This is a genomic window from Winogradskyella sp. KYW1333 (genome assembly GCF_003335675.1).
Taxonomy (GTDB): Bacteria; Bacteroidota; Bacteroidia; order Flavobacteriales; family Flavobacteriaceae; genus Winogradskyella.
The window spans coordinates 403,701-461,371 of the sequence record NZ_QPHL01000016.1 but is presented as its reverse complement, the minus strand read 5'-3'; the positions used below and the strand labels follow the sequence as shown (position 1 = coordinate 461,371).

Annotated in this window: 57 protein-coding genes (2 of these 57 cut by a window edge); 32 read left to right on the top strand and 25 right to left on the bottom strand. The window is 32.5% G+C overall.

Translation table 11 applies throughout. The features are described from left to right. The 5 genes from dapF to DUZ96_RS09690 all read left to right on the top strand — a co-directional run. Positions 1-608, top strand: partial view of a diaminopimelate epimerase gene (gene dapF, locus DUZ96_RS09710; protein WP_114301735.1) — the 3' portion only. Its footprint begins 172 nt before the window's first position; only the last 608 of its 780 coding nucleotides appear in the window; its start codon lies off the left edge, out of view; the stop codon is at positions 606-608. Further along, entirely contained in the window at positions 602-1,129 is a 528-nt protein-coding gene (locus DUZ96_RS09705) for a GNAT family N-acetyltransferase (RefSeq protein WP_114301734.1), read from the top strand. Before dapF ends, DUZ96_RS09705 begins: the two co-directional genes overlap by 7 nt. Positions 1,130-1,132: 3 nt before the next feature. After that, entirely contained in the window at positions 1,133-2,179 is a 1,047-nt protein-coding gene (gene mltG / locus DUZ96_RS09700) for an endolytic transglycosylase MltG (protein ID WP_114301733.1), read from the top strand. A gap of 1 nt (position 2,180) precedes the next feature. Further along, positions 2,181-3,089 carry a DUF2279 domain-containing protein gene (locus tag DUZ96_RS09695; RefSeq protein WP_114301732.1) on the top strand — a complete coding sequence of 303 codons (909 nt, stop codon included), beginning with the start codon at positions 2,181-2,183 and terminating at the stop codon, positions 3,087-3,089. Between the two features lie 113 nt (positions 3,090-3,202). Continuing rightward, positions 3,203-3,865 carry a peptidoglycan-binding protein LysM gene (locus DUZ96_RS09690; protein WP_114301731.1) on the top strand — a complete coding sequence of 221 codons (663 nt, stop codon included), beginning with the start codon at positions 3,203-3,205 and terminating at the stop codon, positions 3,863-3,865. Between the two features lies 1 nt (position 3,866). On the opposite strand, the gene DUZ96_RS09685 is transcribed toward DUZ96_RS09690, so the two are convergent. From DUZ96_RS09685 to dnaA, 4 genes are all read right to left on the bottom strand, one after another. Beyond that, complete coding sequence (locus DUZ96_RS09685) at positions 3,867-4,580, bottom strand: SAM-dependent methyltransferase (RefSeq protein WP_114301730.1); 714 nt, start codon at positions 4,578-4,580, stop codon at positions 3,867-3,869. Next, a complete protein-coding gene (locus DUZ96_RS09680) occupies positions 4,581-5,978 on the bottom strand; it encodes a PQQ-dependent sugar dehydrogenase (protein WP_114301729.1) in 1,398 nt (465 codons plus the stop codon). 71 nt (positions 5,979-6,049) lie between these two features. Then, positions 6,050-6,499 carry a low molecular weight protein-tyrosine-phosphatase gene (locus DUZ96_RS09675; RefSeq protein WP_114301728.1) on the bottom strand — a complete coding sequence of 150 codons (450 nt, stop codon included), beginning with the start codon at positions 6,497-6,499 and terminating at the stop codon, positions 6,050-6,052. A gap of 12 nt (positions 6,500-6,511) precedes the next feature. Beyond that, on the bottom strand, positions 6,512-7,939 hold the full coding sequence (gene dnaA / locus DUZ96_RS09670) for a chromosomal replication initiator protein DnaA (protein ID WP_114301727.1): 1,428 nt from the start codon (positions 7,937-7,939) through the stop codon (positions 6,512-6,514). A gap of 200 nt (positions 7,940-8,139) precedes the next feature. Between dnaA and DUZ96_RS09665 the strand changes: the two genes are divergently transcribed. Next, entirely contained in the window at positions 8,140-8,547 is a 408-nt protein-coding gene (locus DUZ96_RS09665) for a thioesterase family protein (RefSeq protein WP_114301726.1), read from the top strand. Here the strand turns inward: DUZ96_RS09665 and DUZ96_RS09660 are convergent. The 5 genes from DUZ96_RS09660 to DUZ96_RS09640 are packed head-to-tail and all read right to left on the bottom strand — an operon-like array spanning position 8,542 to position 12,065. Then, positions 8,542-9,150, bottom strand: coding sequence for a YigZ family protein (locus DUZ96_RS09660; RefSeq protein WP_114301725.1), 609 nt, complete (start codon positions 9,148-9,150; stop codon positions 8,542-8,544). The genes DUZ96_RS09665 and DUZ96_RS09660 overlap by 6 nt on opposite strands. Then, the gene (locus DUZ96_RS09655) at positions 9,150-10,001 is read right to left on the bottom strand and encodes an EamA family transporter (RefSeq protein ID WP_114301724.1); all 852 of its coding nucleotides are present in this window, start codon (positions 9,999-10,001) and stop codon (positions 9,150-9,152) included. The genes DUZ96_RS09660 and DUZ96_RS09655 overlap by 1 nt, the downstream gene beginning before the upstream one ends. Then, the gene (locus DUZ96_RS09650) at positions 9,998-10,609 is read right to left on the bottom strand and encodes an HAD-IA family hydrolase (protein ID WP_114301723.1); all 612 of its coding nucleotides are present in this window, start codon (positions 10,607-10,609) and stop codon (positions 9,998-10,000) included. The genes DUZ96_RS09655 and DUZ96_RS09650 overlap by 4 nt, the downstream gene beginning before the upstream one ends. Continuing rightward, positions 10,602-11,606, bottom strand: coding sequence for a bifunctional diaminohydroxyphosphoribosylaminopyrimidine deaminase/5-amino-6-(5-phosphoribosylamino)uracil reductase RibD (gene ribD / locus DUZ96_RS09645; protein WP_114301722.1), 1,005 nt, complete (start codon positions 11,604-11,606; stop codon positions 10,602-10,604). Before ribD ends, DUZ96_RS09650 begins: the two co-directional genes overlap by 8 nt. Beyond that, complete coding sequence (locus DUZ96_RS09640) at positions 11,607-12,065, bottom strand: LEA type 2 family protein (RefSeq protein WP_114301721.1); 459 nt, start codon at positions 12,063-12,065, stop codon at positions 11,607-11,609. It abuts the gene before it with no gap. A gap of 62 nt (positions 12,066-12,127) precedes the next feature. Here DUZ96_RS09640 and DUZ96_RS09635 point away from each other — a divergent pair, with 62 nt between their 5' ends. The 6 genes from DUZ96_RS09635 (at position 12,128) to DUZ96_RS12940 (ending at position 17,211) form a co-directional block, all read left to right on the top strand. After that, complete coding sequence (locus DUZ96_RS09635; protein WP_114301720.1) at positions 12,128-12,619, top strand: GNAT family N-acetyltransferase; 492 nt, start codon at positions 12,128-12,130, stop codon at positions 12,617-12,619. Between the two features lie 2 nt (positions 12,620-12,621). Next, positions 12,622-13,491 carry a peptide chain release factor N(5)-glutamine methyltransferase gene (gene prmC, locus DUZ96_RS13130; protein WP_258774362.1) on the top strand — a complete coding sequence of 290 codons (870 nt, stop codon included), beginning with the start codon at positions 12,622-12,624 and terminating at the stop codon, positions 13,489-13,491. Between the two features lies 1 nt (position 13,492). Further along, the gene (locus DUZ96_RS13125) at positions 13,493-14,074 is read left to right on the top strand and encodes a TIGR00730 family Rossman fold protein (protein WP_258774361.1); all 582 of its coding nucleotides are present in this window, start codon (positions 13,493-13,495) and stop codon (positions 14,072-14,074) included. Positions 14,075-14,076: 2 nt separating this feature from the next. Then, a complete protein-coding gene (ligA, locus tag DUZ96_RS09625) occupies positions 14,077-16,071 on the top strand; it encodes an NAD-dependent DNA ligase LigA (protein WP_114301719.1) in 1,995 nt (664 codons plus the stop codon). 102 nt (positions 16,072-16,173) lie between these two features. Next, a complete protein-coding gene (locus DUZ96_RS09620) occupies positions 16,174-16,908 on the top strand; it encodes a hypothetical protein (RefSeq protein ID WP_114301718.1) in 735 nt (244 codons plus the stop codon). A 132-nt stretch (positions 16,909-17,040) separates the two neighbouring features. Continuing rightward, positions 17,041-17,211 (top strand): hypothetical protein, encoded by a 171-nt coding sequence (locus DUZ96_RS12940; RefSeq protein ID WP_181855263.1) that lies wholly within the window; start codon positions 17,041-17,043, stop codon positions 17,209-17,211. 135 nt (positions 17,212-17,346) lie between these two features. Here DUZ96_RS12940 and DUZ96_RS09610 read toward each other — a convergent pair whose 3' ends face one another. Both DUZ96_RS09610 and DUZ96_RS09605 read right to left on the bottom strand, forming a co-directional pair. After that, complete coding sequence (locus DUZ96_RS09610) at positions 17,347-18,261, bottom strand: bifunctional UDP-sugar hydrolase/5'-nucleotidase (RefSeq protein WP_114301769.1); 915 nt, start codon at positions 18,259-18,261, stop codon at positions 17,347-17,349. Between the two features lie 3 nt (positions 18,262-18,264). Then, positions 18,265-19,026 carry a 5'-nucleotidase C-terminal domain-containing protein gene (locus DUZ96_RS09605; protein ID WP_114301717.1) on the bottom strand — a complete coding sequence of 254 codons (762 nt, stop codon included), beginning with the start codon at positions 19,024-19,026 and terminating at the stop codon, positions 18,265-18,267. A 70-nt stretch (positions 19,027-19,096) separates the two neighbouring features. Between DUZ96_RS09605 and DUZ96_RS09600 the strand changes: the two genes are divergently transcribed. The 8 genes from DUZ96_RS09600 (at position 19,097) to DUZ96_RS09565 (ending at position 26,482) form a co-directional block, all read left to right on the top strand. Beyond that, positions 19,097-19,615, top strand: coding sequence for a DUF6913 domain-containing protein (locus DUZ96_RS09600; protein ID WP_114301716.1), 519 nt, complete (start codon positions 19,097-19,099; stop codon positions 19,613-19,615). Further along, complete coding sequence (gene dapA, locus DUZ96_RS09595) at positions 19,615-20,499, top strand: 4-hydroxy-tetrahydrodipicolinate synthase (RefSeq protein ID WP_114301715.1); 885 nt, start codon at positions 19,615-19,617, stop codon at positions 20,497-20,499. The genes DUZ96_RS09600 and dapA overlap by 1 nt, the downstream gene beginning before the upstream one ends. Positions 20,500-20,607: 108 nt before the next feature. Further along, positions 20,608-21,408 (top strand): outer membrane protein assembly factor BamD, encoded by an 801-nt coding sequence (locus DUZ96_RS09590; protein WP_114301714.1) that lies wholly within the window; start codon positions 20,608-20,610, stop codon positions 21,406-21,408. A gap of 12 nt (positions 21,409-21,420) precedes the next feature. Then, positions 21,421-21,747, top strand: coding sequence for a DNA-directed RNA polymerase subunit omega (locus tag DUZ96_RS09585; protein ID WP_114301713.1), 327 nt, complete (start codon positions 21,421-21,423; stop codon positions 21,745-21,747). Positions 21,748-21,753: 6 nt separating this feature from the next. Next, entirely contained in the window at positions 21,754-22,965 is a 1,212-nt protein-coding gene (coaBC, locus tag DUZ96_RS09580) for a bifunctional phosphopantothenoylcysteine decarboxylase/phosphopantothenate--cysteine ligase CoaBC (protein WP_114301712.1), read from the top strand. Continuing rightward, entirely contained in the window at positions 22,958-23,845 is an 888-nt protein-coding gene (locus DUZ96_RS09575) for a DUF4835 family protein (RefSeq protein WP_114301711.1), read from the top strand. The genes coaBC and DUZ96_RS09575 overlap by 8 nt, the downstream gene beginning before the upstream one ends. A gap of 112 nt (positions 23,846-23,957) precedes the next feature. Next, positions 23,958-25,610: a DNA repair protein RecN gene (recN, locus tag DUZ96_RS09570; protein WP_114301710.1), complete on the top strand. Its 1,653-nt coding sequence runs from the start codon at positions 23,958-23,960 to the stop codon at positions 25,608-25,610. A 53-nt stretch (positions 25,611-25,663) separates the two neighbouring features. After that, the gene (locus DUZ96_RS09565) at positions 25,664-26,482 is read left to right on the top strand and encodes an enoyl-ACP reductase (RefSeq protein WP_114301709.1); all 819 of its coding nucleotides are present in this window, start codon (positions 25,664-25,666) and stop codon (positions 26,480-26,482) included. Positions 26,483-26,494: 12 nt separating this feature from the next. On the opposite strand, the gene DUZ96_RS09560 is transcribed toward DUZ96_RS09565, so the two are convergent. Beyond that, entirely contained in the window at positions 26,495-28,147 is a 1,653-nt protein-coding gene (locus DUZ96_RS09560; RefSeq protein ID WP_114301708.1) for an aryl-sulfate sulfotransferase, read from the bottom strand. 189 nt (positions 28,148-28,336) lie between these two features. Between DUZ96_RS09560 and DUZ96_RS09555 the strand changes: the two genes are divergently transcribed. The 10 genes from DUZ96_RS09555 (at position 28,337) to DUZ96_RS09510 (ending at position 42,066) form a co-directional block, all read left to right on the top strand. Beyond that, entirely contained in the window at positions 28,337-30,100 is a 1,764-nt protein-coding gene (locus DUZ96_RS09555; RefSeq protein WP_114301707.1) for a T9SS type A sorting domain-containing protein, read from the top strand. 90 nt (positions 30,101-30,190) lie between these two features. Next, the gene (locus DUZ96_RS09550; RefSeq protein WP_114301706.1) at positions 30,191-31,894 is read left to right on the top strand and encodes an FG-GAP-like repeat-containing protein; all 1,704 of its coding nucleotides are present in this window, start codon (positions 30,191-30,193) and stop codon (positions 31,892-31,894) included. Between the two features lie 96 nt (positions 31,895-31,990). After that, complete coding sequence (locus tag DUZ96_RS09545; RefSeq protein ID WP_181855262.1) at positions 31,991-33,691, top strand: FG-GAP-like repeat-containing protein; 1,701 nt, start codon at positions 31,991-31,993, stop codon at positions 33,689-33,691. Continuing rightward, positions 33,688-35,388, top strand: coding sequence for an FG-GAP-like repeat-containing protein (locus DUZ96_RS09540; RefSeq protein ID WP_114301704.1), 1,701 nt, complete (start codon positions 33,688-33,690; stop codon positions 35,386-35,388). The genes DUZ96_RS09545 and DUZ96_RS09540 overlap by 4 nt, the downstream gene beginning before the upstream one ends. 44 nt (positions 35,389-35,432) lie before the next feature. Next, complete coding sequence (locus tag DUZ96_RS09535) at positions 35,433-37,118, top strand: FG-GAP-like repeat-containing protein (RefSeq protein ID WP_147267074.1); 1,686 nt, start codon at positions 35,433-35,435, stop codon at positions 37,116-37,118. A 29-nt stretch (positions 37,119-37,147) separates the two neighbouring features. Then, on the top strand, positions 37,148-38,158 hold the full coding sequence (locus DUZ96_RS09530; RefSeq protein ID WP_114301702.1) for a glycosyltransferase family 2 protein: 1,011 nt from the start codon (positions 37,148-37,150) through the stop codon (positions 38,156-38,158). Positions 38,159-38,167: 9 nt separating this feature from the next. Then, positions 38,168-39,118 carry a CdaR family protein gene (locus DUZ96_RS09525; RefSeq protein ID WP_114301701.1) on the top strand — a complete coding sequence of 317 codons (951 nt, stop codon included), beginning with the start codon at positions 38,168-38,170 and terminating at the stop codon, positions 39,116-39,118. A 1-nt stretch (position 39,119) separates the two neighbouring features. After that, complete coding sequence (gene coaE, locus DUZ96_RS09520) at positions 39,120-39,710, top strand: dephospho-CoA kinase (protein ID WP_114301700.1); 591 nt, start codon at positions 39,120-39,122, stop codon at positions 39,708-39,710. A 70-nt stretch (positions 39,711-39,780) separates the two neighbouring features. Further along, positions 39,781-41,346, top strand: coding sequence for a sensor histidine kinase KdpD (locus DUZ96_RS09515; protein ID WP_181855261.1), 1,566 nt, complete (start codon positions 39,781-39,783; stop codon positions 41,344-41,346). 9 nt (positions 41,347-41,355) lie between these two features. Continuing rightward, positions 41,356-42,066 (top strand): response regulator transcription factor, encoded by a 711-nt coding sequence (locus DUZ96_RS09510; RefSeq protein WP_114301699.1) that lies wholly within the window; start codon positions 41,356-41,358, stop codon positions 42,064-42,066. A gap of 18 nt (positions 42,067-42,084) precedes the next feature. Here DUZ96_RS09510 and miaA read toward each other — a convergent pair whose 3' ends face one another. The 7 genes from miaA to DUZ96_RS09475 are packed head-to-tail and all read right to left on the bottom strand — an operon-like array spanning position 42,085 to position 49,025. Further along, complete coding sequence (miaA, locus tag DUZ96_RS09505; RefSeq protein WP_114301698.1) at positions 42,085-42,999, bottom strand: tRNA (adenosine(37)-N6)-dimethylallyltransferase MiaA; 915 nt, start codon at positions 42,997-42,999, stop codon at positions 42,085-42,087. After that, on the bottom strand, positions 42,992-43,822 hold the full coding sequence (locus tag DUZ96_RS09500) for an ion transporter (RefSeq protein WP_114301697.1): 831 nt from the start codon (positions 43,820-43,822) through the stop codon (positions 42,992-42,994). The genes miaA and DUZ96_RS09500 overlap by 8 nt, the downstream gene beginning before the upstream one ends. A 23-nt stretch (positions 43,823-43,845) precedes the next feature. Further along, on the bottom strand, positions 43,846-45,213 hold the full coding sequence (locus tag DUZ96_RS09495) for a 3'-5' exonuclease family protein (protein ID WP_114301696.1): 1,368 nt from the start codon (positions 45,211-45,213) through the stop codon (positions 43,846-43,848). A gap of 29 nt (positions 45,214-45,242) precedes the next feature. Next, positions 45,243-45,902 (bottom strand): YggS family pyridoxal phosphate-dependent enzyme, encoded by a 660-nt coding sequence (locus DUZ96_RS09490; RefSeq protein ID WP_114301695.1) that lies wholly within the window; start codon positions 45,900-45,902, stop codon positions 45,243-45,245. Next, positions 45,892-47,130, bottom strand: coding sequence for a DUF1015 domain-containing protein (locus DUZ96_RS09485; protein WP_114301694.1), 1,239 nt, complete (start codon positions 47,128-47,130; stop codon positions 45,892-45,894). Before DUZ96_RS09485 ends, DUZ96_RS09490 begins: the two co-directional genes overlap by 11 nt. A gap of 21 nt (positions 47,131-47,151) precedes the next feature. After that, positions 47,152-48,039, bottom strand: coding sequence for a 3-hydroxybutyryl-CoA dehydrogenase (locus tag DUZ96_RS09480; RefSeq protein ID WP_114301693.1), 888 nt, complete (start codon positions 48,037-48,039; stop codon positions 47,152-47,154). 26 nt (positions 48,040-48,065) lie between these two features. Further along, positions 48,066-49,025, bottom strand: coding sequence for a Gfo/Idh/MocA family protein (locus tag DUZ96_RS09475; protein ID WP_114301692.1), 960 nt, complete (start codon positions 49,023-49,025; stop codon positions 48,066-48,068). Between the two features lie 151 nt (positions 49,026-49,176). Here DUZ96_RS09475 and DUZ96_RS09470 point away from each other — a divergent pair, with 151 nt between their 5' ends. Beyond that, on the top strand, positions 49,177-49,818 hold the full coding sequence (locus tag DUZ96_RS09470; RefSeq protein ID WP_114301691.1) for a protein-L-isoaspartate(D-aspartate) O-methyltransferase: 642 nt from the start codon (positions 49,177-49,179) through the stop codon (positions 49,816-49,818). Here the strand turns inward: DUZ96_RS09470 and DUZ96_RS09465 are convergent. The 4 genes from DUZ96_RS09465 to smpB all read right to left on the bottom strand — a co-directional run bounded on the left by DUZ96_RS09465 (position 49,815) and on the right by smpB (position 55,314). Beyond that, positions 49,815-51,656 carry a Xaa-Pro dipeptidyl-peptidase gene (locus DUZ96_RS09465; protein WP_114301690.1) on the bottom strand — a complete coding sequence of 614 codons (1,842 nt, stop codon included), beginning with the start codon at positions 51,654-51,656 and terminating at the stop codon, positions 49,815-49,817. The genes DUZ96_RS09470 and DUZ96_RS09465 overlap by 4 nt on opposite strands. An 88-nt stretch (positions 51,657-51,744) precedes the next feature. Next, the gene (locus tag DUZ96_RS09460; RefSeq protein WP_114301689.1) at positions 51,745-52,269 is read right to left on the bottom strand and encodes a hypothetical protein; all 525 of its coding nucleotides are present in this window, start codon (positions 52,267-52,269) and stop codon (positions 51,745-51,747) included. A 9-nt stretch (positions 52,270-52,278) separates the two neighbouring features. Then, the gene (locus DUZ96_RS09455; RefSeq protein ID WP_114301688.1) at positions 52,279-54,741 is read right to left on the bottom strand and encodes a DUF5686 and carboxypeptidase regulatory-like domain-containing protein; all 2,463 of its coding nucleotides are present in this window, start codon (positions 54,739-54,741) and stop codon (positions 52,279-52,281) included. Between the two features lie 114 nt (positions 54,742-54,855). Next, entirely contained in the window at positions 54,856-55,314 is a 459-nt protein-coding gene (gene smpB / locus DUZ96_RS09450) for an SsrA-binding protein SmpB (protein WP_114301687.1), read from the bottom strand. Positions 55,315-55,419: 105 nt separating this feature from the next. Between smpB and DUZ96_RS09445 the strand changes: the two genes are divergently transcribed. Next, positions 55,420-56,169, top strand: a complete 750-nt coding sequence (locus DUZ96_RS09445; RefSeq protein WP_114301686.1) for a DUF6503 family protein — start codon at positions 55,420-55,422, stop codon at positions 56,167-56,169. 7 nt (positions 56,170-56,176) lie between these two features. Here the strand turns inward: DUZ96_RS09445 and DUZ96_RS09440 are convergent, their stop codons facing one another. Further along, the gene (locus DUZ96_RS09440; protein WP_114301685.1) at positions 56,177-56,950 is read right to left on the bottom strand and encodes an SDR family oxidoreductase; all 774 of its coding nucleotides are present in this window, start codon (positions 56,948-56,950) and stop codon (positions 56,177-56,179) included. Between the two features lie 96 nt (positions 56,951-57,046). Continuing rightward, a protein-coding gene (locus tag DUZ96_RS09435; protein WP_114301684.1) for an acetyl-CoA carboxylase biotin carboxylase subunit family protein crosses the window boundary here: on the bottom strand, positions 57,047-57,671 show its 3' end. It continues 662 nt past the right edge of the window; 625 of the gene's 1,287 nt are visible here — the last part of the coding sequence; the start codon falls outside the window, past its right edge — the gene reads right to left on this strand; the stop codon is at positions 57,047-57,049.

The following is a 57,671-nucleotide window of genomic DNA, read 5'->3' as shown; positions in this document are numbered from 1 at the left end:
ATTTTAAGATGGTATATTTCAATGCAGATGGCAATGAAAGTAGTATGTGTGGAAATGGAGGGAGATGTATAATCGCATTTGCTAAGTTTTTAGGCATTATTGATAATGAGACTACATTTAATGCAATTGATGGGATTCATCATGCCAAAATAAAAGATGATATTGTTCATCTTCAAATGAGCAAAGTTAAAGATATTGAACTTTATCCAAATCATGTGTTTTTAAATACAGGTTCTCCGCATCATGTTGAAGTCGTTAGTAATTTAAAGGACTATGACGTAAAACATAATGGTGCAAAAATTAGATATGGTGAACCCTACAATACACCTGGTAGCAATATTAATTTTGTAGAGCAAATTACAGATAATACGTTCTCTGTTAGAACTTATGAGAGAGGTGTTGAAGATGAAACTTTATCGTGTGGTACTGGTGTAACTGCAGTCGCCTTGGCTATGCATTCAAAAAAGCTAACTAATGAAAATCAGCTTACTTTAAAAACACTAGGCGGTGATCTTAAAGTTAGTTTTCAATCAAATGAAAACGGTTATGATGATATTTGGCTTATAGGTCCTGCTAAGCAAGTTTTTAAAGGAGAGTTTGTATGGTAAGTCTCAAAGGAAGTAATATTTATTTAAGAGCTTTAGAACCAGAAGATTTGGAATTTGTTTATAGTATAGAAAACAATACAAGTTTCTGGGAATTAAGTGATACTAAGCAACCATATTCCCGTTACATTATAAAAGAATATCTCCAAAATGCTAAACAAGATATTTTTGAAGCAAAACAACTTCGGTTGGTTATTTGTGAAAATTCAACTAATGAACTTCTAGGTTTAATTGATTTGTATGATTTTAATCCAATTCATAATAGGGTAGGTTTGGGAATATTAATTAAGGACGAGTCTAATAGAGGCAAAGGTGTTGGTAAAGAGTCATTAAATTTGCTTACGAATTATTGTTTTAAAGTGTTGCATTTAAAGCAGGTTTATGCAAATATTTCAGAGAATAATTTGGCTAGTTTAAAATTATTTGAAACTAATGGTTTTGAAATTATTGGATTGAAGAAAGATTGGCGGTTTGATGGAGAAATATACACGAACGAATACATTTTACAAAGAATAAATAATTAATTCATGTACATAAAGAAAATTCTTTGGGCAATTGCTTTAATAGGACTTTTTATATTCGGCATTATAGCGTATTATGTTTACGGAGCCATGTTTGAGCCAAATACAGCATTTAATAATGATGTGGCCTATATATATATACCAACAGATGCTAATTATAATGACGTAAGATTACAGCTCGATCCTATTCTTAAGGATATAAATAGTTTTGATGCCCTTGCAAAACAAAAAAAATATACTTCAAATATTAAGTCTGGTAAATTTGCTATTAAAAATGGAATGAATAATAATGACATAATCAATTCCATTCGTATTGGTAAGGGTTTAGAAGTTATCGCCTCATTTAATAATCAAAATAGCCTAGAGGCTTTAGCTGGAAGAATAAGTACTCAAATTGAAGCTGATAGTGCTTCATTACTTATGTCCATGAAAGATGAAATGTTTTTAGAGGTAAATGGATTCACTTTAGAAAATGTATTAGCAATGTATATACCCAATAGTTATAAATTTTATTGGAATACTTCTGCTGATCAGTTTAGGGATAAAATGCTTTCTGAGTATAAGCGTTTTTGGAATGACTCTAAAATAGCAAAAGCAAAGGCTTTAAATTTATCACCTAATGATGTAATTACCCTTGCATCTATTGTGCATGAAGAATCTAAGAAAAAAGATGAACAGCCAAGAGTTGCAGGAGTTTACTTAAATAGATTAAGAATAGGGATGCCCTTGCAAGCTGACCCTACACTAAAATTTGCGGCTTACAAACTGCCTAAATATAAGAATACAGTTATTAGAAGGGTATTAAATGTGCATAAGGAAATAGATTCACCATATAATACTTATAAGAATCGCGGTTTACCTCCTGGATTAATTGCAATGCCAGATTTATCTGCTGTTAATGCTGTGCTTAATGCTGAAAAGCATAGCTATCTTTATTTTGCTGCTGATACGAAAAATCTAGGTTATCATAAGTTTGCCAAGACGCTTGCGCAACATAATAACAATGCTAGAGAATATCAAAGATACTTGTCATCTCAAGGTATTAACAAGTAATATGTTTAAACTCAATGTAATTCTAGTTTATCTTTTAACCTGTTTTACGTTTTGTGGCTATTCTCAATCAGATAAAGTTAATTTCTTAAAGCCTAGCGATTCACTTAATAGTTCTAGAAGAAATTCAGTGATAATAGCAGAAGCATCATTGGCGTCAATATCATTGACAGGTCTTAACGAATTGTGGTATGCTGATTACCCAAGATCTAATTTCAAAACAGTTAATGATAGTGAAGATTGGTTGCAGATGGATAAACTTGGCCATTTTTATTCTTCATATCAATTGGGTAGGTTGGGTGCAAATACCTTGAATTGGGCAGGAGTTAGTGATAAAGATCAGTTAATTTATGGATCAACTCTTGGATTGGGTTTTTTAACTGCTGTTGAAATAATGGACGGCTTTTCTGATGAATGGGGATTTTCATGGTCTGATATGGTCGCAAATGTTGCAGGAACAGGGCTTTATGTAGGTCAGGAATTATTATGGAAGGATCAAAGAATTGTATTGAAATATTCATTCCATACTACCAATTATGCTAATCAAAGACCTGATGTTTTGGGCGATGGTATTTTTGAGGAAGTATTAAAAGATTATAATGGACAGACCTATTGGTTAAGTGCAAATATCAATTCATTTTTAAAGACTGAAAAAATCCCAAATTGGCTCAATTTAGCATTTGGTTATGGTGCCGATGGTATGCTAACTGGAGATCCAATGGATCCATTATTTTCAAATCAAACCAGAGTCAGGCAGTATTACCTCAGTTTAGATATTGATTTAACAAGAATTAAAACAAATTCTCACCTCCTAAATACCATATTTGACGTTTTAAACATAATTAAGATACCTTTTCCAACAATAGAGCTTAATAGTGAAGGTGGTTTAAAGTTCCATTATATCTACTTTTAATGAACGTTAACAAACCTTAACACGTTGATTTTCAGAAAATAAAAAAAAGTCGTAAATTTGCCATCGATTTGGTAAAAAGAATTAGGGATGACATTTTACTAATATTTGCTTATATGTTTAAGAATAAAATTAAAAGTATTGTTTTACCATTTTCAATCTGTCTTGTAATAGCATTAGCTTTATACCCAGATTCTAAATTAAATCCTGATAAGTACTCTACTGAGGGATTAGAACTAGACTATAATATTAAAGAAGATATAGCTATTAATTCTCATTTTAATGATATTGAGAATGAGCAAACTATCTTTACACCATTTCTAGGAAAATCATTTGAAGGATTTAAAGAAGCCATAGCATTTAAAGAATCTAGGGGAGATTACTTCACAGTAAACACACTTGGATACTTAGGTAAATATCAGTTTGGCTATGAAACTCTTAAAACCATTGGTATATACAAGCCAAATAGCTTTTTGCACAACCCAGAGCTTCAAGAAAAGGCTTTTGTTGCAAATGCAGAACGTAACAAGTGGATTCTAAGAAACGACATTAAACGTTTTGAGGGTAAACAAATTGCTGGAGTTGAAATCACGGAATCTGGTATTTTGGCTGCAGCTCATTTAGCGGGTCCAGGAAGTGTTAAAAAGTTTTTAAGAAGCTATGGTGGACATAATTTTTCTGATGCATATGGTTCTACCGTTAAGCATTATATGAAAAAGTTTTCAGGTTACGATACTTCAATATTGAAACCAAATAAAACGGCAAAGGCAAAAATTTAATTTAATCCTTTTTAAGTATAAAAATAGCAGGCCTTTTATGAAGGTCTTCTTTTTTGTTTTTCCATTCCTTAGCAGACATTGTTCTAATGTATTCAGTCGGTAGTGTGATATCACAAGCAACACAGATCTTGGTATTTGGTTGCAAAATGGCAATCATATCATCTAACAATTTATTGTTGCGGTAAGGTGTTTCAATGAAAATCTGAGTTTGGTTCTGTTCTGAAGAAATACGCTCAAGAGATTTTAGTTTTGACTTACGTTCTGTTTTATCTATTGGTAGGTATCCATTAAAAGCAAAATTTTGACCATTCATTCCAGAAGCCATTAATGCTAAAGTTATGGAAGATGGTCCCACCAAAGGTACAACCCTAATATTCATCTCATGAGCGAGTCTAACAATATCCGCTCCTGGGTCAGCAATTGCAGGACATCCTGCTTCAGAGAGAAGGCCTACCGATACCCCTACAAGACAGGGGTTTAAAAATGTGTTTCTTTCTTCAATGTTTGTGTATTTATTCAACACTTTTATTTTAAGAGAAGGTTGCGATTTACTTGGTGTTATACGTTTTATGAATCTACGAGCTGTTTTTTCATTCTCTACTATGTAATTGTCAATATATTCAATTGTTTTTTTAATAGAAATAGGTAATACCTCCAATGGAGGATTATCTCCTAATCGAGTAGGTATAAGATATAATTTACCGTAAGTGTCCATTTATTCGAGTATAAGTTTTTGAACAAATTCATTTCCTGTTTCTGTACTACACTTTATTAAATAAAGTCCTGTATTTAAAGTTGAAACGTTAAGATCAAACACGGTTTCAAAGGTGCGTAATTCATTTAATATTTTCTTACCCTGCACATCGAAAATTTCAATGCTAATGTTTTGATTACTCTTTATTCTTGAAAAATCTATTCGGATCAGGTTGGTTGCTGGGTTTGGATAAATAGTTATTTCTGAAAAACTAGACTCTGCAACACTTAAGGAGGTATCGATAAGTTTATAAATATTGCCAGAAGAAATATCAGAGATGTAAAGTTCACCATTTATATCCTCGCCAAAAGCTACCCAATTTCCAGGAAAATCAACAAGTGTCATATCCCAGTTCGCTCCATTTTCAATTAGGTAACCAATTTCGCCACTACAATAATCTGCAAAAAAGTAAAGTCCATTGAAATTTGCATACATATTTCCTCGATATCTATAACCTCCGGTTATAGAGCATTTAAATTGTCCGTTGTTGTGGTTATAATCTGCAACTGGAAAGGTAAGGGTAGAATAAGAAGGGCATCCGTTAGTGTTGTATGTTGCGTTAGCTTCGTAACAACGCCAACCATAATTTAGACCAGCCTCAGTTGAGGTCGCTCTATTAATCTCTTCATATGTATTTTGACCCACATCTGCAATCCAGATATCACCATTTAATTGATCAAACGAAAACTTCCAAGGATTCCTTAAGCCATAAGCCCAAATTTCTTCGCTATTAGTAGTGCTTTCATAAAAAGGATTGTCAATAGGAATTGCATAATTATTTCCGTTGTCAGTATTGTCTATATCAATTCTGAGAATTTTCCCTAATAAGTTAGTTAGATTTTGAGAGTTGTTTTGTGGGTCACCACCGGAACCGCCATCTCCAGATGAAATATATAAATATCCATCTTGTCCAAATGCCATGTCACCACCATTATGGTTAGAAAAAGGTTGAGAATAAGTTAGAATAATTAACTCGGAAGAAGCATCTGCAACTAAAGGATTTGGGCCACTTCTGTTATATCTAGAGATTACTGTATTTCCTGAGTTATTAATGTAATTAAGGTAAAAATAGCCATTACTTGCATAACTAGGGTGAAAAGCTAAACCCAAAAGACCTCTTTCATTCCCGGAGTTTATGACTTTAGAGTCAATATTTAAAAAGGGGGTTACTTCGATAGAACCGTCGGCATTAACAACTTTAATATAACCATCTTGTTCAACAACATATAATTTGTCATCGCCTGCGTGTTTAATATTTACAGGTCTATCAAAGTTTTGAGCAAAAAGTTGTATATCTAATTCTTGAGCTGTCAGTGAGAAGCTAAAAAGTAGGCAAATTGTAGTGGCTAAAATTTTCATACTAACTAATTAGTGGATTAATTCTAAATTACAAAAAAGTAAATTATTTAAATAAAGGGTTAAAATAGCGATTATATCCCTTCTACTATTAAGTCTGCTGTCTCATTGATTAAATTAAAAACACACTCAAAATCACTCATATCTCCGTAATAAGGGTCTGGTACATTTTTATCAAATCTAGATTTATTGGCTACGAGAAATAATTTTACTTTTTTTGAATCGTTTTCATTACGAGATAGCCTTAAAATATCAGCGTAGTTAGATTCATCCATTGCATAGATGTAATCAAATTCATCAAAATCTTTAACTGTAAATGCCCTAGCGCGTTGAGCACTAATGTCAATTCCAGCATTTAATGCCACTTTTATAGATCTTCTATCTGGCTGACTACCTATATGATATGAGGCAGTACCAGCAGAATCCACATAATATTCTTGGCTGTTTAACTTAGATTCTAGTAGGCCATGAGCTAATGGTGATCGACAGATATTGCCTAAGCACACCATTAAAATCCTTGTCATTTTATTATGAAATTAAAGTGATAATTTTTTAGCAAGATCCTCAACATATTTTCTAAATTGCTTATCTGTTGAAGATAAATTATCTACTGTTTTACATGCATGCAATACAGTGGCATGATCTCTTTGACCAATCTGAGAACCTATACTTGCCAATGATGCCTTAGTATATTTCTTAGCGAAGAACATAGCAAGTTGACGTGCTTGTACAATATGACGCTTACGAGTTTTTGATTGTAAAGTGTTTACGTCCATCTGGAAATAATCTGAAACAACTTTTTGTATATAATCTATTGAAACCTCACGTTTTGTATTCTTAACAAATTTCTCAACTATATCTTTTGCAAGATTAATTGTGATTTCTTTTTTATTGAATGAAGACTGTGCAATTAAAGAGATGATTGCACCTTCTAATTCTCTTACATTAGACTTAATATGCTTTGCCACATATTCTACAATTTCATCTGGCATCTCCACACCGTCTCTGTACAACTTATTTTTCAATATTGAAACTCTGGTTTCGAAATCTGGAGATTGCAATTCAGCGGAAAGTCCCCATTTAAAGCGAGATAGCAGTCTTTGTTCAATATCCTGCATATCAACAGGCGCCTTGTCACTAGTTAAGACTACTTGCTTTCCATTTTGATGTAAATGGTTGAATATATGGAAGAAAACATCTTGTGTACCTGTCTTACCAGATAAAAACTGTACATCGTCAATTATTAAAACATCGATAATTTGATAAAAATGAATAAAATCATTTCTGTTGTTCTTTTTAACGGAATCAATATACTGTTGGGTAAATTTTTCAGCAGAAATGTATAGAACTGTTTTCTCTGGGTATTTATCTTTAATGTCAACGCCTATAGCATGTGCAAGATGGGTCTTTCCTAATCCAACACCGCCAAAAATCAATAATGGATTAAATGACGTACCACCAGGTTTATTAGCTACAGCAATACCGGCATTTCTGGCTAACCGATTAGAATCACCTTCTAAAAAATTCTCAAAATTATAACTAGGATTAAGTTGAGACTCAATCTTTACATTTCTAATCCCAGGAATAATAAATGGGTTTTTTAACTCAGGACTTTTATTATCAAAAGGAACATCTACATCTTGAGACTTAACTGCAGTTCTGTTCGAACTTGGAATTTTTTCCGTAAAAGGTTGCTTGTTACCATAGGTGTTTTCCATTTTGATAACATATACAAGTTTTGCATCTTCACCCAATTCTTTAGTGAGTGCTACTTTTAATATTTTAACGTAATGCTCTTCTAGCCACTCGTAGAAAAATTTACTTGGTACTTGAATGCTTAATGCATTTCCAGATAGTTTAACCGCTTTAATGGGCTCAAACCAAGTTTTGTAAGCTTGAGGTTGAATGTTATCTTTAATAAAGTCAAGACAGTTATCCCATACAGACTGAGCGGTTATCTCCATGCTTTGAGTTAAATTAGATTGTTGTTAGTTAGATTAGCAAAAAAAAAGAGAATCAGGTTTCTCTCGTTAATTATATATCGACAAATATGTGAACAAAATTCTTAAAAAAAAAATGAAATTTAATTGAATTTTAAGATTTTTTTTCTCATGTTTAAATTCTGCTTGAAAGTACAAATTTTTTATCAAAACAACGCACTAATGTGATTTTTAATAAAACTGAAATAAGAGTGCGATATGGTGAGACAGACCAGATGGGTGTTGTGTATCATGCAAATTATGCTGTATATTTTGAGGTAGGCAGAACTGAATGGCTTAGGCAGTTTGGCCTTAGCTACAGTAGGATGGAGGCTGAAGGCATTATGCTACCTGTAATTTCATTAAATATAAACTACAAAAATTCAGCACGTTATGACGATGTGCTTAAAGTAAAAACTACACTAAAAAAGATGCCAACAGCATCTATAGAATTCGAATACGAATTAGTGAATCAGAAGGGTGATTTACTGGCTACAGGACAGACAACTTTAGCTTTTATTAACTTGGAACGAAACCGGCCAACGCGTTGCCCAAAATATCTTTTAGATAAACTGCAAAAAAAATCGTTATAATTCACGGATTTCTACACCATAAAAATTTTGAAAAAGCTCAAATATTTTCAAACTGTTACTTTTTCTGACAGATATTTCCAACAAACAATTATTTTCTAAAATTTGATTTGAAATTTCAACTTGATTTTCTTTTAGTATTCGCAATACTTTACTCAGGTTTTTATATTCAAATTTTAGACTAAAATGGTGGTTAATTGTTTTTTCTATAATAATTGCTTTCTTTAATGCTAATTGAGCGCTAGTTCTGTATGCATTAATCAATCCGCTAACACCTAGTTTCACACCGCCATAATATCTAACAACAATCACCAATATATTTGTGACTTCAAAGGATTGTATTTGACCATATATAGGCATTCCGGCCGAATTGTTTGGTTCACCATCATCATTGGCTCTATAAATAACTTTGTCCGTACCTAATTGATAGGCATAGCACCAATGCCTGGCTGAATGATGTTCTTTCTTTGTACTTTCAAGACATTTCTTAATATCAGACTCACTGTTTACTGGATAAGCATAACCGTAAAACTTACTGTTTTTGTCTTTAAATAATTCACCGATGGATTTAATTGATATAGTTTTATAAGTGTCTTTTGTCTCCATTATTTCAATGTTACAATTATTATAGAAACTATTGCTATTATTATCCCTATCCAGTTTTTAAGAGATATCTTTTCTTTAAATAAGATTAGGCCAATTAAGGTTGAAAATGCAACTATGGTAACATTGTTAATAGTAAAAACTGTTGAGGTTTCGTAACCATCTACGCGTAATGCTTTTAAAAGATAATATATTGATGCATAATTTATTGTACCTAAAGCTACTCCAAAAGGTATACTTTTAATCTCAAAGCGACTAGTCTTACGTGCTGATTTGTATATGAGAACAAATAGACCAACGCAAAAGGCAATACCAAAAATAGTAGCAGAAAATAAAGGGATTTTATCGTCTGGAGCAAAATAGTTAACTAAGGTGTCAATAGTGCCCGAGCCAATAAAGAGTAAAATTGGCAGGTATATTGATTGCGTCAACACTATATTGTCCCTTTCCTTAATTGAGGTTAGATATACTGCAATTAATGCCAGAATAATTCCGAAAATCTTTATAAACCTTACGCTTTCATTAAATACGATTATGCCAAATATTATTGGGATTATTACGCTCATTTTACCAGCTACAGAAGCTACTGACAATCCGTTTTTCTGAACGGTTAAAGCCATAACATTAAAAATGGCTATAAATAAAAAACCCAGAAAGATTGCCCTGTAAAACCAAGTTGAATTGGCTATTGTTATTGGGTCAATTTCTGTTTCATACAAATATGACCCAAAAATGCAAGCCGTAAAGTAATTTACCACTATAGCTTGTAGTGTATTTACGTTATATTTCTTAAATGACTTAAATAGAATGAAGATTCCAGTTGAGGATAATATGCTAAGGAATAAATAGATCAAAAGAGCTCTTTTTTAACTTCAAATAGATTTACGATATCTTCTGTGTTTTCATCAATATTCCAAATATGAAATCCCATAGATTCGGCAGTATCAGTATTTTCTTTAGTATCATCAATAAACAAGCACTCATTTGGTTTTAAATAGTTCTTTTTCAAAACATACTCAAAAATTTCTCTATCTGGTTTTCTTATTTCAATTTCATGTGAAAGGTAAAACTCATTGAAACAGTCTTTGAAATCATAAAAAAAACCTAAATGTTGTTCAATGTGATTAATATGTAATTCATTGGTGTTACTTAACAATATTAGGTTGTAATTACTATCAGATGATAGTTTATTTACAAAGTCAAATCTGTGTTTTGGAAAATCTGTTAAAATATAATTCCAGGCATCTATAATATCCTCTTTATTTAAAAACGGAAACTTTGAAAGATAGAAATTGATGAACTGAGGAGTGCTAATTTTACCAGTTTCATAATTAATATTGGTTTGGAGCATATCGTTTTCAAATGATTCAACTTTAAATAAATTCAGTGCATTTTTCATTGCACCTTCTTTATCTAAATTGATAAATACATCACCAAAATCAAATATTAAAGTGTTAATCATTAATGATAATTTTTAAGGTGTCATCTAATATTTTTGATTCTGAAATTTGCTTTCCCTTAATATTTGGAGCATTTATACCGTTACCAAAATTCTTATTACCTATAAACACCCTTGCTTCGTCCCATAAATTTTCATTTATAAAAGCTTGTATGGTTTTTGTGCCACCTTCAATAATGACTGAGTTAATCTGTTGTTTATAAAGATTATCACATATTTGATAGGCAATTGGTTCTCCAAAATTTATTTCTAAACCAGTTAGATTGATAGTTTTAGCTTCATAATTGAAAATTGAATAATTATCGCCTAGGCTTTTACTTTTGTCAGTAACTATTCTAATAGGATTATGACCTGTCCAATCCCTTACTGTTAAGCTTGGATTATCTTCTATTACTGTATTAGTTCCCACCAAAATAGCCTGTTCTTCAGCGCGCCATTTATGAACTAGTTGTCTTGAGTATTTGTTAGTAATCCAAATAGGTTTTTTTTCATCCTTTTTTAAAGGAGCAACAAATTCATCGGTTGTTTGTGCCCATTTTAAAATAATGTATGGGCGTTTTTTATTGTGAAAAGTAAAAAACCTTTTATGATGATTATTACATTCCTTTTCAAGTATGCCTACTATTACATTACATCCAGTAGCTTTTAATTTTGATATTCCTCTTCCTGCTACTTCAGGATTATCATCAACACAACCAATTACAACATTTGGTATTTTATGCCTTATTATCAAATCACTACAAGGAGGAGTTTTGCCATAATGACTACATGGTTCTAAAGTCACATATATAGTGCTTTGGGACAGTTTGCTTTTATCATCAACTGAGTTAATAGCGTTTACCTCTGCATGTGAATCACCAAAAGGGCTTGTATATCCTTCACCTATGATAATATTGTCATGGACAATCACTGCTCCAACCATAGGATTTGGTCTAGCTGTCCCTAAAGCATTCTTGGCAATTTGTAAACACCGTTTTATATAATGTTCGTGGTTGTTCAACTACAATTTAACTTTAATGGTTTGCACATCATCAATTTCATAAGAAGATAAATAACCAAACACTTTATAATTTATTTCACCTTTGTATCTAACCTTTAACTGCTGAGAAATTAAACTACTTATTAAACCGCCTAAACTATTTTTGTCAAGTAGGCTATCAGTTGCAACTGAAACAACAAGAGGTATTGTAAAATCATTTTTTGATGGCACATTAAATTCATCTGAAACTATGGTAGCCACTTCTCTTTCGTTTATATATACTTTTAAGCCATCGGTTTTTAACTTACCACCAACATCATTTGGATTTTTAAACATCGCATCGGCACTTAATGTAATTGCTTTTCCCTTTGCATCAATAATCTTAATTTTATTAAGTCCGATGAATTGTGGCTTTTCAGAGACCTTACAGTTGAAAAGTAGTGTAAAAAATAATAGAATCAGTATACTTCTTTTTGTCATAAAATGAGAATTATGGCTATATTCATACCGAAACAATTTTCAGTATTAAAATTTAAAATTAAGTGCATAAAGATACTATTGTTATTCGAGAAATAGAACCAGATGATGATCCAAAAATAGCACAGGCAATTAGATCGGTTTTAATAGAAATGGGAGTTCCAAAAGTTGGTACAGCTTATGAAGATAAGGCGTTGGATTGCATGACAGAAACATACAATCAGCCAAGAAAAAAATATTTTGTGGTAGTCAAAAGGGGAAAAATTATTGGAGGTGCGGGAATCTCTCCTTTGGATAACTATGTAGGTAACGTATGCGAATTACAGAAAATGTATTTTATGCCAGAGGCGAGAGGTATAGGATTGGGAAGTAAAATGATGGAAAAATGTCTAAATTTCGCAAAACAAGCCGGATTTGATCAATGTTATTTAGAAACTATGCCCTATATGGATGATGCACGTAAATTATATAGGAAAGTTGGATTCCAAAGTATTGATAAACCTATGGGAGATACTGGTCATTATTCCTGTTCTGTTTGGATGCTTAAAGATTTGTAATATTGAAAGCATTAGACCTTAAAGATATTTTCCATCAAAAACTGGATGCTATTTATGGAAAGAATGAAGTTGAAAGTATCTTCTTTTTAAGTTTGAAGCATTACCTCAACATTCCTAGGTTCCAATTAGCTCTAGACCCTAAATTTACATTAACTCAAGACGAAACAAACCTCTTTTTTAAAATTTTAGAAGCTTTAAAGCAACAGAAACCAATTCAATATATATTAGGTGAAACAGAGTTTTTTGGATTGAAATTTTTAGTAAATGAACATGTATTGATACCAAGACAAGAAACCGAGGAGTTGGTCGATTGGATCATTAGGGATAATTCAAAAAATAATGAGATTGCATTAAATATTTTAGATATGGGTACAGGTAGTGGTTGTATTGCAATTACTTTGGCCAAGAATCTTTCAAATTCTAATGTGTATGCTTTAGATATTAGTAATGAAGCGTTAAAGGTGGCAAGAGATAATGCCAAAATTAATGAGGTTGAAATTCAATTTATCCAGACCGATGTATTAAGCAATTCTAATGATAATCATAAATTGGAAAATTCGATATTTGATATTATTGTTTCAAATCCGCCTTATGTTAGAATTTCAGAAAAGGGTGAAATGAAACCAAATGTACTAGATAACGAACCACATTTAGCATTATTTGTAGATGATGATGATCCATTAAAATTTTACAAAGCAATAATGAAATTCGCGAATCAAAAATTAAAAAATGGAGGTCAGTTGTATTTTGAAATTAACCAGTATCTTGGTGAAGAAACTAAGCAACTTTTAATTGATGCGAATTATGATAAAATTGAGTTGTTAGAAGATTTAAGTTCAAACTTAAGAATGTTAAAAGGAATTAAAAAATAATATGATAAGTATATCCGTTTTTTGTGGTAGCAGTGAAGGAAATGATAAAGGAATTATTGATACAGCATATAATTTAGGTGCAACCTTGGCGATAAATAATATTACTTTAGTTTATGGTGCATCAAGAATAGGGATAATGGGTAAGGTAGCACAAGGAGCGATTGATAAAAAGGGAAAGACCATAGGCGTTATTCCTAATTTTCTAAGAACCAAGGAGATTGTAAATAATGAGTTAACGGAACTTATTGTAACACAGAATATGCACGATAGAAAAGTTGTTATGTATGAAAAAAGTGATGGTTTTATGATAATTCCTGGTGGTTTTGGTACGATGGATGAGTTTTTTGAAATTACAACATGGGGACAATTGGGATTGCATACTAAGCCAATAGGTATTCTTAATATAAATGGATACTATGATTCTTTAATTACACAATGTAAAATGATGGTTGAAAGGGGATTTTTGAAACAGGCGAATTTGGAGGCTGTTGTAATTGACCATTCTATTGAAGGGTTATTAGATAAAATGAATAATTATGTACCACTACCAGCACCAAAATGGTTAAATAAAGAAGGATTATAGAAATGAGCATAGAATCTACAATTAATCAATTAAGAGAGGAGCTTCGTCAGCATAATTATAATTATTATATCCTTGATAATCCCACGATAAGTGATTATGAGTTTGATATGAAGTTAAAGGAGCTTCAAGATCTCGAAGAAAAGCACCCAGAATTTTTCGATGCCAATTCACCTACCCAACGAGTGGGTGGTACAATAACTAAAAACTTTAATACAGTTGTTCATGATTTTAGAATGTACTCTTTGGACAACTCCTATTCAAAAGAGGATTTACTAGACTGGGAGACACGTATAAAAAAGCTGGTAGATGGCGATGTACAATATACCTGTGAGTTGAAGTATGATGGTGCTTCAATGAATTTAACATACCAAAACGGTAAATTGCTACGAGCAGTTACAAGAGGTGATGGTGTTCAGGGAGATGAGGTAACGGCCAATGTAAAAACAATTAATACCGTTCCATTGCAATTAAAGGGTAATTTTCCAGATAGATTTGATATTAGAGGAGAAATTGTATTGCCAATTGCTGGGTTTATAAAAATGAATGAAGAACGCATTGCAACTGATGAAGAACCATATAGAAACCCTAGAAATACTGCGTCGGGAAGTTTAAAATTACAAGATAGCGCTGAGGTTGCAAAACGACCATTGGAATGTCTATTATATAGTATAAAAGGAAACAGCCTAAATATAACTACACAATTTGAAGGATTAGAAAAAGCCCGAGAATGGGGATTTAAAGTGCCTAATGAGGCAAAATTGGTAAATTCAATAGACGAAGTTTTTGAATATGTGGCTTATTGGGATGAACACAGACATAATTTACCTTATGAAATAGATGGTGTAGTTGTAAAAGTAAATAGTTTATACCAACAAGATGAACTAGGATTTACAGCTAAAGCACCAAGATGGGCAATGGCATACAAGTTTAAGGCAGAACAAGTTTCTACCACATTAAATGAAATAACCTATCAAGTAGGTAGAACTGGAGCTATCACACCTGTTGCTAATTTGAAACCAGTTCAATTGGCAGGTACCATTGTAAAACGCGCTTCTTTGCATAACGCTGACCAGATTGAAAAATTAAACATTAGAGAAGGAGATGAAGTTTATGTAGAAAAAGGAGGTGAAATTATTCCCAAAATAATCGCGGTAGATTTTACAAAACGACCGTCTGACTCCGAACCAACAAAATATATAACTAATTGTCCTGAGTGCAAAACAGAACTGGTTAGGATAGAGGGTGAGGCCAAACACTATTGCCCAAATTACAATCGTTGCCCTCCTCAGGTTATTGGCCGTATACAGCATTTTATCTCAAGAAAAGCAATGGATATTGAAGGGTTAGGCGGTGAGACAGTAGCACTATTGGTTAATGAAGGATTAATTAAAAACTATTCTGACTTGTATGATTTAACAATCGAACAAGTAATACCATTAGAACGAATGGCTGAAAAAAGTGCTGAAAACCTAATTAATGGTATAGAGGCTTCAAAGCAAATACCTTTTGAACGGGTTTTATTTGCGTTGGGTATTAGATATGTCGGTGAAACTGTAGCTAAGAAATTAGCAAAACATTATAAGTCTATCGATGCTCTAATGTTTGCATCATCATTAGATTTGATTACTGTTGACGAAATAGGTGAGAGGATTGCGGAAAGTGTAGTAGAGTTTTTCAACTCAGAAGATAATAGAGAAATTATTAATAGACTACAAAGTTTTGGAGTTCAATTAGAAATATCTGCAGAAAAATTAGCAAACCAAACGAATAAGCTAAATGGACAATCTTTTGTTGTCTCTGGTGTTTTTGAAACTGTATCGAGGAATGAACTTAAAAAACTTATAGAAGATAATGGAGGCAAGGTGTCTTCTTCTATATCATCTAAAACAAGTTTTGTGGTCGCAGGAGATAAAATGGGTCCGAGTAAACGAACTAAAGCAGAAAATTTAAATATTCCTATCCTTACCGAACAAGCATTTTTAAGGCTTTTGAAATAAATTCTTACAAAAAAATACACATTTTATCGATAAAAAGCATTTTTTTATCGTTTAATTGTAAATAAATTTTATATTTGTTTCGAACCCTATGATCGACAAATAATGTTTTCTAAAATTTTAAAAGTAAAATTACTTATACTCGGTGGTATTTTCATCGTATTACAAGGAATGACCTTTCAGATAGAAGGGGCTGCTGTTAGCGCTATAATACTAATACTTTTAACAGTACTTTATTGTGGTTGGACAGCAAATAAAAGTAGACTTTTTTGCTGGTTTTTAGGTTTATATACTTTAGGCCATATTCTTAGTTATTCTGCTTGGTATGGACCAGATTTGCACAAAGGTGATATAGATTATTTTTATTATATAGCTAACATACTTTTTATATTGGCATATATTTTCTTGATTCTTAAAATATTAATAAAATTAGATTACAGAGCTGTATTTTCTAAGTTGTCAATACCATTATTCATACTAATTGTATTAGATGTTTTTTGTGTTTCTATTGTGACTGAAACTGCACAAGGAGTGCTAGAGTTTTACGAGTACATATTGGAATATATTTATAATACAATTATTATGGTGTTGTTGTCTTTAGCTTTAATAAATTATATGTATAGAAATGACATTAAATCTATGATGTTCTTAATGGGATCTATCTGTATTGCTTTTTCAGAAATAATTCAATTGGCATATTTCTATGTTATGGAAGATAAAATTTTAGGATTTATCTACTCCTTCTTTTTAGTTGTGGCATTTATATTTTTCTATAGACAATCCCAACTTGAATATACTGGCCCGGAAATGGATTACTCGGATAATCATTTGGAAGCCTAATTATTATTTATTAAGGAGATATTCCTTTTTTCAGAAAATGATATTACTGTACTTAAAATAAAGGTTACTAGAGCAGTGTAGAATAAAATTCCACCGTCACCTTTCACATCGATCCCTAATTGTGTTAAATGCATGATTATTGCTCCCGCCATAATATCTATGGCTAATGAAGCACCAAGCCATATTGTTTTTGGGATAAGTAACAAAATACCGGCTATTAACTCTGCAATACCAATACCAATTCTTCCAAAAGGTTTAAGCCTACAGTTTCAAAAATATAAACACTATCAGGATGTACTGTAAACTTAAATCGTAGGGATTGAATTAAAATAATTGCGACTGCAATACGTAAAACCAAAAATATTTTGCTTCACTTCATAATGAATAATGAATGGAATGAAGGTTTAGACGAATAAGCAAATATACCTCACATTAGAACTAGACAATTATTGTAGTTCCTTCTGCCTTTATGTTTTTGCCCTCTTCAAAAAAGAAATCTACCTGCCCTAAATAAAGGCCATATGCACCAACTTGATTAACCAGGACATTTTTACCGGCACTATTTTTTTCAATTGTTGGTTTTGGTAGGAAAGTATGAGTGTGGCCACCAATTATTAAGTCTATATCTTTTGTTGCCTTTGCTAAGTTTAGATCTGATACTTTTTCCGGAAACTTTTTATAGTAATAACCGATGTGGGATAAACAGATTACCAAGTCACAATTCTGTTCCGTTTTAAGGATTCTTGACATGTCTTGGGCAATCCCTACAGGATCATTATATGCTGTTTCCTTGTACATTCTTTTTTCAACTAATCCATCAAGTTTGATTCCCAGTCCAAAAACTCCAATTTTAATTCCATCCCTTATAAATGTTTTGTAAGGCTTCACATGAGTATCCATTATTGTATTTGAAAAATCATAGTTAGCAGATACAAATTCAAAATCGGCATGAGGTAATTGTGCATAAAGCCCATCAATTCCATTATCAAAGTCATGATTTCCAATGGTCGCCAAATCATATTTAAGCATACTCATTAGCTTAAATTCGAGCTCACCTCCATAATAATTGAAATAAGGGGTGCCTTGAAAGATATCACCAGCATCAAACAAAAGTGTGTTTGGGTTTTCTTGCCTAATTGATTCCACTAGAGTAGCACGCCTTGCAACACCACCTTTATTTGCATTTCTGCCATCATTAGGCCCAAAAGGATCTATATGACTATGGACATCGTTTGTGTGCAGAATTGTAATTTTCTTTTGTTTTTTATTATCGAAAGATGACAGACCTAGTCCTCCAAGCCCAAATAATGTAGTTGCTGCAGATGAGTTTTGTATGAATTTCCTTCTATTCATCATTTAATTATTAAGTTGTATAAAACGATTGTCAATTTTAGGGCTTATTGTATCTCTTTTCTTAAAGTAATCTATCAATACATTCCTTATTTTATAGTCAAGTACATATAAGCTATCGTTAGGGTGAAAAAAGGACATTCTATCACCACCATTATATAGATAATCGTTTGTTGCTACGTAATAGGTTCTATCTGCATCAATTGGTTGATTATTTATACTTGCAGAAGTAACCTGAAAATCTTTATCTAATGTAATGTGTACTTGTTTGGACAATGGATGTGCACGTTTAGCCATAGATAAATACTTTAGCATCTCATTAATTTGGGTACCCTTTAGTGAAACTACAACTGTTGAGTTTTCAAAAGGCATTACTTTATAGGCGGTACGTGTTGTAATATTTCCTTTTGGTATAATGGATCTTATGCCGCCATGATTTAAAATCACAAAATCTATATTCTGTCCAGTTTGTTTATTAAATAGAGGATTTGCCTCTTCAAATACTGCATCAGCCATTAAATTACCGATTGCGGTATTGTATTCACCATCTGATTTAGAATAGGTTTGTAGAGCAAAAGAAATCACACTATCTAAATTTTTATTTACATTTTCCCTAAAAGGTTTAACGAATTCTTCAATGGATTTATCCCCATTAATTTCGTTGTTGATTTCGATTCTCTTACCTTTAATTTTAGTCAAATGATAATCTTCAACACACGAAAGGAAGGCTACAGTGAAAAATAAAAGAATTACATGTTTTATAGACATTTAATTTCTTGTAAAGAGTTTATGAAAATATGTGCATGCTTTTGCTAAATTTGCACAAAGCCAAAAATAAATGATTTTAAAGGCATTTAAGACAAAATCAAATCAAAAATATGTTAATTCACTGTTGCAGGCGCATAAGGCAGGGGTAAATAGCAAAAAGATTAAGACGATTGCTGTTTTATTTAATGTAGATGAATTTAGTGATTTTGAATCGTTTAGGGCCTATTTTAAAGAACTCAATCTTACATCGCCAAAACATAAAATTGTAGCATTTACAGATGATGATAAGTTTGAAGTTAGTCAGTGGGAATCTTATTTCAGTCCGAAAGATTTTGGATGGAAAGGAAAAATAAACAATGTTGATTTACAATCTTTTATTGATGAAGATTACGATGTTCTTATTAGTTATTATAAATCGGATAATGTATTGCTTAATCTTATTACCGCCGCTTCAAAAGCAAATTTAAAGGTTGGATTGGCTCGTACAGATGAGCGTCTGTATGATTTAATAATTGATGTTAACCCAAAAAATTTTGAAATATTCGCAATAGAATTTAGAAAATATTTAAACATTTTAAAAAAAATATAATGACCCAATTTATTGGTACAGGTGTTGCACTTATTACACCTTTTAAAGAAGATTTAAGCATTGATTTTGATGCTTTAGAACGCTTAGTTGAGTACAATATTAAAAATGGTGTGGAATATTTAGTGATAAGCGGAACCACAGGAGAAAGTGTTACCATTACTACTGATGAAAAGAAAAATTTAATTGAATTTATTGCAAGCGTCAATAAAGGTCGCTTACCTCTTGTATTAGGAATAGGAGGTAACAATACTTCTTCAATTATTAGTGAGATACAAGGAACAGACTTATCCAGTATAGATGCAATTTTATCTGTCTCACCATATTATAGTAAGCCTACTCAAGAAGGTATATATCAACACTTCAAGGCAATCTCTCAAGTATCTCCTTTGCCTATAATTTTGTATAATGTTCCAGGAAGAACATCAAAGAATATTGAGCCAGAGACAACTATTAGGCTTGCAAATGATTTTGAGAATATTATAGGTGTAAAAGAGGCGGGCAATAATGTTCACCAGTATTTGGAATTGCTAAGAACAAAGCCTGATGATTTTCTAGTAATATCTGGTGATGATGATTTAGCTCTAGGTGTGGCCTTGGCTGGCGGATCTGGTGTGATTTCAGTTATAGGGCAAGGTTTACCTAATGAGTTTTCGGATATGATTCGATTAGGGATTGCTGGCAAAGCAAAACAGGCCTATGATATTCACTTTAAGCTTATGCCAATAACCTCAATGATTTTTGCCGAAAACAATCCTGCAGGTATAAAGGCAGTATTAAATGGCCTCGGAATTTCCAAAATGCACGTACGTTTACCACTTGTTGAGGCTACATTATCGTTACAAAAACTCATTAATGGCGAGTTAAAGAAATTAGGTAAAAGTTAAACTTAATTTAAAATAAATTGAGCGCTCTCTGCATGCGCTATTTTAGCATATAATTTTTGTTTTCAAAATCCGTTATTTATGTGTACTTTTGCGACCTGTTTAAAATTTATGAAAAGAGCAATCTACATACTATTAATAGCTACTTTATTCACCTCTTGCAGTGATTTTCAGAAGATGCTAAAGTCTGAAAGTACTTCCGAAAAATTTAAGTTCGCAACTGATCTATACGAAGAAGGTAAATATGCAAAGGCTTTTAGATTGTTTGAACAAATACTTCCGGCATATAGAGGAAAGCCACAAGCAGAGAAACTTACCTTTATGCATGCTAACTGCTCTTATCAGCTGAAGGATTATTACATCTCAAGTTATCACTTTGATAAATTTGTGGATATCTACCCTAGTAGTGAGAAAGCAGAAGAAGCAGCTTTTTTGGCAGCCAAGGGATATTATCATAACTCTCCCGTTTATACTAAGGAACAAAAAGAAACCGTAGAAGCTATAGAGAAGCTTCAATTGTTTATTAATCTATATCCTAAATCTAGTTATGTAGCTGATGCTAATAAGTTAATTAATGAACTAGATTTTAAATTAGAAAAAAAGGCATACGAAATTGCCAAGCAATATAATCTCATTTCGGATTATAAAGCTTCTATCAAGTCATTTAATAATTTTTTACTTGAGTTTCCAGGAACATCATTAAGAGAAAAAGCAATGTTCTATAGATTTGACTCAGCATACAAATTAGCCTCATTGAGTATTAATAGATTAAAGGATACTAGAACAAAAGACGCAATAGGATATTTTAATTCTCTTAACAAAGCGTTTCCAGGATCAAAATTTTTGGATGAAGCGTCTCGAATGAAAGAAGAATTATTAAACGGAAATATTACAGAAATCACGAAAAGTTAATCATTTATAAAGATGGATTTAAAAAAGACAGATGCACCAGTAACCACAGTTACTTACAATAGAAATGTAGTAGATGCTCCAACAAACAATATCTACGAAGCTATATCGGTAATTGCAAAACGTGCAGAACAAATTAACACAGACATTAGACGTGAGTTAATTGATAAGTTGGAGGAGTTTGCAACTTATAATGATAGTCTAGAGGAAATTTTTGAGAACAAAGAGCAAATAGAAGTTTCTAAGTTTTACGAAAAGTTACCAAAGCCACATGCGTTAGCAGTAAAGGAGTGGTTAGATGATAAAATATATCACAGAAATACTGAGGATTCTCAGCAATAATCTTCAATGTCTATTTTAAAGGACAAAAACATTTTATTAGGTATTACCGCTGGTATTGCCGCATATAAATCGGCTAGTTTAGTCCGATTATTTATAAAAGCAGGTGCTAACATCAAAGTTGTTATGACACCTGCTTCTAAGGATTTTATCACACCTCTCACACTTTCTACTTTATCGAAAAACCCTGTGTATTCTTCATTTGTAGATGAAGAAGATGATAATCAGGTATGGAATAACCATGTTGATTTAGGCCTCTGGGCAGATCTATTTGTAATTGCTCCTGCAACAGCAAATACACTGGCAAAAATGGCAAATGGTGTTTGTGATAATATTCTATTAGCTACTTATCTTTCTGCAAAATGCCCAGTTTATTTTGCACCAGCAATGGATTTAGATATGTATAAGCACCAGTCCACTAAAAACTCTTTTGAAAAGCTTTCGTCATTTGGTAACAAAATGATTCCAGCAGGAACAGGAGAGCTTGCAAGTGGTTTGGTAGGTGAAGGTAGAATGGCTGAGCCAAAAGATATAGTTGATTTTATTACTAATGATATATTGGATCAACTACCTTTAAATGGCAAGAGTGTTCTCATTACGGCCGGACCAACTTATGAGGCTTTAGATCCGGTTAGATTTATTGGAAATCACTCTAGCGGTAAAATGGGATTTGAAATAGCAAAGTCTGCAGCTAATCTAGGCGCCAAAGTTACTTTAGTTTCAGGTCCAACGCATCAGAATATTGACCATAACCATGTAATACTTAAACCAGTGGTGAGTGCACAAGAAATGTATAATGAAGTCCATAAACATTTTAAGGATTCTGATATTGCGATACTATCCGCTGCTGTTGCCGATTATAGACCAAAAAAAGTTGCTGACAAAAAAATAAAAAAGAAGGATTCTACGTTTACCATAGAGTTGGAAAAAACCAAGGATATTTTAAGATCTCTAGGTGAAGCTAAATCTAATCAGTTTTTAGTTGGCTTCGCACTCGAAACTAATGATGAATTAGCAAACGCAAAGGGAAAATTAAGGTCTAAAAATCTTGATTTAATAGTTTTAAATTCATTAAAAGATGAAGGTGCAGGTTTTGGGGTATCCACAAATAAAGTTACATTTATAACGTCATCTGATGAGGTTATTGAACACGAGCTTAAATCTAAGGCTGAGGTAGCTCAAGATTTAATTCAACAAATACTGAAACAACTACATGCGTAAACTTGCAATTTTATTTACTCTATTATATTCTTTAGGTGTTTTGGCACAAGAACTAAATTGTACCGTTACCGTTATTGCCCAACAAACTGGTAATGATAATAATGTGGTGTTTCGAAATCTTGAAAAGCAACTAAACGAATTTATTAGTAATACACAATGGACTGATAAGAATTATAGTCAGCAAGAACGTATAGATTGCAATATGGTCATCAATGTACAGGAATACAATAACGATCTTTTTGCAGCTACGTTACAGGTATCTTCATCAAGACCAGTTTATAATTCAACTTATAACACGCCAGTATATAATTATAACGACAAGAGTTTCAATTTCCGGTATTTAGAATTTCAAAATTTGGTTTACAATCCAATACAATTTGAATCTAATTTAATATCCGTATTGGCTTTTCACGTGCATATGATATTGGGTATGGACGCTGATACATTTGAGTTAAATGGCGGTAGTGAATACTTTAAACAGGCTCAAATAATTGCTAACTATTCTCAACAACTGAATGGTCAAGGCTGGAAATTAGAAGACGGTTTGCAATCAAGATTTGCATTGATTGATAACCTAATGTCACCAACATTTAAGGAGTTTAGGACAACCATGTATGAGTATCATATCAATGGGTTGGACTTAATGCATGAGGATACTAAAAAAGGGAAAACTAAGCTTACTTCGGTTTTAGAAGAATTACAGAAAATTCATAGAAGACGTCCTAATTCATTCTTAATGCGTGTATTCTTTGATGCTAAGTCAGACGAAATAATGGATATTTTATCTGGTGGACCTAGCGTAAACATTACCGACAGTATGGATATCTTAAATAGAATAGCACCTACATATTCTCAAAAATGGCGTAATATAAAATTCTAAAGGCTATTGGCGATCAGAATAATTTGCCCCTATAAATACTGCATAAATTTTTTAGCAATCGCCTTAATATAAAAATCGAAACTATTAATTTTGTTATTATAAATAGTAGATTTTGTTATCATCATTACATATCCGAAATTTTGCGCTCATTGATGAGCTTAATGTCAACTTTAATAATGGCTTTACCATTATTACTGGTGAAACAGGAGCAGGTAAGTCTATATTGTTAGGTGGTTTAAGCCTAGTGCTTGGCAAACGTGCAGATTTAAGCCAGATAAAAAACAAGGATGAAAAGTGTGTAATTGAGGCAATTTTTGATATTGCAAAGTACAATCTGAAAGGTCTTTTTAACACCTTAGATTTAGACTTTGATGTCCAAACAATTATTAGGAGAGAGATTTTGCCTTCAGGTAAATCTAGGGCTTTTATAAATGACACGCCAGTAACATTAGATAGTTTAGTTGCACTTAGTGAGCATCTTATTGATATTCACTCGCAACATCAAACGCAGCAGTTAACGGAAGACGCCTATCAATTTCAGGTAATTGATGCTTTGGCAGGAAATAAAAATGTATTGACTGAATATTCTTCAGAATTAAGGACGTATAAATCACTAAATAAGGAATTAGAAGATTTAAGATTGTCAAAATCAGAATTTATTAAAGAGTACGATTATAATTTATTCTTGTTGAAGGAGCTATCTGAGATAGATCTTGATAATTTAGATCTTGAAGATTTAGAATCTCAATTTGAAGCATTAAATAATGTTGAAGACATAAGTGAGAGATTAGGAAATGCACGTTCAATAATCAGTGCTGAAAATTTAGGGCTGACAGACCAATTAAATAATGTAAAACAAGAGCTTTCAAGAATTTCTGGTTTTGGGAAAAATTATAGTGAACTTTTTGATAGAGTGACGAGCTTGGGTATAGAATTAGAAGATATACTGTCTGAATTAGAAAATCTCCATGAAAATCTATCTACAGATCCTCAAGAATTAGAGCAAATCAATTCAAAGCTTCAAATTGTTAATACTCTTTTTCATAAGCATTCGGTCTCCGAAATATCAGAATTAATTGAAATTAAAGATCAATTGCAATTAAAAGTTGATAATACCGAAAACTTAGATGACGCAATTTCAGAAAAAGAAGAAGAAATTTCAAGATTAAAATCTAAGTTAGATGACCTTGCTTTAAAAATTAATAAAGAACGAAATATTGCAATACCAGTTTTAGTATCGAAATTGGAAAAAATATTGATGGATTTAGGAATGCCAAATGCAAAATTCAAAGTAGAGGTTTCAACAACGGACAATTACTATGTTAACGGTAAAGATGACTTGCGATTTCTTTTTATGGCAAATAAAGGCTCAAATTTTAATACTCTAAAAAAATCTGCTTCGGGAGGAGAGATGTCTCGAATAATGTTGGCGATTAAATCAATTCTTACCGAATATATACAATTGCCATCTATTATGTTCGATGAAATTGACACAGGAGTATCTGGTGAAATTTCAAACAAAATGGGTAGTATTATGAAGCAAATGAGCAAAACTATGCAGGTTTTTGCTATAACTCATCTACCGCAAATCGCAGCCAAAGGCAATACACACTTCAAGGTATACAAGCAGGATAAGGAAAATATAACTCGTACCAATTTAAAACGATTAAATGAAGAGGATAGAGTTGTTGAAATTGCGCAAATGTTGGGAGGATTAACTATTTCTGAGTCAGCCATTTTACACGCCAAACAATTATTGAATTAATACTATATTTACAGCTTAATTTAAAGATAACTAACTAATTAAAATATTACCATATGTATAACTTACTAAAGGGAAAAAAAGGAATCATTTTTGGGGCATTAGATGAAAACTCAATAGCATGGAAAACGGCAGAGCGTGTTCATGAAGAAGGTGGTGAATTTGTATTGACAAACGCGCCAGTTGCTATGCGAATGGGCCAGATAAATGCACTTGCTGAAAAAACAGGTTCTCAAGTAATACCTGCTGATGCTACCTCAGAAGAAGATTTACAAAATTTGGTTGATAAATCAATGGAAATCTTAGGAGGAAAACTAGATTTTGTGCTACACTCCATAGGGATGTCTATTAACGTAAGAAAGGGTAGGGCTTATACAGACCAAAAATATGATTGGACACAAAAAGGAACCGATGTATCAGCAATGTCTTTTCATAAAACTATGCAAACCTTATATAAAGCTGATGCTATGAATGAATGGGGAAGTATCGTGGCATTAACTTATATGGCAGCACAACGTGTTTTCCCAGATTATAATGATATGGCAGATAATAAGGCCTATTTAGAAAGTATAGCACGTAGTTTTGGATACTTCTTTGGTAGAGATAAAAATGTACGAGTAAATACTATTTCACAATCACCTACACCAACAACAGCTGGTAGCGGTGTAAAAGGGTTTGATGGGTTTTTGGCTTATGCAGATAAGATGTCACCATTGGGTAATGCCACAGCTATGGATTGTGCTAATTACACAATTACTTTATTCAGTGATTTAACAAGACGAGTAACTCTACAAAACCTATATAATGATGGAGGTTTTAGTAATATGGGTGTAAGTGATGCGGTTATGGATGTGTTTATTGAGAATAAAGACTAGTCAAAACTTTGTTTATTTCTTTAATATTTTTGCAAATTGAATTTTATTATTTGATTTGACTTGTATTATATACATTCCAGTTGGTAAAGAAGAAATACTAAATTCTTTACTGCTTAGATTTCCCATCACCAACTGACCAGAAATATTAAATAGGTTTATTTCATTAATCTCTTCACCTGTATTTTGAATAATTTTAATTATGTCAGATGCAGGATTAGGGTAAATGGTAAAACTACGGTCCTCAAAACTTGTAGTACCCAAAAGTTGATTGCAAGGAGTAAGGTCAGGATTTAGTTCGATAGGATCTAATGGTGTCAAATTCCTGTTGGTAAAAGCCTCGTAGTCAAGACTATACTTTATAGCACGAAATGTTAAATTTTGGGTAGGATTATTACCTTGTGCACTGATAGAACCGTCATTTGAATTAACAGGTATTATATAATCCCAGACAACATCATTTAAAGAGTTCAGTTCAAAAAAATGTCCTTCACGTCCCTCGCAAACCAATATATTTCCATTAGGTAATTGTTGTGCATTACTCACGATTGCTGAGAAAAACTCAGAATCTTCCAAAGGTGCACTATCTGGATACGAAAAATAGCTGGTTACAGGACCGAATGAGGAACCTGAGTTGTAGATATAATTACCTGGGCTTGTAATAGGTGGGTCAATCATTAAAATATTAGAATAAACAGGAGTTCTACCTATTCCGTTATTAAATATCATAATTTTACCTTCATTAGGTAATCCCTCTGGAATAATATAAGGCATGTGCTGTCCAAATAGTTGTCTATTAGCTTGGGTACCTTGTCTGTATGCTAATGGATTTCCCCAACGATATAAAAAATCTCCTCCAAATCCATACAAACCGCCAGAATCGCCCGTTGCTTCAATTGTAGTAGTAGAATGATCTATAATCCAAATTTCACTTAATCGCCTAGAACTAATAACAATTTGGTCCCTTGTTTCATCGTACTGAATTGAGTTTATGTGCAACCAATTATTGCCATCATCCCAATCATTTAAAAAGTTAACATCTAATTTCCTGGGATTTTCAGCTATTATGCCATAATTATCTTTTGTTTCATCAATATCTTGAATTAAATGGTCTTTAACATTCCATTCCCAAACAACATTCCCTTGATTAGTGCCAATAGGCTCTAGTTCAATAATTTGTTCGTTATATAACTCGTTTTCAGTCAATTTATTAGGGTCTCGACCTGCGTCAATGGCCTCTTGATAAGTCATTATTGTAGCAGCTAGTATGAGCATATTTCCATTGGGTAATGGATGTACATCATGATGTTGTCTGTAATTGGAGTCGCTGTAATCAAAACTCCAAATAATATCACCTTCCCAATTGAATAATTCAATGATACCACCATGACCACCAATTAATATTTCATTTTCTCCATCATCTAAATAACCTGCCCTTAATAAATTTCCGTTAGGTAATAAATAAACTGAACTACCTGGAAGATAATTGCTGGTCCACTCATTTATTACTTGACCACAATTATTTATAAGATATACTTTTTTATGTATTGTAAACAAGGTATAACCATGAGCGACATCATTTGAAATTTCAATTGTACCAACTGTATTTTGACCAAATATGTAATAGATGGAAAATAATAGTGCTAAAATCGTAGTCCATTTTCTCATTTAAATGCTAATGGTTTTATTAATTTATTCTGAACTATGAAAATAATTAATTTATTTTAAATACCCACTACTTTAAAATTGTGCACTTTATCGGTAATTAATCCGTTTTATCGATTTGCTAAATTTTAACTTAAAAACTCTTCAAGAATAATATATTTTTAACATTAATACTAACTTAAATACATAACTATGCAAAAAATTACTTTATTATTTATCTGTGTCCTGTTAACTACCTTTACGGTTAACGCACAGTTTGTTTTTCCACCGGTAGCCGGTCCAGTGATTGTTTCTGATGGAACACCTGTTATTGTAAGCATTAATGACCTAGCAAATGGAGAATCGGTGCCTGCTGGTACTTACGATCGAATTTCTATAACAGCAGATTGGGATAGTGTGGGCTTTTCATGGTCTTCAGAAGCCAGATTATCCGTGGTTACTTCGGCTGGTGCAACGACCCCTGTAGCTTCTGAGAATGGTACGAGTAGTGGCGACGCGTTGAGTATTGAATTCGGTGTTGGCACACCGATTTTGTTGGCAGGTCCATATGATCCCTCTGTAGACGGATCTTTAGATTTATCCTTAACAAGAACATATGCAGCAGACGCTCAGTGGGAAAATATTGTGGTAACTCTTTTTCTCGCGCCAGAATGTACAGCTCCTGTAGCAACAACTTCAGTTGTAGATGATTGTCCAAATAATCAATTTTCAATAGAGGTAGATATAACAGATTTAGGAGATGCTAGTTCTTTGACGATTTCAAATGATGCTGGCGTTGATGCAACTACAGGAATAAACGCTATTGGTATAGTAACAGTAGGTCCATTTAGTTCAGATAGTATTGTAACATTAACACTAGAACATGAGCAAGATTCTGTTTGTAACGTTGATTTAGGATCATCAGCTTCAGCGTGTCCTCCATCCAATGATACTTGTGGAGGAGCTATTGATGTAGCCTGTGACCAAACAGTTACTGGTGATACATCTAACCCATTAGCAACTGATACTGTTGGTAACCCTGCAGCAGATTTATGGTATTCTTATTCAGGACCGGCTGGAGACATTACGGCGAGTCTTTGCGAGTCTAGCTATGATACCAACGTGAGAGTTTATGATTCTTGTGGAGGTACACAGATAGCAGGTAATGACGACTCATGTGGCACAAGGTCTGAGGTTACATTTACGGCAGACGGCAGTTCTACATATTACATAGCTGTAGAAGGATGGAACTCATCGGAAGGGATATTTGAAATGACTGTAACTTGTTTAGAGACAGTACCACCGCCTGCAAATGACGCATTTGCTGATGCTGAGGCTTTGGCTACCGGAGTGGCTACCTCAGGTACTACTGCTGGCGCTACAGAAAACTTAGCAGATGAGAAACCATCTTGTGATCCGTTTGGAAATATTGCTGATGTTTGGTACACCTACACGCAGCCTGCAAATACTGATACAATGATTATTACTACCTCTATTTCTGGTACGTCATCAGAGGCTAATTGTGCAGTATATTCTGTAGGAGAACCGATTCTTGAGGCTAACCAAGTTGCTTGTGGTGACGATGGTCAAGCGTCTGGTGAAATGTTAGAGTTTTCAGCTACACCAGGTACAACCTATTATATTAGAGTTTGGAGTGATGGTGCGTTGCCACCAGTATCGGGTAGAGTAGAAGGAACATTTAATGTAACTGCAGATGCTGCATTATCAACTGATGAATTTGACAATCCAGCTGTATTTACCTACTACCCAAATCCAGTAAAAAATACATTAACATTAAATGCTCAAAATAATATTGAGGATGTAAGAATGTATAATATGCTTGGTCAAGAAGTAATGAATGCGCAGCCACAAGCTGTAGATAGTGATTTAGATTTGTCTAGTTTAGAAACGGGCACATATTTCGTTCAAGTTACAATCGCTAATATTACGAAAACTGTAAGAGTAATTAAGCAATAAAACTTTATATAATTACTGAAAAAGCCGTTTGTAAAAACGGCTTTTTTCATTTTAAATTTCTTTTCCTACATTGATAAAAATTGAATTTTAATGATGAAGTATGTAATCATAATAATCTTGTCTTTAAACTTATTAAAAGCACAAGTAATTTTTGAGGAAAGTGCCAATCAGTTAGGTGTTTTTATTAATTGTGAGTATACTTATCTAGGCAACGGCATTACTTTTTTTGATTATGATAATGATGGATGGGATGATATAACAGTCGCTTCTGCTGAAGGAGAACCAATTTATTTTTTAAAAAACATTAACGGCAATTTTGTTTCTCAAACACTAAATATTTCTGATAATAACGCAAGAAACAAACAAGTTAATTGGGTAGATATTGATAATGACGGGGATAATGACCTTTTTATCACTAGTGATAATTCTGGTATCAGATTGTTTGAAAATCTGGGTAATATGGTAATGTCAGAGATTACATCTACTTCAGGTATGCTTTCTGATAATTTCCCTTACTACGGAGCGTCTTGGGGAGATTATAATAATGATGGTTTTTTAGATATTTTTTTAAGTATCAGAGATGTGGATATACCAAGTATATTGTATAAAAATAATGGTGATAATACATTTACCTTGGCTAATATTGAGGCAGGATTATTAACGGAGGGATTTATGTCATTTTGTTCAGTTTTTATAGATTACGATAATGATGGAGATCAAGATATTTATGTTTCTAATGATAAAATTTATAATCCTAATTTGTTATATAGAAATAATGGAGATGGCACCTTTACAGAAGTAGGGCAAGAATCTAATACTGATTTATATATAGACGCAATGACCACCACTGTTGGTGATATAAATAATGATGGATGGTTCGATATTTATGTTACTAATGATAATGATGATAGTGTTTTACTGTTAAATAATGCAGATGGCACATTTTCTGATACAACTAGTTTATATGGGGTATCTTTTAATAGTATAGGCTGGGGGGCTTTATTTTTAGATGCTGATAATGATACTGATATAGATTTATATGTTAGTGGAGAAACGGACGGTTCTTATCCCCAGTATTTGTCGTCAGCCTTTTATGAGAATCAAAATGGAAATTCCTTTCAGTTAAATAATAGTGCTATACCAAATGACTTTGCAGAGAGTTATTCTAATGCTACTGGCGACATCAACAATGATGGTTTTCCTGATATTATTGTTAATAATATAAATCACGAGAATATATTTGTATGGTATAATAAATCTAATAACGGTAAGAATTGGTTAAAAGTAAAGTTAGAAGGAACTACTAGTAATAGAAACGGCATTGGTTCATTTATTGAAATTTCTGTTGATGGTAATAAACAATATCGGTATACCTGTTTAGGTGAAGGTTACTTATCTCAAAATTCTGCAACACAACACTTTGGTCTAGGTAACCAAACCATGATCGATTATATTAAAGTTAAATGGTTAAGTGGCACAGAAGATATATTATATAATGTTACTGTAAACCAAACATTAAATATTTTGGAGGGTTCATCATTATCTGTTAACCAATTTGACAATTCATCAGCATTCACATACTATCCAAACCCAGTAAATAATACATTAACATTAAATGCTCAAAATAACATTAAGAATGTGAGAATGTATAATATGCTTGGTCAAGAAGTAATGAATGCGCAACCACAAGCTGTAGATAGCGATATTGATATGTCGAGTTTAGAAACGGGTACATATTTCGTTCAAGTTACAATTGCTAGTATCACAAAAACGGTAAGAGTAGTTAAGCAGTAACTGAAATAACTATAATTTTGAAAAAGCCGTTTGAAAAAATGGCTTTTTTCTTTTTATAAATTATTCTCTTATCTTAGTAAAAATTGCGTTATGACGATGCGGTATGTAATTTTAGTACTCTTTTCAATTAATCTATTATCTGCCCAAGTAGCATTTGAGGAAAGTGCGCAACAATTGGGTATATCAATTAACTGTGAGTACACCTTTCTAGGCAATGGTATTACTTTTTTCGATTACGATAATGATGGCTTAGATGATATAACGGTTGCTACGGCCTTAGGTGACCCTATTTACTTTTACAAAAATATTAATGGCAATTTCGTATCTCAAACTCTTAATATTTCTAATAATAATGCGAGGAATAAACAGATTAATTGGGTAGATATTGATAATGACGGAGATAATGATCTTTTTATAACAAGCGATGAATCAGGTAATCGTTTGTTTGAAAACTTGGGTAATATGATTATGTCAGAGATCACATCTACCTCTGGTATGCTAACTGATAACTTTCCGTATTATGGAGCTTCATGGGGCGACTATAATAATGATGGTTTTCTTGATGTTTTTATTAGCATTCGAGATCCATTTATTCCGAATATTTTATATAGAAATAATGGAGATAAAACTTTTACATTGGCTAATGTTGAAGCTGGGTTGTTAACGGATGGGTATATGTCCTTTTGCTCGGCTTTCATAGATTATGATAATGATGGAGACCAAGACATTTATGTAGCTAATGATAAATATGCCAATCCTAATTTAATGTATAGAAATAATGGAGATGGAACATTTACAGAAGTTGGCAATATTACTGGTACAGATGTTAGTATCGACGCAATGAGTGTTACCGTAGAAGACTTTAATTACGATGGCTGGTTAGATATATACATAACAAACGACCCGTCCAATAACATTCTTTTTGTAAATAATGGAGATGGTACATTTACTGATATGGCACAATCCTATCAAGTAACTTTTAATAGTTCTAGTTGGGGTGCAGTATTTTTAGATGCGGATAATGATAAGGACTTAGATCTATATGTAAGTGGAGAGGGTAATGGAACAGTGTCTCCATTTTTATCATCTGCATTTTATGAGAATATAAACTCTTCCCTTTTTCAGTTAAATAATAACGCAGTACCTGGTGATTTTGCATACAACTATGGCAATGCAACAGGTGATGTAGATAATGATGGTTATCCTGAAATAGTGGTTAACAATATAGATCACGAAAATATTTTTCTTTGGAAAAATACAACCAATACAAGTAATAATTGGCTAAAAGTAAAACTTGAAGGAACAACGAGTAACCGAAATGGTATAGGTTCATTTATCGAGATTTCCATTAATGCAAACAAACAATATCGCTATACATGTTTGGGGGAAGGCTACCTGTCTCAAAATTCAGCAACAGAACAATTTGGTTTAGGTACTGAAACAATAGTAGATTACGTGAAGGTGAAATGGTTAAGTGGAATTGAGGATATTTTCTATAATGTATCTCCCAATCAAACAATGAATATAATAGAAGGATCTTCCCTTTCAATTGATGAGCAAAATTTAAATACCTTAAAATATTACCCAAACCCTTCAAATGGTAAACTCACTATTGAGTCTAAGCAGATTCTCGAAGAAATCACTATTTATAATCTTTTAGGTGAAAAAGTTATGCAAATTCAACCCAATAGTTTGAATTGTAATTTAAGTACAGAATATCTCTATAATGGAGTTTACAAAGCTCAAGTAAAGACAATTAATAGAATTGAAGTTTTTAAACTTATTGTAAAAAAATGAGGTGGTGCTTAATTTTAATAATATTTTCATTGAACCTTCATGGTCAGGTGTCCTTTACGGAAAGTGCACAGCAACTTGGAGTTAGCGTTGACTGTTATTATACTTTGTTTGGAAACGGTATCTCATTTTATGATTATGACAATGATGGTTGGGATGATATTACAATCGCTTCAGTTGATGGAGAACCGATTCACTTCCTGAAAAACATCAATGGAAATTATGTTTACCATACAATTAACATCCCAAACAATGAAGACAGAAATAAGCAAATTAATTGGGTAGATATTGATAATGACGGCGATAATGATCTTTTTATAACTAGTGATAATTCCGGTAACAGATTATTTGAAAATTTGGGCAATATGATAATGTCCGAGATTACTTCAACATCTGGCATGTTAACTGATAATTTCCCATATTATGGTGCGTCTTGGGGTGACTATAATAATGATGGTTTTTTAGATGTATTTATTAGTGTTCGTGACCCAAATATTCCAAATATCCTTTATAAGAATAATGGAGATAAAACCTTTACCCTGGCTAATGTTGAAGCAGGCTTATTAACTGATGGCTACATGTCTTTTTGTTCCGCCTTTATGGATTATGACAATGATGGTGATCAGGATATTTATGTGTCAAATGACAAATATGTTAACCCAAATCTAATGTACAGAAATAACGGTGACGGTACATTTACTGAGGTTGGGTTTGAAACTGGATCTGATGTGTATATTGGAGCAATGTCTGTCACTGTCGAGGATATAAATAATGATTCCTATTTGGATATTTACATTACAAACGATGACCTAGATAGTGTCCTTTTAATTAATAATGGTAATGGAACTTTTTCAGATATGGCACAATCGCATCAGGTCACATTTAATAGTAATGGTTGGGGTGCAGTATTTTTAGATGCAGATAACGATATGGATTTGGATTTATATGTTAGTGGTGAAAGTAACGGTTCTTTACCTCAATATTTATCATCTGCCTTTTATGAGAATGTTGACACCTCATATTTTCAACTTAATAACAATGCGGTACCAAATGATTTCGCATACAGTTTTGGCAATGCGTTAGGAGATACCGACAATGATGGTTATCCAGAAATAGTGGTAAATAATATAGATCACGAAAATATATTTCTCTGGAAAAATAATACCAATACAAGCAATAATTGGTTGAAAGTGAAACTTGAAGGGACAACAAGTAACAGAAACGGTGTAGGGTCATTTATTGAGATTTCTATAAATGGAAATAAACAATATCGCTATTCGTGCTTGGGTGAAGGCTACCTGTCCCAAAATTCGGCTACCGAACATTTTGGATTGGGTATTGAAACAATAGTAGATTATATAAAGGTGAAATGGTTAAGTGGTATTGAAGATATTATTTATAATGTCTCTGCTAACCAAACATTGAATATTGTGGAGGGTTCTTCACTTTCTTTGAATGATTATGAAAATCTGGAAGGATTGACATTTTATCCAAACCCAGTTGATGATATACTAACTTTAGATGCAAAAAAAGAAATTGAATCTGTAAGAGTTTATAATCTGCTGGGTCAATTGGTAATGTCATCTCACCCTAAAGCTATCCATTGTGAAGTTGATCTCACGAATATGCAAAAAGGCACCTATATTGTAAAAATTGAATTTATCGATGCGTTAAGTAGCATTAGAATTATAAAACAATAGATTATTTTAATTATCAAGTATTCCTAATTGTGAAGTTTTACCAATTGACTTTATACTTATTATCAATCAACTTAAGCGTTGCACAGATTGCATTTGATAATGAAGCGGAAACCTTGGGTGTTGAAATCATTTGCGGTAATACACTATTTGGCAATGGAGTTTCATTCTTTGATTATGATAATGATGGCTGGGATGATTTGACTGTAGCGACAGCAGATGATGATCCAGTAAGGTTTTATAAAAACATCAACGGAAACTTTGTAGAGCAAACTTTAAATATTGCAAATAACAATTGGCGCAATAAACAAGTTAATTGGGTAGATATTGATAATGATGGCGATAATGATCTATTTGTCACCAGTGACACAAGTATTAATAGGCTATATGAAAACTTAGGTAATATGATACTTCAAGATATTACTAGCACTTCAGGATTGCTAAACGAAGTATTAGTAACCTATGGAGCATCTTGGGGAGATTATAATAATGATGGATTCTTAGATGTATTTTTATCTAATAGAGATACAACAATTCCAAATATTCTCTATAAAAACAATGGAAATAACACGTTTTCACTAGTTAATTCGGAATCCGGACTTATTACAACAGGTACCTTGTCTTTTTGCTCGGCGTTTATTGATTATAACAAAGATGGGTTTCAGGATATCTATGTTGCTAACGATAAAGTTGAGTATCCAAATATCATGTACAAAAATAATGGTGATGGCACATTTACTGAAGTTGGATTTGAAACGGGTACTGACATCACCATAGATGCAATGTCCGTTACCATAGGTGACTATAATTCAGATAGTTGGCTAGATATTTATGTAACCAATGATGTTGTTGGAAATGTTTTGTTAAAGAATAACGGTAATGGCACCTTTAGTGATGAAACACTGTCGTCAAATACTGCAATGAATAGTGTCGCTTGGGGCTCTGTATTTTTAGATGCCGAGAATGATGGAGATTTAGATATATATGTAAGCGCTGAACATGATGGTACGGTATCGGGATATTTATCATCTGCACTTTTCACAAATAACAATGACGAGTATATACTTGAAAATGAAGCAATTCCTGATGATTATGCAATTAGCTATTCTAATGCCATAGGTGATATTGACAATGATGGTTACCCAGAAATTTTAGTGAATAATATTAACCATGATAATATTTTCCTTTGGAAGAATAACTCTAATAATACTAACAATTGGTTAAAAGTTAAATTAGAAGGGACTATAAGCAATAGAAATGGTGTTGGTTCCATGATTGAAATTTCGGTTAATGGTGAAAAACAATATAGATATACATTAATTGGTGAAGGCTATCTCTCTCAGAATTCTGCTAGTGAGATATTTGGAATTGGAGATGCCACTGTAATTGACTATGTTAAAGTGAATTGGTTGAGTGGAACTGAGGATATTTTTTATAATGTATCTCCAAATCAGAATCTAAAAATAGTTGAGGGATCTTCATTATCAATAGAAGAGTCAAATACCAGTGAAATCAAATTATTCCCAATTCCGACTACTGAAATTCTTAATATTGAATCTTCTCTCCCTATTGAAGAAGTTATGGTTTATAACCTACTTGGTGAGGTAAATATTTCGGCAAATATGAATAAAAATGAAATTTCATTGGATGTTACTAGTTTAGAACCTGGGATTTATTTTTTGAGACTATCTTTAAATTCTTCACAAGAAATAATAAAGTTTATTAAAAAATAAACGTAACGGTTTAATTACATTTGTAGGGTATGAAGGGCTTTTTATTTTCATTTGTTATACCTGTATTTAATAGGCCTCAAGAAGTAAAAGAGTTACTAGATAGTTTTTTAAGTCTTGAGGGTAATTACCAATATGAAATTGTAATTGTAGAAGACGGTTCCACTCAATCATCAGAACATATTTTAGAAGAATTTAAAACTGATTTAAATATTTCGTATTACTTTAAAAAAAATACGGGCCCTGGTAATTCCCGAAATTACGGAATGAATAAAGCCAAAGGAAATTACTTTATAATATTAGATTCAGATGTGTTGTTGCCAAGTAACTACTTAACAGAAGTGACCACTTTTCTTAACAAAACATATTACGACTGCTTTGGTGGGCCAGATACTGCCCATACATCATTTTCTAATTTGCAGAAGGCCATAAGTTTTGCCATGACATCGGTTATCACAACTGGAGGAATAAGAGGCGGGAAGAAGCATGTCAATAAGTTTCAACCTAGAAGCTTTAATATGGGATTATCTAGACGAGCGTTTGTAGATACACAAGGATTTGGAAATATTCACCCAGGAGAAGATCCGGATTTGTCCTTGAGATTATTAAAATTAGGATATAAAACAGTTTTAATACCAAATGCCATAGTTTTCCATAAAAGACGCATTTCATGGTCTAAATTTTATACACAAGTCAATAAATTTGGTATGGTAAGGCCCATCCTAAATAAGTGGCACCCAGAATCAAGAAGCATCGTATATTGGTTTCCGACACTTTTCAGCATAGGTTTGTTAACTTCAATATTATTATTGGTGTTTAAAGTTGTAACATGGCCTTTATATCTATATGTATTTTACTTTATATTGGCATTAATAATATCATTTATTGTAAATAAAAATATTATTGTAGCTATTCAATCTATATTGGCAATTCTTATACAGTTTTTCGGATATGGATATGGCTTTTTAAAATCTAGTTTAATGGTTGGTTTATTAAAAAGAGAACCAAATAAAGTGTTTCCTCTGTTATTTTTTAAAGAATAGATTTTATTAATGAAGAAGAAAATTTCAAATTATTTAAGAAAGAAAGATGTAAAAAGGTTCAGTATATTTTTTGTATTGGCTTTTTTGTTTCTCATATTTTCTAAGCTTTCCAATGACTATAAGCAAAATATTGCACTTAAAGTTGAACTGTTTAATCTAGATGAAGAGATTGTTGTTGAGTATGACTCTTTAAATAAAATTATCGCTTTTGTGGAGGCAAAAGGATTTACCTTATTACCTTATTTATTTCAAGATTCAAAAACAATCATGATTGATGCAAAGAAAGATGTAGTTATAAGAGATAATGAAATTGTTCTTGAGGTACAACGGCAAAAGTATAGAATTGAAGAGGCGCTGGGCAGTCCTTATAAATTACTGACCCTCAATCCAGACTCTTTGATTTTGAGATATTCAGAGATGGCTACGAAATATGTAGATGTTGTAATAAATAAGGATTTTAAGTATGCCTTAGGTTTTGATTTACTCGGAGAATTAAATATGGATATTGATAGTGTAAAGTTAGTTGGACCAATGTCTAGTATTGAAAACATTAATTCAATAAATACTGAATTACTTGCACTTACTGATATAAAAATGGATATTAATCAGGTGTTAAATTTGGATATTTCACAATTAAAGGATGTACAAGTGGTTCCTAAATTTGTTACGGTTACTGGCGATGTTGAACGATTTACAGAAGGTGCAATCGAAGTTCCCGTAGTAATTAAAAATGCTCCAAATGATGTTAACATTAATTATTTCCCTAAAACAGTTACAGTATCCTATTACATAGATTTGAATCGTTTTAAATCTATAAATGAATCTAACTTTAAAGTTGAGTGCGATTTTAATGAAGTTAATAATGGACAACAATTTATGATTCCAAAGATTGTAGTAAAACCAGATTTTGTTAAAAGATCTAGTATAAAACAAAAACGTGTAGATTTTATTAAATTATAATATGGTAGTAGTTGGTATTACTGGTGGTATAGGTAGTGGTAAAACTACAATATCAAATTATTTAAAATCATTTGGTATACCTTTATATGTAGCAGACAAGGAAGCCAAAGCACTAATGAATAGATCAAAAGTTATTAAGCGAAAATTAATTCAACTTTTTGGTGATGAGGCTTATGTAGACGGTAAATTAAATAGACCCTTTTTAGCAAAAATGATTTTTAAAGATAAATCATTGCTAAATCAAATGAATGCAATTGTTCATCCAAAAGTAGCTTCACACTTTAAACGATGGTTAAAAAAACAAGACGCACCATATATTTTAAAGGAAGCAGCAATCATCTTCGAAAATAATTTACAATCTAATTACGATTATATCATTACGGTTGTAGCTGACGAAAATTTGAGGATTGAAAGAATTTTAGATAGAGAGGATACTACACGAGAAAAGGTCAAAGCTGTTATAAATAATCAATGGACTGATTCTCACAAAAAGAAGCTTTCAGACTTTGTAATTTCAAATAACGATTTAGACCAAGCAAAGAAACAAGCATTGCAGATTCACAAAAAGCTTCTTAAAATCTCAGCAGAGTAGGTTACCTGCCTTTTGTTAATGTAAGGTTAAACCTAATTTGTGCTAAATGTTAAAATGTTAAATTTGACCGATGGGTAAGAAGCTATTCGTCTTTTTAGTGATATTAATGAGTCTATCACTTATTGGTATCATTTTTGTGCAATCATTTTTTATAAACAATAGTTTACAGAATGAGGAGAAGAATTTTACACGTAGTGTAAAACGAGCTTTAAGTTTTGTTTCTAGAGACATTGAAGAGATGGAACTTAGAAACTCACTTATAAAACTTCAACCATTCTTAAGCAAAAATGAAAGACCTGATTCAACGGTTATTAAGCGTTTATTTATAACCACTGAAGACGATATTAACGACAAAACTATTGTTCACCGTAATACGGTTTTGGAGGAGCGTTTTAAAGTGCCCTCATTGTTCTTTGAAATTGATGCTGACAGTTTTGCGATAAGCAAACGTTCTAATGAGCGTGTTACTGAGATATATAATAATTCTCAGATTGATGGTAAAAATGTAATTGCACCTAGTGAGCGCCTTATTCAATATTCTTCAATGCCTGCATTAGATAGACAGATGTATGAAGATACATTTAAGGATATGCTAAAGGATATCCCAATTTATAAACGCGTAACAGCTTTACAAGTTGAAACCTTATTAAATAGAGAATTAAAAGATGAAGGCGTTAATCTAGATTTTGAGTTTGCAATCTATGATGATGACCTCGCTACAAAGGTTCAAACTGAGAATTTTGAAAAGGAAAATGCTTATGGTGTTTATATTTTTTTAGATAACAATAACGAAAGCAGCTATAAGCTATGGGTTGATTTCCCAGATAGGCGAAAGTATTTGTTATCTTCAATAATGTGGATGATTGTCTTGTCAGTAGTATTTACAAGTGTAATTATACTGGCATATTCTGGTGCTATTTATCAATTAATAAGACAAAGGCAAATATCACAGATAAAGACAGATTTTATCAATAATATGACGCATGAGTTTAAAACTCCTATTGCTACTATTAATTTAGCACTTGACTCAATAAAAAACCCTAAAATCATTAATGATGAAGATAAAGTAAAGCGATACCTAAGAATGATAAGGGATGAAAATAAGCGTATGCATGCACAGGTAGAAAATGTTTTGCGTATATCTAAATTAGAGAAGAATGAGTTAAATATTAGTAAGGAGAGATTGAAACTTCATCATTTAATTGAAGATGCAATTACGCATGTAGAGTTAATTGTTGAAGACAGAAATGGATATGTAAATACACACTTTAAAGCCGTTAAGTCATCAATATTGGCGAATGAAACACATTTTACGAATGTTATCGTTAATATATTAGATAATGCAATTAAGTATTCAGATGATACACCAAAAATAGATATATACACTGAAAATATTGGTAACAACATTATACTTAAAATTGCAGATCAGGGTAACGGAATGTCAAAACAAGTGGTAAAACGTGTGTTCGAGAAATTTTATAGAGAACATACCGGTAATGTACATAACGTAAAAGGTCATGGGTTAGGTTTAGCCTATGTAAAAAGAATAGTGGAAGACCATCAAGGTTATATATCAGTTGAAAGCGAAAAAGGAAAAGGTAGTACCTTTAATATAAGACTATCATTAATATCATAAAAAAGAATCATGGAAGAACAAAACAAGAAAATTCTGTTAGTAGAAGACGATCCAAATTTTGGAACTGTTTTAAAAGATTATTTAATGATGAACGATTACGACGTTGTCCATGCTAAAAATGGAATGGAAGGTTTTGAGAAGTTCAAAAAAGACGATTACGATCTTTGCATCCTTGACGTAATGATGCCATATAAAGACGGCTTTACACTCGCTAAGGAAATTAGAGAAAAAAATACAGATGTACCAATTATCTTTTTAACTGCGAAAGCAATGAAAGAAGATGTATTAAAAGGCTACAAAGTGGGTGCAGATGATTATTTAAATAAACCTTTTGACAGTGAAGTACTGTTAATGAAAATTAAGGCTATCATGCAGCGTAAGGCTACGGATACAGTTGCAGATAGTAAGCAGTTCGAATTTAAAATTGGAAGGTTTGATTTAAATTCAAAATTACGTTTCCTCAAGTTCGATGGAGGAGAGCCTGCAAAATTATCACCAAAAGAAAATGAATTGTTACGTTTGTTAGCATTGCATGAAAATGACCTAATGCCAAGAGAGCTTGCATTAACTAAGATATGGAGAGATGATAATTACTTTACTTCAAGAAGTATGGATGTTTACATCGCAAAGTTGCGTAAATATTTAAAGCCAGATCCTAATGTAGAAATCCTCAATATTCATGGAGAAGGATTTAGACTTGTGATAAACAACAACGATTAGAAAATTAGAAACCAGCTTTTAGCTGGTTTTTTTTATTTCATTTTCTAAAAAATCAATACTTTCATTTGTATTGGTTGTGTAATCAAACCAATTGATTTCCTTATTTTTTCTAAACCACGTGAGTTGGCGTTTTGCGAATCTTCTTGTATTTTTCTTAATTTCTGATATTGCAAAATCCAAGCTTATATTACCGTCAAAAAATTCGAATAATTCTTTGTAGCCAACCGTATTTAAAGCATTTAAATCTCTATATCGATATAATCTTTTAGCTTCGTTAATAAGCCCATTATCAATCATTATATCGACTCGTTGATTAATTCTATTATAGATTAGTTCCCTTTCTGCATCAAGACCGATTATAATAGTCTTAAATTCTCGCGCTTTATTTTTATTGGTAAGAAAGTAACTAAAAGGTTTCCCAGTACCAATACAAATTTCTAAAGCTCTTATTACTCGATGAGGGTTCTCTATAGCTATGTTATCATATGATCTTCCATCCAGTTCCTTTAATTGATTTTGTAAAGATTCTAGTCCTTTATTTTTTAGCTGTTGATTTAAGTTTTCCCTAATTGAAGCGTCAATTTTAGGGAAGTCGTCTAATCCCTTTGTCACTGCATCAACATATAAACCCGATCCACCAACCATAACCACAACCGGATTATATTTATGGATCTGATTAATAGTTTCAATAGCATCCTTTTCAAAATCACCAACAGAATATTTCTCTTTTATTGATTTATGTTGAATAAAATGATGTGGTGCAGCCTTTAATTCGTCTTCAGAAGGCACGGCCGTTCCAATATTCATCTCTTTATAAAACTGTCTTGAATCAGCAGATATTATTTCAGTATTAAAATGTTTGGCGAGTAAAACACTTAATGAAGTTTTACCAATCGCTGTAGGACCTACAATGGAAATTAACGTTTTAGTCATGATTTAATTCATGTCCACATTTATGACAAAAATGCGAACCATCTTGATGACTGCTATCCAAACAATTAGGACAAGATTGAGTGTTAGTGTGTACATCTTTTTTATTAATTCTAGTCATTTCTGAAGAAACAATACCTGTAGGTACTGCGATTATACCATAACCCATAATCATTATTATGGAGGCAATGAATTGTCCTAATGGTGTAATTGGTGCGATGTCTCCATAACCAACTGTTGTCAATGTTACAATTGCCCAGTAAACACTTCTTGGTATACTAGTAAATCCGCTTTCTTTGCTTTCTACCAAGTACATTACGGTACCAAGAATAATACATAGTATTAATACAAAAGATAAAAAAACCGCAATTTTAGCCCTGCTCGTTTTAAGGGCTCTAACAAAATTGGTTGATTCACCTATATAGCGTGTAAGCTTTAAAATTCTGAATACTCTCAACAGGCGTAGTGCTCTAAATGCCACTAGAGAGTGAGAACCTACTAATAATAAGGATAGGTATTTTGGAATTGTAGAAAGCAAGTCTATAATACCATAAAAACTTGTTATATACTTTATGGGTTTTTTTACAACAACTATTCTGGCTATATATTCTATGGAGAATAGAATGGTTATTATCCATTCTGAAATATCTAAAAGACCATGATATTTATTGTCAATAGACTCAACACTTTCAAGCATTACTAGGACAATACTGGCCAATATTGCAATTAATAAAATGACATCAAACAATTTGCCTATAGGAGTATCTGCCTCATAAATTATCTCATGAAGTTTTGCTCGCCAGCTATGTTTTGTTGTTGGTTCCATTTATCAAATCTACGAAAACCAATTTATTCTGGTAATTCAACGATTTTCAACCTTTTATTTTTTCGCATATAACTCTGAATAATGTGTTGGGTGTCACGATTATTTTGCATTGGCGTTATTAAAGAAGATAAAATTTCACGATTATTTATTTGATGATTCAAATTAAAGAATCCGATACCTCTAAATATACCATCTTCTATTAATACAACACTCTTTTCATCTATATATCTGCCACGATCAATTAACAACATGTCTTTAGTATCATAACTATTCTGATCAATAACGGCATTAGCTCGTTTGTTGTAAGCTTCTATATCTTCTTCATTTATGCATGCTCCTAGGCATTCCTTTATTTCATATCTAAAACAGCTTGTTTCAGATTTCTCTAATCCAGTAAGTTTTTCGCATAACTCAAACTTTTCAATCATCCTTTTCATAAATGATACACCACTTTGTCTATTATTAAAGGTGGTAATTGGCTTTTCATCTTGCTTAATCTGGCTCAATCTTAAATTTACGTAGCCTTTATCATCTATAAAACTGTATAATCCTTGAGAGAATTTGTTTCTCTTTAATGCTCTATTTAGAATGGGTTTGTTAGTCTTAATTTCTTCACTCTCCTTCAGAAGTGCCACTAATTCGCTCCCTGTTCTTTCATATGATACTGAGGAAACTTGAAGTTGAATCTTTTTTGATTTGGTGTTCTTATTGGTGAAATGTTGAGTTATGCGTTTTTTAATATTGTTGCTTTTACCAATATAAATGATATTTCCTTCAGAATTATGAATATAGTATACACCAGTCTCTGTTGGCAATTCTTCTATAATTTCGCGTAAATTGGATGCTAACTTAGACCTCTGTTCAACCTTGATATTGTCTTTAATAATTTTTTTACTTGAGTCTTTATTCAAGAGCATTTTGAACAACTTTAAAGTGGCTTTTGCATCACCACTTGCTCTATGCCTGTCACTCATAGGTATTCCGAGAGCTCTAGCTAATTTACCAAGACTATAAGATTCCATATCTGGAATTAACTGCTTAGATAACTCTACTGTACAAAGCGACTTTCGTTTGTATTTAAAACCTAGCCTATTAAATTCTGTTTTTAGAATTCGATAATCAAAATCTGAGTTATGTGCTACTAATACACAATCTTCGGTAATTTCAATAATACGTTTTGCAACTTCATAAAACTTTGGAGCATTTCTAAGCATTTTAGAATTAATGCCTGTGAGATTAACTACGAATGGTTGAATTTCTCTTTCAGGATTAACCAGAGAAATAAATTGGTCTACAATTTCATGACCGTCATATTTATACACAGCGATTTCAGTAATACCTTCTTCGTTGTATTTGCCACCAGTAGTCTCTATGTCTAGGATTGCGTAAATCTGAAAATATTAATGTGAGTTAATTACGTTTAATTGTAATTTCTAGAACCAAATATACTACTTCCAACCCTAATCATATTGCTACCACAGTCTATAGCAAGATTATAATCACCACTCATACCCATAGAAAGGGTATTAAAAATTGGATTGGTAGATTTTAATTCATCGTAACAGCTTTTCAAGTAGTCAAATTCAGATTTAATCTGGTCTTTATTATCTGTAAAAGTTGCCATTCCCATGAGACCAACGATGTTAACATTGGTACTTTCTGCGTAAGATTTTGAGTTAAGTAAAGATTGCGCATCGTTTTTACTCATTCCAAATTTTGAATCCTCATTAGCGATTTTTATTTGTAGCAGACAATCTATTACACGATTATGTTTCATTGCTTGTTTATTGATTTCTTCCATTAATCTTATACTGTCCAATGCATGTATCATACTTACAAATGGAGCCATATATTTTACCTTATTTCTCTGAACATGACCTATCATATGCCATTTAATATCTTTAGGCATAACATCATGTTTTTCAACCATTTCCTGGATTTTATTTTCTCCAAAGATTCTCTGGCCAGCATAGTAAGCTTGCATTAATTCACTAACTGGTTTAGTTTTAGAAACTGCAACTAAGGTAACATCTTGAGGAAGCGTTGAATTAATGCTCTGTAAGTTCTTTTTAATATTCATAAATCGTAATTCCGCTTCTTAGTTTTGGTAATATATAAGTACTTTTTGGAGGCATAGTAAGACCTTCATCTGCAATTTGTTTCATCTGTTTTACTGTAGCAGGACACATTCCAAATCCAACTCTGAATTCTCCACTATCAACACTAGATTTAATTGTTATCATTTCGTGTCTACCATGTTGATATTCAATTCTATTGTCATTTCTGAGATCATCAATCCCTAATATGGGTTGTAGAATTGTTTTATATAATAATTGCGCATCCAGTCGATCTAAAGCAGTTTTAAAATCGAAATTTGCTTTGCGTAGATAAAGCGAATAAAATTCACCATCTAAATACATACTAAAATGATGAGGTCTAGAAGGTGCATATGGTATAGCACCTCTATTTTCAATCCTATACATCGCATCTAGTTTTATTAAAAACTCTTCTTTTGTGAGGCCATTTAAATCTTTAACTAGCCTGTTAAATTCTTGAATCACCAAATCTGATTCTGGTATTAGATATGACATAAAGAAGTTATATGATTCATCACCTTTATGTTTTGTATTCCTCTTTTTTTCATCTTTAAAGAGTAAATATGATGATGCTGATCTATGGTGTCCGTCTGCGATATAGATAGTATTAATTTTCTCAAACTCTTTTTTAATAGTGTTTATTTGCTCTTCTTCATCAATTTTCCAGAGATAATGGGTGTCTCTATACGTCATGGTGAACTCAAATTCTGCATGTTTCTTTTGGGCCTCCTTGATAATTTCTGCAATTATTTCATTATCAGGATATGTAAGCAAAACAGGTTCAGCATTAAAGCCAACAGTTTGAAGATAATTTTTAAAAATTTCCTCTCTTTTTGCAATTGTATCCTCGTGCTTTTTAATTATATCATTTTCGTAATCCTCAGCACTTGCGGCTGCTATTATTCCGTTAAATTCTTGCTTATGTCTATTTACAATTCTGTAAGCGTAGTAGGCAGGTTTTTCGTCCGTATTGAAAACTCCATCTTCCTTAAATTCGAGATACCTGTTTCTAACAAGTTGATAACGTTCTGTACCAGTAATAACCTGATCGTATTTATAACCTGGATTTACGATATGTAAAAAACTGTAAGGATTATAATCCATACGAGATTCACGCTCATCAATAGTATAACTTTGGTAAGGTCGCGAAGCAACTAGCCCAACAATTGCTCTTGTTGGTTTTACAGCTTTAAACGGAATTACTTTTGCCATTTTTTATTTTTGATTCCAGTATTATGTAAATTGACTAGCAACTTTTTCTGCCTTTCTGCTTTTAGAATAGTCATAAAATCCTTCTCCAGATTTCACACCTAATTTACCAGCTCTTACCATATTTGCTAATAACGGACATGGTGCATACTTTGGATTTTTAAAACCATCGTACATTACATTTAAGATTGATAAACAAACATCTAATCCTATAAAATCTGCCAATTGCAAAGGACCCATTGGATGGGCCATTCCTAGTTTCATTACTGTGTCAATTTCACTCACACCTGCCACACCATTATATAAGGTCTCAATAGATTCGTTGATCATTGGCATCAATATACGGTTTGCAACAAAGCCTGGATAGTCATTTACTTCCGTTGGTATTTTTCCTAAAGTTTTAGATAGTTCCATTATAGTGTTGGTAACCTGATCACTTGTGCTATAGCCTCTTATGATTTCTACCAGTTTCATAATTGGTACGGGGTTCATAAAATGCATACCAATTACCTTATCAGGCCTTGATGTCACAGCCGCTATTTGAGTAATTGAGATAGATGAGGTATTTGTTGCCAAGATGGTTTCTTCCTGGCACAAGTCATCCAGCTGATTGAAAATTTTAAGTTTAAGATCGACGTTTTCAGTTGCAGCTTCAACAACAAGTGCTACATTTTCGACTCCCTTTGAAATGTCTGTAAATGTTGTAATGTTGCCTAAAGTATCTGATTTATTAGCTTCACTAATTTTTTCCTTGGTTACCATTCTATCTAAATTTTTAGAAATGGTTTCCATACCTTTTTTTAACGAGGCTTCATTAATATCTATTAATTGTACTTTAAATCCAGATTGTGCGAATGTATGGGCTATTCCATTACCCATTGTACCTGCACCAATAACTGCTACATTTTTCATTCTTTTCTAATTTTAAATAGTTTACTTTAAAACTGATTGATAATCATGGTTGCTACTCGCAACGCTTCTGTGCCATCATGTAAAGTTACGATTGGCTTGGTATTATTGTTAATAGCATCTGCGAAGGTTTCTAGCTCATCTAAAATGGCATTATTATTTTCAATAGATGGGTTATCAAAATAGATTTGTTTTTTAACACCTTCTGCATTTTGTAGTATCATATCAAAATCACCAGGATTTTCTGGTGCGTCTTTCATTTTAACCACCTCACATTTCTTTTCTAAAAAATCAACTGATATATAAGCATCTTTCTGGAAAAAACGTGACTTACGCATATTTTTTAATGAAATACGACTTGCCGTTAGATTGGCTACACATCCATTTTTAAACTCAATCCTTGCATTTGCAATATCTGGTGTTTCACTAACCACAGAAACGCCACTAGCTGAGATATGTTTTACGGGTGAATTCACGACACTTAAAATAATATCTATATCATGAATCATTAAATCTAAAACAACAGGTACGTCTGTACCACGTGGATTAAATTCAGCTAATCTATGAGTTTCAATAAACATTGGGTTTTGTATTTGATCTCTAACACCAATAAATGCTGGGTTAAAACGCTCTACATGGCCAACCTGTCCTTTAACACCATGTTCCGCTACCAAAGTTCTTATGGCTTCAGCTTCTTCAACTGTGTTTGTGATTGGTTTTTCTATAAAAATATGCTTGCCTTTTTTGATGGCTTGTTTAGCACAATCATAATGTGAAAGAGTAGGTGTAACGATATCTACGACATCCACAGCATCAATTAATGCTTCAATGGTATCAAAATATTTATACCCAAATTCGTCTGTAACTCTTTTCGCATTTTCAGAGTCAGCATCGTAAAAACCAACTAGATCATATTTCTGAGATTCATTAAGAAGTCTAAGATGAATTTTACCAAGGTGACCAGCACCGAGAACACCAGCTTTTAGCATATTTTTAGTTTTTAACAAAAATAATCGTTTTGGATGAAAAATTTAAAAAAGAAAACCTAAAAAACTGAGATAATAGCAATAAAATAATCTTTTTCAACATGCTTTGAACTTGCCTTAGTTTCTAGTAATTTTGGGATAAAATAATTCTGATTTGAAGGACACGTTTAAACATAAAGGAATGCGTCAACAATTAGTTGATATAATTAAAAAGAAGGGTATTAAAGATGAACGTGTCTTAGGTGCCATAGGGAAAATCCCTAGACACCTATTTATGGATTCTGGATTTATTGACCACGCTTATGCAGACAAGGCATTTCCAATAGCGGCCGATCAAACTATTTCACAACCCTACACTGTGGCTTTTCAAACGGAATTAATGCAAGTTAAACCAGGTGATAAGGTATTGGAAATTGGTACAGGAAGTGGTTACCAATGTGCAGTACTGATTGAACTTGGAGCTAAAGTTTTTAGTATTGAACGTCAACAAGAATTATTCAAGAAAACCTTTAAGTTTCTGCCCAAAATAGGGTATAGAGCTAAAAAGCTCATCTTTGGTGACGGTTATAAAGGTCTAGCAGAAGAGGCGCCATTTGACAGTATAATAGTTACTGCAGGTGCCCCCTTTGTACCTAAACCACTTTTAAGTCAGCTTAAAGTAGGAGGTAGGCTGGTAATCCCTGTTGGTGACAGTGTGCAAACCATGACCTTATACTTGAGAAAAGGCGAAAAGGAATTTGAAAAACACGAATTTGGTGAATTCAGGTTTGTGCCGCTACTAGAAGATAAAAACTAGTTTGTTACCTTTATAAATGCATCATTACCACCAACTATTGGTAAAGACAATGTAGTTTCATCTAATTTCACTGATAATTCTGTACCAGGTTTTGGATGTAACGTAAATTCTGAATCACTAGAAAATATCATAAGTCCTATTTGTTGCCCTTTTCTTATCACCTGATCATCTGGCTGTAAATCAAAATTTACTGTATAAAATTTACCAGGTTCTAAGGCCTCTTCATTAGTAATGGACTTATAGTTTCTAGGGTCTGCCCAACCTCTTGTAATGATATTATCAGTTATTTTTACATCGTTGCCGTTTTCCCAAGGTAAGGATACTAACCAAACTGATAAATTCGCCGCAGATTTGTTGCTAGAAAGTGTTATACTTACTTTTGGCACTCCAGAAATATGTACATCTTCAGTTAATGTTGAAGTTGTGTATAATAATCTATTTTTTGATGATTCAGCCGTTGCCAAATCTTTGCCACTAAAATTATAATCATCTATTAGCTTTTCAATATTATTCGAGGGTTGGTCCATGTTTAAATTACCAACCGTGTTGCCACCAGTAGTTAAATTTAATTTTACAAATTCTGCATCTGGATTAGGGTAGTCCTTATAAGGTGTTGGTTTTAATCTGTCATCATATTCACGAACTATATACGCCTTATAATCTTCTTTATCAACACCATTGTCAATACCGTGAAGATATTTAGTAAACCATTTATTCATCATTGAAATTGGTGGTGGCCCACCGTGACCAACTTGATGATAATAAATTTGTGAAGGAAGACCTTTTTCTCGTGCAGCCTTGTAGATTCTATAACTATGTTCAGGCATTACGTTCCAGTCATTAAATCCGTGCGACATTAGTAATGCAGCTTTCATTTTATCCATTTGGTTGAGGTAATCTCTACCAGACCAAAAATTATTTAAATCTCCTGTTTCTCGGTCCATTCCATTGCGCATTTCCGTATCCCTTATGGTTTTGTTATTATATGGTCTGTGATTTTCATCACCACTATGGACAAAATCATATAATACATCAATGTCTTCTCCTAAATATCCGCCAGGAGATCTAACAAGTCCGTTAGAACGGTAATAGTGATAGTAAGATGTGTTTGGTGCAATAGGAATTATTACTTCTAAACCTTTAACTCCAGTAGTCGCAGCTGCTATTGGTAATGTACCGTTATAAGAAGTTCCAGTCATGCCAACTTTTCCTGTTGACCAATAAGCTTTAACTTCTTCATTTCCATCTCTTTCTGAATATCCTTTTGCTCTTCCACATAACCAATCAATAACGGTTTTGGGAGCAAGTGATTCATTCTTTCCTCCAATTGTTGGTGCCCCATCTGAAAGACCTGTACCTGGAGAACTAGAGTGTACCACAATATAACCTCTTGGAACCCATTTTCTAATATGTGAATTTGAAATTATTGGTCTTTTCCCTCTCCGTTGAACCTCAGGATGGAATCGTTCTTCTCCAATTTCACCAAGTTCATGTTGAACATTCCACATGGTACCAGGAGCATCAGCTGCAACTCCAGCAAAATAAGGACTAGTAACGTAAATAATAGGAAGTTTAAGCCCTTCGGTGTCTGTTTGTTCTGGCCTTGTTACCGAAACGTGCATTCTATCTGGGTCTCCATCGCCATCGGTATCAAATTCAGTTTCAACCCAAAGATCATGTCTCACCCAATACTCAGGATTGCTAAATGCCTCTACAATTTGGGCTTCACCATCTTTAAAAATTGGTGCTGTTTTAGTTTCTGTTTGTTGTGCACAACTGAATATTGAAAAGGTTAATGCAAGAGTTAAAAATGATTTTATTTTTATTGAAAGCTTCATTCGATAGAATTTTTGTTGGTTAAATATAGTACCCTCTGCTATGAATACATAAATAATAACAGATATTTAAGATGGCTGTATTAATGTATTATTGCTTTGGTAAATAACGCTCAGGAATTGGATTATCCTTAGATTCTTGCATCCAATAGATATTAATAATCCACCAACGTACTCCATCGTTCATTAATTGCATACTGTTTATACCTCTCATAAATGGTTTTTCGTCATTCTTAGTCTTAAATGATTCATAGGTGCTAAATACGTGAGAAATATTTCCAAATGTTTCAACAATTCTATTTATTTCAACTTCGTGAAAACCATTTTTAAATAACCATTTCCCAGATGTGTTAATGTAATCGTCTGGAGACATAAATCTTGCGATATGCAACCCTTCATTGTTTTTGCCTGATGGAATAAGTTTGGCATTTTCATAAAACAAGTGCTTGAATAAATCCCAATCTCTTTCAATACCAGCATCACCTGAAATGACAGAGTATAAAGTTTCAATTGTATTGTCTAAGGATGAGACTTGTAAACAATAGTCTTTCTTTTCCGTCTCTTGTGAATTTATTGCAAATGAAATAAACAAAAAAAGTAAAAGGAATCGTTTCATGTAGTAAAGTTAAAAGAATTTAATGCCAAATAAAATAGCATCATTTTTAAACCCACTTTGATATGAACGCACATAATCAACCCTTAAGAAACGCCATTTGCCCCAACCAATATTATCAATACCAATTGTGAATTCTTGGTATGGCTTGTTGTTTGGAGTTGAAAGGTTATGCGCACCTAATATTAGATTGAAGTTAAGTTTATTGATTAAAGGTATTTTGCCTAAAATATAGCCATTGAAATCATGTTCAGCATGCATTTCTAGATAACTATCGTTTGTACTTAAATCATAATATCCGAGATTATTAAAAACATTTATATAATTACCACGACTACTAACATTTATTTGATTACCATTAAAATGCTGATAATCCATAAAAGCAATATTTTCTGCATTAAAGAATTTACCAAGCCTTAGATTATAACTAAACCTTCCTTTATCTGCCGCATTGAATGATTGATAAATTCTTGCTTTGACTTGATCAAAGTTATAATCATCATTTGTCGCCCCAAATCCTTTTTCATAGCTCAATACCAAAGTAGGATACTTATCTGTTGAAACATTAAATTTACTATCTGGATAGCTTAAATACTTTTGACCAAAATTGATTCTTCCAGTTACATTGAACTTTAAAATGTTATGGTCTTCAAATGGAGCAGTGGTGCTGGTTGGGTTCAACGGATTGTTACTTAAATATTCCTTGTCGTCCTGTGGGTAAAAGGTTTGGTCAGTGGTATTAAACAATGGAGTTCTATTTTCATAAGAAAGACTGGAAAACAGCCTGAATCCATTAAACAATTCTTCAGAATAGTTTAATTGTACAAAACTTCGTTCATATAATTTCATATAATTCTCTTCGAAGAATAGCGTGGCTGCAGAATTCCAAAATGGTCGTATGGGATTAAATGTATTAAATTGCGCCACTTGCATGCCACCTGATAATGTCAAAAAGGCATTTGAAATGTCGTTAAACTTAAAAGACAATGAACCTGTTGCTCTTAATCTTTTATCTGAAAAACCGTATTGAAGGCCTGCATTTGCTCTGAAATATCGTTTAAAAGCATCGTAATTTTTTGTAAAGAAAAGATTGGTATTAGCTGTATAACCTTGTACTGTATTGAATTGAATACCTTGGAGAGGAACATTAAAACCAATATTGTAATCTTTAAAGGAGTTTTGATAGGTATAGCCTAGTATATTACTAAATTTAAATCTATTATTTTCTCTGTCAAGAGAATCTAAATAAGGTCTTGATTCTTTTACCTCTTGAATGCTATCTTTTCTTTTGTAGTCTGTACTTTCTTCTAATGTTAGCCGTACAGGTCTTATTTTAGTCCAGAATAAAGAATCTTTTTCGTTAGCCTTATCTTCAAACGCAACCAGCTCAGGGCCGAAGTCTTTTGCTGTGAGGCCTTCATTGAATTCGTAATTACTGTAAACTGCAGTAAATCTGCCATCGCCTTTAATACCAAAGAATTTATATTTAAAATCAATACTCTGTGATATAATTGCCCAGATGTTTTCTTTTTCTGAATAGGAAAAACTCTGCTTAAGTGATATTATATCTACTGCAGGTATTCTGGCTTGTATACCCGTGATATCCAGTTCAAGAGCATAAATGGTCCATTGGTCTTCTACAATATATATTGAGCCAGAAAAAATTGGATCATTTTTACGTTTAGGTAGAACATTAATTTTATTTATAAGGTTACCTCTTACATCATAGAAAACGCCCTCTAACTGATAGCGATAATAACTAAAGGCATTATTTGCAATAGGAGAGACGATTTCATTTCCAAATTCTACGGTGTTATTGTAGAAATTAAAATCTACGTCTATGGCATTATTAAAACTGAAACCACTATTATCTCCACTAACTTTAGATGCAGTTATTTTTTCTTTTAGTTTGTCTGGTCTTAAAAATTGAATTTTTGAAATTGTCTCTGAGAGATAGATGATACCACTTCTGGTTGAATCCAAACCACCACCGAGATCACCAACTTCTTGACCTAATATTTTTTCTGGTGCGTCTTTTATTCTTATTAACCCACGAGAATAAAAGTCTGCCTTGTATGACTTAATTTTTTCTAGATTTTCCTTACGCTTATTAATTGCACTTCGCATTATAGCATTAGCTGGATTTTCTTCTGCATTTACAACAACTTCTCCGAGAGTTAATGAACCTACTTCAAGGGTAACGTCAATAGTAAATGGAAACTCTTCTATCGCAACCTTCTTCTTAACGGTTTTGAATCCTAGATAGGTAAAAACAATTGTATAAGTATTGGCTTTTGTGATATTTAACTCAAAGTAACCATCGTCATTAGTGGTTGTGCCTTTATAGGTGTTTTCAATCACAACATTTACAAATGGTAATGGGTTTTTATAGGTATCTGTTATGGTTCCCTTTATTTGGGCAGACAAAAGAAAAGTAAAAAGAGAGAAAAAAAGTAGGAGTAATGATTTATTCATTGAATTTGATTAATAATGTTTAAATTATTGGCTTTCTATCTAAACGAATCACAGCCTAATTTGTTTCAAACATATGCTAATATTGAATACCTAAAGGTTATAGTCTTCTTAAAGTTATCGGAAATTTTTCTTAATTCGGTCTAAGTTCCTTTTGTTATCACGATCCTTAATTGTCTCTCGCTTATCATAAAGTTTTTTACCCTTAGCTAAGGCAACTTCTAATTTAGCAAGACCTTTTTCATTTATGAATAGTCGAAGAGGAATAATTGCCATTCCTTTTACATTGACTTCTTTTTCTAGTTTTTTTAATTCTCGCTTATTCAGTAAAAGCTTACGTTCAGCTTTTGGTTTATGATTATAATAATTGCCAAAGGCATATTCTTCAATTGTCATGTTAATAACAAATAGTTCACCTTTGTCATTAAATTCACAAAAACTCTCTGCAATGGAGGCTTTACTTGCTCTAATAGATTTAATTTCAGTACCAGTTAATACAATTCCAGCAGTATATTTATCTACAATCTCATATTGAAATTTAGCTTTTTTATTAAATATGTTTACTGCTTTTTGCATAGTTTGCAAATGTAGTTGTTAATGTTAAGAGTTAAAAGTTTATTAGTATAAAGTCATCTTAGTATGCATATGAGTAGATTTACGACTTCAGAAAAAATATTTAATATGAAGTATATAAAAATATTATTATTATTTCTCTTTTGTTATAGTTGTCAGGAGGAAATTAAAAACTTATCTTTTTCGGCTGATGAGATAGTGAATAAATCAATTGAAATTTCTGGTGGTGAGCGATTTGAAAATTCTGAAATTAGTTTTGATTTTAGGGATAAGTCTTATTTCGCACAAAGAAAAAATGGAAATTTTTTGTTGGCGAGAAGTTTTTATAGCGAATCTGATAGTATTACAGATTTTTTAACCAACAAAGAATTTAAGCGATTAGTGGGTGAGGAATTTATTGTGGTTGCTGATTCAATGATGACTAAATATAAAGCATCGGTTAATTCTGTACATTATTTTTCAGTTTTACCATATGGATTAAATGCTACACCTGTTAATAAATACTTGCTTGGAGAAGAGGAAATAAAAAACAAAACCTATTATAAAATTAGAGTTACATTCAATAAGGAAGGTGGCGGAGAGGATTTTGAAGATGTTTTTATCTATTGGGTTGATAAAGAAACTTTTAAAGTAAAATACCTCGCATATTCATATAATGAAGATGATGGTGTTGGAATGCGTTTTAGAGAGGCCTATAATGAACGATTCATAGAAGGGATTAGATTTGTAGACTATAACAATTATAAGTCTTCAGATGGTTTAATGGCACTTATTGATTTAGGTAAGATATTTGAAAAAAATAAGCTCAATTTATTATCTAAAATTGAGCTTAAGAATATTGTCGTTAATGACTTATAAAATTAGGTTATCTACCTAGATAGCCTCCATCTACAGGTATTATTGTACCCGTGATATAGTCACTTGCAGACGAAGATAAAAATACAGCAAGACCTTTAAGGTCATCACCAGTTCCCCATCTTTTCATAGGTACTCTCATAAATACCTCTTCTGTTCTTTTTTTATCATTAATTAATGCAGTGTTTAATTGTGTGTCCATATAACCAGGAGCTATGCCATTAACGCATATTCCTCTTGAAGCCCAATCATTTGATAAGGCCTTTGTTAATTGACCTACACCACCTTTTGATGCTGCATAAGCAGGAATTGTGATACCTCCTAGAAAGCTCATTAATGAAGCAATATTTATGATTTTACCACCTCCTTGTTTGAGCATGGTGTTACCAGCAAGTTTGCAATAATGAAAAGTTGCATCTAGATTAATGGCAATAACTTTGGACCATTCCTCATCTGGAAAATTTTCACTCGAATATCTTCTTTGAATTCCAGCTGAATTAATTAAGATATCAACTCTACCGCCTAAAATTTCTAGTGCTTTTGCATAAGAGTCATCTATTTGCGATTTAATACTAACATCGGCTTGAATAGCCTCAACGTCAAGTCCGTTTTTCTTAAATTCATTACTAAATTCAAATGCCCGTGTATCATAGTCAATAATTACAGTTTGGGCTCCAGCTTCAGAAATTGCTTCTACCATGGCAATGCCAAGGTCACCAGCGCCACCAACTACAATGGCCTTTTTTCCTTTTAGGCTAAAAGTTTCTAATATGTTTTTTTTCATTTTAAAAGAATCTAATCATTTACATACCTATCATTGATGGTATTTGTAAAAATTATTTTTTTGATTGGTTATTATTTATGAGTTTCCTTTAGTTTTTTAGTTGTGATAATCTTCTGGATTCCATAATGGAGTCCATTCTATTATCATATCTTCTCCCTCTTCGCCCTTAACATCTAAAATTTCTTTTATGTCAAGAATGGTTTGATTAGTCTCTTCTATGGAATCACTAGCTGTATAAATTCTGTACAATATCTGTCTCTCTGTACCAACCCATTCAGGCATTACGGTATCACCTTGCTTAAAACGCTCTACGACAAAATTGACGTTTTTATGATTCTTAATTTCATCTAATCCTTTAATTGAATTGATTTTGCCATCTTTTAATAATATCCAAATAGAACATGCACTTTTACCACGGAACATATAATCATTTTGTTCAGCAAAATTGTCTTTGCCAAATTTTCCGGTTAATGCAAAATTCAACAACATTTTTCTATGGTCAAATCCATTGATATGGGCTAAATGTATGTGAGGTGCCTCACCCTGCAAACGGAACCCAGGATCATAGCTATAGAATACTCCATCCTCTACAAAAAACTGAACATTTAATACTCCGTTTTGAACTTCTGTAGCTTTAAATAATTCACTTATTTTTGGATGAACTTCTTCTACAAAAGATTTGGTGTATTTCGAAGGGTAAACTGTTGATAATGCAATTGGG

What these genes read in the sequence shown, in the direction of transcription:
- DUZ96_RS09705 (WP_114301734.1), top strand. Translation starts at nt 602, where the DNA reads ATGGTAAGTCTCAAAGGAAGTAATATTTATTTAAGAGCTTTAGAACCA.
- mltG (WP_114301733.1), top strand. Translation starts at nt 1,133, where the DNA reads ATGTACATAAAGAAAATTCTTTGGGCAATTGCTTTAATAGGACTTTTT.
- DUZ96_RS09695 (WP_114301732.1), top strand. Translation starts at nt 2,181, where the DNA reads ATGTTTAAACTCAATGTAATTCTAGTTTATCTTTTAACCTGTTTTACG.
- DUZ96_RS09690 (WP_114301731.1), top strand. Translation starts at nt 3,203, where the DNA reads ATGTTTAAGAATAAAATTAAAAGTATTGTTTTACCATTTTCAATCTGT.
- DUZ96_RS09685 (WP_114301730.1), bottom strand. Translation starts at nt 4,580, where the DNA reads ATGGACACTTACGGTAAATTATATCTTATACCTACTCGATTAGGAGAT.
- DUZ96_RS09680 (WP_114301729.1), bottom strand. Translation starts at nt 5,978, where the DNA reads ATGAAAATTTTAGCCACTACAATTTGCCTACTTTTTAGCTTCTCACTG.
- DUZ96_RS09675 (WP_114301728.1), bottom strand. Translation starts at nt 6,499, where the DNA reads ATGACAAGGATTTTAATGGTGTGCTTAGGCAATATCTGTCGATCACCA.
- dnaA (WP_114301727.1), bottom strand. Translation starts at nt 7,939, where the DNA reads ATGGAGATAACCGCTCAGTCTGTATGGGATAACTGTCTTGACTTTATT.
- DUZ96_RS09660 (WP_114301725.1), bottom strand. Translation starts at nt 9,150, where the DNA reads ATGGAGACAAAAGACACTTATAAAACTATATCAATTAAATCCATCGGT.
- DUZ96_RS09650 (WP_114301723.1), bottom strand. Translation starts at nt 10,609, where the DNA reads ATGATTAACACTTTAATATTTGATTTTGGTGATGTATTTATCAATTTA.
- DUZ96_RS09640 (WP_114301721.1), bottom strand. Translation starts at nt 12,065, where the DNA reads ATGACAAAAAGAAGTATACTGATTCTATTATTTTTTACACTACTTTTC.
- DUZ96_RS13125 (WP_258774361.1), top strand. Translation starts at nt 13,493, where the DNA reads ATGATAAGTATATCCGTTTTTTGTGGTAGCAGTGAAGGAAATGATAAA.
- ligA (WP_114301719.1), top strand. Translation starts at nt 14,077, where the DNA reads ATGAGCATAGAATCTACAATTAATCAATTAAGAGAGGAGCTTCGTCAG.
- DUZ96_RS09620 (WP_114301718.1), top strand. Translation starts at nt 16,174, where the DNA reads ATGTTTTCTAAAATTTTAAAAGTAAAATTACTTATACTCGGTGGTATT.
- DUZ96_RS12940 (WP_181855263.1), top strand. Translation starts at nt 17,041, where the DNA reads ATGATTATTGCTCCCGCCATAATATCTATGGCTAATGAAGCACCAAGC.
- DUZ96_RS09610 (WP_114301769.1), bottom strand. Translation starts at nt 18,261, where the DNA reads ATGAATAGAAGGAAATTCATACAAAACTCATCTGCAGCAACTACATTA.
- DUZ96_RS09605 (WP_114301717.1), bottom strand. Translation starts at nt 19,026, where the DNA reads ATGTCTATAAAACATGTAATTCTTTTATTTTTCACTGTAGCCTTCCTT.
- DUZ96_RS09600 (WP_114301716.1), top strand. Translation starts at nt 19,097, where the DNA reads ATGATTTTAAAGGCATTTAAGACAAAATCAAATCAAAAATATGTTAAT.
- dapA (WP_114301715.1), top strand. Translation starts at nt 19,615, where the DNA reads ATGACCCAATTTATTGGTACAGGTGTTGCACTTATTACACCTTTTAAA.
- DUZ96_RS09590 (WP_114301714.1), top strand. Translation starts at nt 20,608, where the DNA reads ATGAAAAGAGCAATCTACATACTATTAATAGCTACTTTATTCACCTCT.
- DUZ96_RS09585 (WP_114301713.1), top strand. Translation starts at nt 21,421, where the DNA reads ATGGATTTAAAAAAGACAGATGCACCAGTAACCACAGTTACTTACAAT.
- coaBC (WP_114301712.1), top strand. Translation starts at nt 21,754, where the DNA reads ATGTCTATTTTAAAGGACAAAAACATTTTATTAGGTATTACCGCTGGT.
- DUZ96_RS09575 (WP_114301711.1), top strand. Translation starts at nt 22,958, where the DNA reads ATGCGTAAACTTGCAATTTTATTTACTCTATTATATTCTTTAGGTGTT.
- DUZ96_RS09565 (WP_114301709.1), top strand. Translation starts at nt 25,664, where the DNA reads ATGTATAACTTACTAAAGGGAAAAAAAGGAATCATTTTTGGGGCATTA.
- DUZ96_RS09560 (WP_114301708.1), bottom strand. Translation starts at nt 28,147, where the DNA reads ATGAGAAAATGGACTACGATTTTAGCACTATTATTTTCCATCTATTAC.
- DUZ96_RS09555 (WP_114301707.1), top strand. Translation starts at nt 28,337, where the DNA reads ATGCAAAAAATTACTTTATTATTTATCTGTGTCCTGTTAACTACCTTT.
- DUZ96_RS09550 (WP_114301706.1), top strand. Translation starts at nt 30,191, where the DNA reads ATGATGAAGTATGTAATCATAATAATCTTGTCTTTAAACTTATTAAAA.
- DUZ96_RS09545 (WP_181855262.1), top strand. Translation starts at nt 31,991, where the DNA reads ATGCGGTATGTAATTTTAGTACTCTTTTCAATTAATCTATTATCTGCC.
- DUZ96_RS09540 (WP_114301704.1), top strand. Translation starts at nt 33,688, where the DNA reads ATGAGGTGGTGCTTAATTTTAATAATATTTTCATTGAACCTTCATGGT.
- DUZ96_RS09530 (WP_114301702.1), top strand. Translation starts at nt 37,148, where the DNA reads ATGAAGGGCTTTTTATTTTCATTTGTTATACCTGTATTTAATAGGCCT.
- DUZ96_RS09525 (WP_114301701.1), top strand. Translation starts at nt 38,168, where the DNA reads ATGAAGAAGAAAATTTCAAATTATTTAAGAAAGAAAGATGTAAAAAGG.
- coaE (WP_114301700.1), top strand. Translation starts at nt 39,120, where the DNA reads ATGGTAGTAGTTGGTATTACTGGTGGTATAGGTAGTGGTAAAACTACA.
- DUZ96_RS09515 (WP_181855261.1), top strand. Translation starts at nt 39,781, where the DNA reads ATGGGTAAGAAGCTATTCGTCTTTTTAGTGATATTAATGAGTCTATCA.
- DUZ96_RS09510 (WP_114301699.1), top strand. Translation starts at nt 41,356, where the DNA reads ATGGAAGAACAAAACAAGAAAATTCTGTTAGTAGAAGACGATCCAAAT.
- miaA (WP_114301698.1), bottom strand. Translation starts at nt 42,999, where the DNA reads ATGACTAAAACGTTAATTTCCATTGTAGGTCCTACAGCGATTGGTAAA.
- DUZ96_RS09500 (WP_114301697.1), bottom strand. Translation starts at nt 43,822, where the DNA reads ATGGAACCAACAACAAAACATAGCTGGCGAGCAAAACTTCATGAGATA.
- DUZ96_RS09490 (WP_114301695.1), bottom strand. Translation starts at nt 45,902, where the DNA reads ATGAATATTAAAAAGAACTTACAGAGCATTAATTCAACGCTTCCTCAA.
- DUZ96_RS09485 (WP_114301694.1), bottom strand. Translation starts at nt 47,130, where the DNA reads ATGGCAAAAGTAATTCCGTTTAAAGCTGTAAAACCAACAAGAGCAATT.
- DUZ96_RS09480 (WP_114301693.1), bottom strand. Translation starts at nt 48,039, where the DNA reads ATGAAAAATGTAGCAGTTATTGGTGCAGGTACAATGGGTAATGGAATA.
- DUZ96_RS09475 (WP_114301692.1), bottom strand. Translation starts at nt 49,025, where the DNA reads ATGCTAAAAGCTGGTGTTCTCGGTGCTGGTCACCTTGGTAAAATTCAT.
- DUZ96_RS09465 (WP_114301690.1), bottom strand. Translation starts at nt 51,656, where the DNA reads ATGAAGCTTTCAATAAAAATAAAATCATTTTTAACTCTTGCATTAACC.
- DUZ96_RS09460 (WP_114301689.1), bottom strand. Translation starts at nt 52,269, where the DNA reads ATGAAACGATTCCTTTTACTTTTTTTGTTTATTTCATTTGCAATAAAT.
- DUZ96_RS09455 (WP_114301688.1), bottom strand. Translation starts at nt 54,741, where the DNA reads ATGAATAAATCATTACTCCTACTTTTTTTCTCTCTTTTTACTTTTCTT.
- smpB (WP_114301687.1), bottom strand. Translation starts at nt 55,314, where the DNA reads ATGCAAAAAGCAGTAAACATATTTAATAAAAAAGCTAAATTTCAATAT.
- DUZ96_RS09445 (WP_114301686.1), top strand. Translation starts at nt 55,420, where the DNA reads ATGAAGTATATAAAAATATTATTATTATTTCTCTTTTGTTATAGTTGT.
- DUZ96_RS09440 (WP_114301685.1), bottom strand. Translation starts at nt 56,950, where the DNA reads ATGAAAAAAAACATATTAGAAACTTTTAGCCTAAAAGGAAAAAAGGCC.